This window comes from Sphingomonas sp. SDUR79, assembly GCF_056821745.1.
In genome coordinates, this window is record NZ_JBPDIN010000001.1 from 2,351,822 (window position 1) to 2,407,905 (window position 56,084).

Here is a 56,084-nt window from a genome sequence, read left to right on the forward strand (position 1 = left end):
GGCAAAGACCTGTGGCGAGGCGGCGCGCGCGAAGGGCCGAAGCAACGTCATCCATGCATCGACAAAGCCCTGTGCCTCGGCGCTGCGGGGATCGAGCGGCAGCGCTGCTTCGATTTGGGAGCCAAGGTCGCGCCACGCCTGAGCATAGCTGGCCTGGTCGAAACCGGCGGGGAGTGCAGCCCAGCTGGCTGCGAAATTGGCGCGATCCTTCACATCCAGATAGCGTGCGGCGATCGTCGCCATGTCGGCGGCATTGACCGGCTCTTCGCCCGTCCTGATCAGCGCGCACAGCGTAACGATGTCGATCGGTTCGCCGCGATCGATGCGCGCGCGGACCGACAGCAACAGCACGCGGGAGGCCACCAACTCGGCCGCTTGCGCCTCCAGCGTCGCGATCCGCGCGGCGATCAGCGGGCCGAGGTCGAGTGGCCCCCGGGCGAGCATCGCGGCAATGTCCTTGAGCGGAAAGCCCAGCCGCTTCAGCGCAGTCGCGGCATTCAGCCGGGAAAGGTCGTCCGCGCCATAGACCCGACGCTGGCCGGCGGTGCGCCCCGGTGCGACGATTCCGCACTGTTCGTAATGGCGCAACGCGCGCAGCGACAGACCCGTGCGCCGCGCAACCTCACCAATCTCCATCCGATCGCTCATGGGTAGCATCCTACCCGCTGACGTAACGTCAGGAGCAAGCGCTAATTCACGGCAGCATCAGCCCCGCCAGCGCCGCACTGAGCAGGTTCGCGAGGCTGCCGGCGAGCAGCGCCTTGATCCCGAGCTTGGCGATCATCGGGCGCTGGTTGGGGGCGAGGCTGCCGGTCGCGGCCATCTGGATCGCGATCGAGCTGAAATTGGCGAAACCGCACAGCGCGAAGGTGATGATCGCGGTGCTGCGCTCGCTCAACCCCTGAGTCTGGCCGAGGTTGAGGAAGGCGACGAATTCGTTGAGCACCATCTTGGTGCCGAACAGGCCGCCGGCCGCAGCGGTCTCGTTCCACGGAATGCCGACGAGGAACATCACCGGGGCAAAGGCGGTGCCGATGATCCCCTGAAACGTTAGGTCGGGATAGCCGAACAGACCGCCGACCGTGCCGAGCAGGCCGTTGGCGAGCGCGACCAATGCGACAAAGGCCAGCACCATCGCACCGACCGCGACCGCGATCTTGACGCCGGTCTGCGCGCCCATCGCGGCGGCCATGATGATGTTGGCGGCGCGTTCCTCGTCCACCTCATTCTCGACCGCGCGGATCACCGCTTCCTCGCCATCGACCAGCGTGTCTTCGAGCGGGAGTTCGTCCGCCTTGGTCGCAGGCTCGTCAGGCATCATGATCTTGGCCATCAGCAGCCCGCCGGGCGCGGCCATGAAGCTGGCGGCGAGCAGGAACTGGATGTTGATCCCCATCGCCGCATAGGCAGCAAGGATTGTCCCCGCGACGCCCGCCATGCCGACCGACATGATCGCGAACAGCTGTGACGGGGTCAGGCTGGCGAGATAGGGGCGGATGACCAGCGGCGATTCGCTCTGGCCGACGAAGATGTTCGCCGCCGAGCACAGCGATTCGACCTTGCTGACCCCGGTCACCTTTTCGATCGCGCCGCCGATCCAGCGGACCAGGAACTGCATGATCTTGAGGTGATAGAGCACCGAGACGAGCGCGGCGAAGAAGATGATGACCGGCAGCGCGGCGATCGCGAAGCTCTGCCCGCCGACTTCGGGCCGGGCGAGCGGACCGAAGATGAAATCGGTGCCCGCCTGCGCATAGCCGAGCAGCTCCGACACGCCCTTCGCCATCCACTCGATCGCGGCGCGGCCGGCGGGGACGTAGAGCACGAGGAAGGCGATCCCCGCCTGCAACGCAAAGGCCGGGCCGACGACCCGCAGCCGAATCGCGCGCTTGTTCGAGGAGAGCAGGAAGGCGATCGCGAGAATCGCGACGACGCCGAGAATGCCGATCGGAAGATTGTTCAACTGGAAACCCCTTTGGGCCGCGTCTTGCGCGCGGCATTCGGGGTGGCACCATAGCGTGTGGCGCGCGCACCGCTAGACGCTTCCGTCAGCAACAAAACCGCGTTACGCAGCGCAATGACCACACCGGCTCCGCTGACGCGCTCGCTCTTCGTCCTTTCGATCTTTTACGGCGGCATGGTCTGCATTGCGGGCGTGCTGGGTAACAAGCAGGTGGCATTGGGGCCGCTGGCGGTAGAGGCGGGCATCTTCGCCTTCCTGCTGCTGGTCGCCGTGTCGAGCGCGATTGCGGAACTGCACGGGCGGGTGACCGCGAACCAGCTGGTGCGGTTTGGCTTCATCCCGCTGCTCGCATCGATGCTGCTGTCCTGGCTGGTCTGGGCGCTGCCCGCTTCGCCCAAGATGGGGCCGGAATATCGCGACGCGATCCAGCTGATCCTGGGGACGACCTGGCGCATCTGGGGCGCGGGGATCGTCGCCTATGGCGTGTCGCAGACGCTCAACGTCACCATCTTCAGCGCGATGCGCGGCGGCGAGGGCAGCAAGATGCTGTGGCTGCGCGCCGGCGTGGCGGGCATTCTCAGCCAGATCGTCGACACTTTGATCTTCATCACCCTCGCCTTTTACGGCGAATTCCCGATCGGTCCGCTGCTGGTCGGCCAGCTGATTTCGAAGATCGCGCTGTCGGCGCTGCTGGTGCCGGTGCTGATCTATGCCTTTGTTGCGCTCGGGCGGCGACTGGACCGGGCGGGCTGACACCCGCCCGCGCGGGTCACGCCCGCGCCTTGGTCCGCAGCGACTGGCAATAGCCGATGGTGATCGCGAGGCCGGCGACGACCGCGCCGCCGCCGACGAACACCGCCGTCTGGATCGGCAGCACCGCGAACGCCCCGGCATAGATCAGCCCGCTGATCATGAGTGACCAGCCGCCGACGCGATGCACCTTGCGCGCGAGTGCGCTCGGCACGAAGCGCTTGGGCATCATGTTGCCGAACCACGCGACCATCAGGCCGGTCGCGCCGAGCACGATGCGCGTGACGGTGTCATGATCGACATGGCCGGCACTGCGCGCCGAGCTGAGGCCCAGCGCGAGCACGACGATGCCCACGCCCCAAGCGAGGCTGACCTTGGTTTCGCTGTTCATCACGCACGCTCCTTGTCGGGCGCGGTCGATCCGCTGCCCCCGAATGAATCGACAAAGCCCAGCAGCGCTTCTTCGAGCACCGAAAGCTTCAAATGGTAGATGACCGACTTCCCCGCCTTCTCCGCGTGGACGAGGTCGGCATCCTTGAGCACCGCGAAATGCGCCGACATGGTCGGTTTCGACACATCGAACTGGTCACTCAGATCACCCGCGCTCATCGGCCCCTTGCGCAGCAATTGCAGCACGCGGCGGCGGGTGGGGTCGGACAATGCCTTGAAGACCAAGCTCATGATTCGTCATTTAGCTAATTATCGAATTGAGTCAAGCGACCCATGCTTTCACGATCGGCCAACTCCCGCTAAGGGCGCGGCATGACCGATCACGCACCCGACCCCGCAATGCTGGCCAAGGCCGAGACGCTGACCGACGCGCTGCCCTATATGCAGCGTTACAAGGGCAAGACGTTCGTCGTGAAATATGGCGGCCACGCGATGGGCGATCCCGAGCTGGCGCGCGACTTTGCCGAGGATGTCGTGCTGCTCAAGGCGGTCGGGATCAACCCGGTCGTCGTGCACGGTGGCGGGCCGCAGATCGGGTCGATGCTCAAGCGGCTGGGCGTCGAATCGCAGTTTGTCGGCGGGCTGCGCGTCACCGATGCCGAAACCGCGCGGATCGCCGAAATGGTGCTGGCCGGATCGATCAACAAGGAAATCGTCAGCTGGATCGGCGCAGCCGGCGGCAAGGCGCTCGGCATTTCGGGCAAGGATTCGGGGCTGGTCACCGCGCGCAAAGTTCAGCGCGATTCCGCCGATCCGCTGCAGGGCATCGAACGCCATGTCGATCTGGGCTTTGTCGGCGAGCCGGTGGCGGTCGATGCGTCGGTGCTGACCACGCTGAGCGATCAGGGCTTCATCCCGGTGATCGCTCCGATTGCGCTGGGCGCGGACGGCCACACCTACAACATCAATGCCGACACCATGGCGGGGGCGATCGCCGGCGCGCTCGGCGCATCGCGTTTCTTCCTGCTCACCGATGTCCCCGGCGTGCTCGACAAGGACAAGCAGCTGCTGACCGACCTCGACCCCGGCCGGATCATGGCGCTGAAGGCCGATGGGACGATCAGCGGGGGCATGATCCCCAAGGTCGAAACGTGCGTTGCCGCGGTCGATGCCGGGGTGGACGCCGCGGTCATCCTCGACGGGCGAATCCCGCATGCGATGCTGCTCGAAATCTTCACCACGCAGGGCGCGGGAACCTTGGTTCACCGCTAAGGCGTATTACATACTCAACACAGTTGCCGATAGCTGCCGCTTTCCTGTAAAAGCGCCAAAACTCCGGAGGCCCGATTGGACCCGTTTTTGAACATGCTCTTCGGGATCGTACAGATCCTGCTCAATGCGCTGTGGTGGGTCATCGTCATCCAGGCGGTGCTGTCGATCCTGATCTCGTTCAACGTGATCAACGACTATAATCAGTTCGTGAACACGCTGTGGCGCGGCCTGAACACGCTGACCGAGCCGATCTATCGCCCGATCCGCCGCATACTGCCCGATACCGGCCCGATGGATTTCGCGCCGTTCGTGGTGCTGATCCTGATCGCGATCATCAACTATGCCGTGATCCCCAACCTCGCAATGGCGCTCGCCAGCTCGGCGGCGTGAGCCTGCCCTGGCGGGAAGCGCCGCCGGGCCTGATCGTCGCTGTGCGCGCGACACCGCGCGCGTCGAAGAGCGTGCTGCTCCCCGGCGCACCCGAGCATTTCGCCGCGCGGATCGCCGCGCCGCCCGTCGAGGGTGCCGCCAATGCTGCGCTGATCGAGCTAGTCGCCAAGACGTTTGGCGTGGCCAAGCGCGACGTGACGCTGATCGCGGGGGACACTGCGCGGGTGAAGCGCTTGTCCATCGCGGGCGATCCCGAGAGACTGGCAGGAATCGCCGCAGCGATCTATGGGGCGGGGCATGAGCGCTGAGATCATCGACGGCAAGGCATTCGCCGCCAATCTGCGGGCCCGGGTGGGCGAGGCTGCGGCGGCATTTGAGGCACAGGCGGGCCGCAAGGCTGGCCTCGCGGTGGTGCTGGTCGGCGACGACCCCGCCTCGGCCGTTTATGTTCGCAGCAAGGGCAAGGCGACGGTCGCTGCCAACATGGCGAGCTTCGAGCATAGCCTGCCCGCCGACACGACTCAGGACACGCTGATCGCGCTGGTGCGCCAGTTGAACGCCGATGCGGCGGTCGACGGCATCCTTGTCCAGCTGCCGCTGCCCCGCCATCTCGACGAGCAGGCGGTGGTCGCGGCAATCGATCCGAACAAGGATGTCGATGGGCTGACCCCGGTCAGCGCGGGTCGGCTGGCGCTCGGCATCGACGGGCTGGTGCCGTGCACCCCGCTCGGCAGCCTGATGCTGTTACAGGATCAGATCGGTGACCTGTCCGGGCTCGACGCGATCGTCATCGGCCGCTCGATCCTGGTCGGCAAGCCGATGGCGGCGCTGCTTACTGCCGCGAACTGCACCGTCACCCTCGCCCATTCGCGCACCCGCGACCTCGCCCATCATGTCAGCCGCGCCGATATCGTCGTGGCGGCGGTCGGTCGTGCGGGCTTCGTCAAGGGCGAGTGGCTCAAGCCCGGCGCGACGGTGATCGATGTCGGCATCAACCGCGTCGACGGCGCGCTGGTCGGCGATGTCGAGTTCGACAGCGCGGCATCGGTCGCGGGCGCGATCACCCCGGTCCCGGGCGGGGTCGGGCCGATGACCATTGCCTGCCTGCTGCGCAACGCGCTGGTCGCGGCGTATCGCAACGCGGATATCGAGTTCGACGCCGCCGCGCTCTGATCGCGGACTGCGCCCCCAGGAAATTCGACCGCAGCCGCGCGACCTGTCGTCGCAGTGCAGCAAATTCCCTCTTGTGACGTTGTATCATTGCACATATGAGATCGCGCAAATTCAGTTCAGGGAATTGCGTAACCATGAAGTTCAGCACGATCCTGCTCGCCACGAGCATCCTCGCCGCCCCCGCCTTTGCCCAGACCAGCGATCATGCCGAGCGTGACCGGTCGAGCCGCAATCCGGTGCATGGCGAGACGGTCGAGGAAGTGGTGATCAGCGCGCCCGGCATCGAGCGGCTCGACCTGCTCGCCGGTACCTCGGTCGTCACCGGTGACGAGCTGGTGCGCGACATTCGCGGCCAGATCGGCGATTCGCTGACCCAGGTTCCGGGCGTGTCGGCGACATCGTTCAGCCCGGGCGCGTCGCGTCCGGTCCTGCGCGGCTTTCAGGGTGAGCGCGTCCGCGTGCTGACCGATGGCCTTGGCACGCTCGACGCGTCGAACACCTCGACCGACCATGCCGTGTCGATCGAGCCGCTGACTGCGGAGCGGATCGAAGTGCTGCGCGGCCCCGCCGTGCTGCTGTTCGGCAGCCAGGCAATTGGCGGTGCGGTCAACGTGCTCGACCGCCGCATCCCGCGCGCGGTGCCGGAGAATGGTTTCCATGTCGACGCGATCGGCGCCTATGGCTCGGCCGCGGACGAGCGCGGCGGCGGCGCGGCGGTGGACTTTGCGATCACGCCGCAGATCGTCGCGCATATCGACGGCAGCTATCGCAAGAGCGACGACCTGCGAGTCGGCGGCTATGTGCTGAGCGCCCCGCTGCGCGCCGAGCAGCTCGAGATTGCCGAGGAAGAGGCAGACGAGGGGCATCTTGAGGAAGCCGAAGAGGCGCTGGAGAATGCCAACCGCCGCGGTCGCCTGCCCAATAGCGGCACGCGCACCTATTCGCTGGGCGGCGGCGTCGCGCTGATCAACGATGGCGGCAGCCTCGGCTTCTCCGCCGGCTATTACGACACGCGCTATGGCGTCCCGACGCGGCCGGGCGCGCATCACGATCATGGCGGCGGCGGTGCGCATGAGGAAGAGGGCGACGTCACGATCGGCCTTCAGCAGTTCCGCGCCGATATGCGCGGCGAAGTGAAGATCGGCGGCGGCCTGGTCGATGCCCTGCGCGTGCGCGTCGGCTATTCGGACTATGAACATACCGAGTTCGAGGGCGACGAGGTCGGCACCGTCTTTTACAACGAAGGCTTTGAAGGTCGGCTCGAACTGGTTCAGGCGAACCGTGACGGCTGGCGCGGCGTGACCGGCTTCCAGGCCTTTACGCGCAACTTCAACGCGGTCGGTGCCGAAGCGTTCGTGCCCAAGAACGTCACCGATCAATATGGCGTGTTCACGCTGCAGGAAGTCGATCTCGGCGCGATCGGGCTGGAAGGCGCGCTGCGCTACGAGCACACCCGCGTCCGCTCGAACACCGTCAAGCTCGATCTGGACGAGGACGGCCCGACCGGCGCGTTCGACCGCCGCTTCGACGCCTTCTCCGGCGCGATCGGCCTATCCTATGCGCTCGCGCCCGATGTGAAAATCGGGTTCAACGTGTCGCGCGCGGTCCGCGCGCCTTCGGCCGAGGAACTGTTCTCCAACGGGCCGCACATCGCCACGCAATCCTATGAGGTCGGCAACCCCAATTTCCGCACCGAAAAGAGCTGGGGCGGCGAAGTCTATGCGCGCGGTGCCGCTGGGCCGGTGCGCTTCCAGATCGCGGCCTATGCCAACTGGTTCGACGACTACATTTATGAAGTCGCGACCGGCGACGAGATCGACGAACTGCCGGTGTTCGAGTTCCGCCAGGCCGAAGCGCGCTATCTGGGCGTCGAGGGTGAGGTGTCGACGACCTTCATCGATGGCGGCGAAGGCGGCTTCTCGCTCGGCGGCAATCTGGTCGCCGACTATGTCCATGCCGAGCTGGAGGATGGCAGCGCGGTTCCCCGCATCCCGCCGTTCCGCGTGCTCGCCGGGATCGACGCCAGCCAGGGCCAGTTCGGCGGCCGGGTCGAGGTCGAGCATGCGGTGCGCCAGACGCGCGTCGCCGAGTTCGAGAGCGAAACCCCGGCCTTCACCTTCGTCAACGCATCGCTGACCTGGCACCCGCTGGGCGAAAAGCGCGAGACCGCGATCATCCTGTCGGCGAACAACATCTTCGACGTCGATGCACGCCGCCATGCGAGCTTCACCAAGGATTTCGTGCCGCTCCCCGGCCGCGACATCCGGGTGTCGGCACGGTTGAGCTTTTAACCAAATTCGTCGCCCCGGCGCAGGCCGGGGCCGCCAAGTTTGAGGGGATCTCTTCGCCACGTGGCGGCCCCGGCCTGCGCCGGGGCGACGGGCTATATCTCAGGCAGTGCCCAGTCGATTTCGCCGCGCCCATTCGCTTCAAGAAACGCATTCGCCTGCGAAAACGGGCGCGAGCCGAAGAAACCGCCATGCGCCGACAATGGCGAGGGGTGGACCGATTTCAGCACCAGATGGCGCGGATCGACTGACGCCGCCTTTTTCTGCGCATGGCTGCCCCACAGCATGAACACCACCGGATCGGGCAGCGCGTTGACCTGTGCCACCACCGCATCGGTGAACCGCTCCCACCCCCGCCCCTTGTGCGACGCCGCCAGCCCCATCTCGACCGTCAGGCAGTTGTTGAGCAGCAACACGCCCTGTCTCGCCCAATGCTCCAGGAAGCCGTGTCCCGGCGGGTCGATGCCAAGATCGCTCTTCAGCTCCTTGTAGATATTCACCAGGCTCGGCGGCACCTTCACCCCCGGCTGGACCGAGAAGCACAGGCCATGCGCCTGCCCCTCGCCATGATAAGGGTCCTGCCCCAGAATCACGACGCGGACGCTTTCCGGCGGGGTCAGGTCGAGCGCGCGGAACCAGTCGGCACCCTTGGGAAAGATGCGCTTCCCGGCCGCCTTTTCCGCCATAAGGAATGCGCGCAGATCGGCCATATAGGGGCTGTCGAACTCGGCTTGCAGCGGTTCGAGCCAGCTTGGGTGCAGCTTCACGGTCATGGGCAGGGACTGGGCGAATCCGGCCAGCTGTGTCAATCGAGCGTGATGCACATGACCCATGCCGCCAACGCCCCCGCCGCGCCGGAAATCAGCTTCGACCAGTTCCTTGCGGTCGATATCCGTATCGGCACGATCATCGCCGCCGAGCCCTTCCCCGAGGCGCGCAAGCCCGCGTTCAAGCTGACGATCGACTTCGGCCCGGCGATCGGGGTCAAACGCTCCTCGGCGCAGATCACCGAACATTACACGCTCGACGACCTTCCCGGGCGACAGGTCGCGGCGGTGGTCAACTTCCCGCCGCGCCAGATCGGCCCGATGATGTCGGAAGTGCTGACGCTCGGCTTCCCCGATGCGGAGGGGAAGGTCGTGCTGTTCCACCCGAGCGTGCCGGTGCCCAATGGCGGGCGGCTGTTCTAACGCGCGACCGCTTGTCGGAAATCGGGATCTTCGAGTAGCGTTTCGACGAGCTGCGAATAGAGCGCGACATATTCGCGTTCCGCAGCATCGATCGCGACTGCACCGATGAAGGACGAGTTCCAGTTCGCCTCGACTCGCAGCGTTTTTTCCATCTTTACCGCGCCGTTTTCGGTGACGCGGAAGGTCGCGGCGAGTGCGCCCGTGGCCTGACCGACCTTCGGATTCGCCGAATTCTCGATGAGGTCCGCCGAAATGGTGAACCGCGCATTCGGATCAAGTTTGCCCGCGAGCCGCAATTGCTCGGCCAGCGTCTCGCCGAGATAGGCAGCGAACGAGGTCTTGTTGGGCGGCAACAGGCGGAAGGCGCGCAGGCCGACTGCCCGATCCGAACCCGGCGGCAGCCCCGGGCCGAGCTGAAATGCGCCGATGGCGAGCGGCGGAATCTGCGGCGCGCTGGCCGCCCGCACCGCACGCGGCGACGCGGACGGCGGGGCAGCGGTGGCGCTGCACCCGGCCAGCGCGGCGCTCAGCCCCGTCAGCAGCAGGATGCGGCGGTTCATGCCCCGGGCTGTGCCGGTGCGGCTGCGGCCGGTTCGGTCGGCGCGGTTCCGGCAAAGGCTGGGTCCAGCGCCAGCTGGTTAACCGCGTGCCCGATGCCCTGGCGCACGATGGTCTCGATCCCGATCACCGCATTCTTGACCTGGATCAGCTCCGGACCCGGCACCTCCTTGGTGCCCATCGTCAGCCATAGGCCGTGCGTCACTTCGCGCCGGATCGGCGTCGCACCGGCGGCGGCGTTATATTCGGCGACGATCAGATAGCCGTCGCGGACCACCGTTTTGGCCAGGCCGAAGGTCAGGCCGGTGACGAACCCCTTCCCCGCCGCATCCTTCTGCACGATATTGTCCATCGTGATGGCCAGCATCGCGCCGCCCTCCACCGGCGTTTCCAGCACTTCCGAGAAGGCGCCCGATTCGCGGACCAGCTTGAAGACCTGTTCCTTGACATATTTGGTCGCCTTGGGGTTGGCCTTCTGGTCGGTGGTGAATTGGAAGACGAGCTGAACCGGGCGCGGCTTTTCAACCTTGGCGCGCTGTTCGGCGGTCAGTTCGCCCAGCTTGCTTTCGATATAATATTTGGCCGCCTGCGCCGGCGCGGCGATGATCATGGCGATCGCTAACGTCGCGCCAATCAGCGCGCGCAGAACTCCGAACAGCATAGAATCCCCCCTTGGTTGAGCGGCAGTTCTGCTGGGCCGGATCGCGCAAGACAAGATGGTTTCGGCGGCGTAATACGCCGCAATAACCTTGCCCTTACCCGCGCCGCGCGGTGAGCAAATAGTTAAGCGCCATATCCTCGCTCAGATGAAACCCCGCGCCCGGCGAGAAGCTGAGGCCGCGCAGGTCGGATACGGTCATCCCGGCATCCTCGAGCAGCCCGGTCAATTCCTCGGGCGTCAGGAACTTGGCGTGATCGTGCGTCCCGCGCGGGATCATGCCAAGCCCCTCGCCCACCGTGATCATCGCCAGGCGCGATAGCGGAGTGCGGTTGGGGGTCGACAGGATCATCAGCCCGCCCGGTGCCAGCGCCGCGACCAGACCGCGCACGAACGCCGCCGGGTCCGCGACATGCTCGATCACCTCCATCGATGTGACCAGGTCGAACTGGCGCCCCGCGACCTGCGTCTCGAACTCGCCCGCGCGATAATCGATGGTCAGCCCCGCCGCTTGGGCATGCGCGCGCGCCGCGCCGATATTTTCGGGCGCAGCATCCACCCCCGTCACCGCCGCGCCCATCCGCGCCAGCGGCTCGCACAGCAACCCGGCGCCGCAGCCGACATCGAGCGCGGTCCGGCCCTTGAGCGGCGCGAAATCGCGCGGATCGCTGCCCCAATGCGCGTCGATCGCCTCACGGATATAGCGCAACCGCACCGGATTGAGCCGGTGGAGCATCGCCGACTCCCCCTTCGGATTCCACCAGTCCGCCGCGAGCCGGCCGAAATGTTCAGCTTCACGCGGGTCAATCGTTGCTTTGCTTGTCATCGCCATCCCCCCCTCTTATCAGCGCGCCCACAGCTTCCCAACCGGGACTTTGGGGGACAGGTTCAGATGGCGCGTATCGTGATGAAGTTCGGCGGCACGTCGATGGCCGGGATCGAGCGGATTCGCAACGTTGCCGCGCGCGTGAAGCGCGAATGGGAAGCGGGCAATCAGGTCGCGGTCGTCGTGTCGGCGATGGCGGGCGAGACCGACCGGCTGGTCGGCTTCTGCAAGGAAGCTTCGCCGCTCTACGACCTGCGCGAATATGACGTGGTCGTCGCATCGGGCGAGCAGGTGACGAGCGGCCTGCTGGCGATCACGCTGCAGGCGATGGGCGTTCCGGCGCGCAGCTGGCTCGGCTGGCAGCTGCCGATCCATACCAGCAGCGCGCATGCCAGCGCCCGGATCGACACCATCGACACCGATACGCTCAATGCGAGCCTGGCCGACGGCCATGTCGCGGTGATCCCGGGCTTTCAGGGCGTCGCCGACGATCATCGCATCACCACGCTCGGCCGCGGCGGATCGGACACCAGCGCGGTCGCGGTCGCGGCGGCGATGAAGGCGGACCGGTGCGACATCTACACCGATGTCGACGGCGTCTACACCACCGACCCGCGCATCGTTCCGCGCGCGCGCAAGCTGACCAAGGTCACCTATGAAGAGATGCTGGAACTGGCGAGCGTCGGGGCGAAGGTGCTCCAGACCCGCTCGGTCGGGCTGGCGATGAAGGAGGGGGTGCGCGTGCGCGTCCTCTCGTCCTTTGAGGATACGCATGACGAGGAGGGCCATCGCGGCACGCTGATCGTCGGCGAAGAGGAGATTAACGACGTGGAACGGCAGCTCATCACCGGCATCGCCGCCGACAAGAACGAAGCCAAGGTGACGCTGACCAACGTCCCCGACCGGCCCGGCGCGGTCGCGCATATCTTCGGCCCGCTGGCCGAGTCCGGGATCAATGTCGACATGATCGTCCAGAACGTCGCGCACGCCACCGGATCGACCGATGTGACGTTCACCGTGCCGCGCGCCGAACTCGCCCGCGCACTCGACGTGCTCGGCAAGGCCAAGGCGCCGATCGGCTATGATGCGCTGATCCACGATACCAAGATCGCCAAGATCAGTGTCGTTGGGGTCGGCATGCGCAGCCATGCCGGCGTTGCCGCGACGATGTTCGACACGCTGGCGGATCGGCGGATCAACATCCTCGCCATCACCACCAGCGAGATCAAGGTGTCGGTGCTGATCCACGAGGACGAAACCGAACTCGCCGTCCGCGTGCTGCATACCGCCTATGGTCTGGATGTTCCGGAGGACGAAGCAGCCTGAGCTTGCTCAGCGCGGCGTCAACGTCGCAGCTACACCGTAGTGATCGGACGGGAACTCGCCATTCACCGCGTCCGCAATGCGGCGCGCGTCGCTGACCTCGAATTGGCGCGGATCGGCAAAGATATGGTCGATCACGCGCGCCCTGTGCCCGCGCTCGACCACCAGCGTCGTGTCGGTCGCGCCCGGGGCAAGCGCCGGCTCAAGGCCACGGATCGCAAGCGGGGCGAGCGCGGCTTCGTCGAGCGGGGCGTTGAAGTCGCCCATCAGCACCACCGGCACATCCTCGGTCGGCAGCCAGCCGAGCAGGCCGCCAATTTGCTGCGCCCGCACCGGTCCGGCATCGGGCTGGTGCGCCAGATGCGTGTTGACCATATCGAACAGCCGCCCGCCCGCCCGAACCCGCACGCGCAGTGCGGTGCGATAGTCGTTCAGCGGCTCCAGCTTGATCGTGTCGGTCTCGACCACCGGCAGGCGCGTCAGGATGGCATTGCCATAGCGGTTGGCCGCGCCGACGGGAGAGGTCGACATGAACTCCACGCGATAGCCGCCCAGCGCGGCGGCGATCGTCTCGGCCTGGTTGGGCAGGTTCTTTTTCGCGTCTTGCAGCACCTCCTGCAGCCCGATGACATCGGCATCGGCGGCCCGCAGCGCATCGACGATCAGCTTCAGCCGCAGCGGCCAGTTGCCGGCATCGTGCCAGATGTTGAACGTCACCACCCGCAGCGGCTGGCGCGGTGCCATGGCGCGCGGGGCGCATGCGGCGAGCGGGGCGGCGGCAGCGGCGGCGAGCAGGGTGCGACGATCGATCATGGCGCGGCTTTAATCGGGATCGACCGGGATGTCGAAGTGCAACACATCCTCGCGCACGCCCAATTTGGTGTAGAGCGCGATCGCGGGCGGATCGACATAATCGGCCTGGACATAGATCACCCACGCCCCGGCCGACCGCGCGATCGGGCGCAGCGCGTCGATCAGCGAAGTGGCGATGCCGCGCCGCCGCTGCGCCTCCGCCACGGCGAGGTCGTAGATGTAAATCTCACTGCGTGCCTGTTCGAACTTGGGCAGGATATAGGCCGCGAGCGCGCCGACCATCGCGCCGTTGGCCTCCGCCACTAGCGCGATGAAATGGGGATTGGCGAGCAGCGCCGCGACATGATCCGGCCCGGGTGGCGCGGACAGATAGCTTTCCGCATCCTCGAACTCCCGCGCAAACAGCGCGTTCATCGCGGCGAGTGCGGCGGGGTCATTCGGGCCGAGGCGGCGAATCTGCGACATGCGCTTATCCTTGGGTATTGAACTCCGGCGCGTCCACCGCATTGTTAACGCCATGCGTATGATCGTCCCCGCCCTTATGCTCGCGCTCGCCGCCTGCTCGCCCGCCCCGGTTCCGCCGCCCAATGCAAGCGAGGCTGAGCCGACACCGATCGAATCCGGCATTCCGCCCGCTCCGACACCCAGTCCCTCGCCGATCACACTCGGCCTCGTGACCGAGGCAGCGGCGGCACAGGTCATCGGCGAACTGCGCTGCGCCTTCCTCTCGGACGCCAGCGATCTGCTGCTGGTCGGCGCAGGCGATGTCGACAAGGCGAGCCGTGCAACGGCGGTGGTGATGCGCGGCGCGACGCCGGTGCTGCTCACCGCGCGCGCGCCCGGAGGGTTCGATGCAATGGCAAAGGGCGGCAGCTTTACCGACGCCGAACTGACCGCATCGATCACGCGCGGCGCCCCGCGTGAGACTGAACATGAAGGGTCGAGCCACACCGCAACGCTGTCGGTCGAGGCACCCGGCTCAGCGCCGCTGGCGATCGACGGCGTGTGGGAATGCGGCCCCTGAGCGCTCGTGGCTTGCCTAACTGCGCGGACCGGCGCTAGGCGAGCGCCATGACCATTGGTAAACAGCGCCTTCAGCGCCGCATGGCGCGCGGCATCGAATTTCTGGGCAGCGAGACCGCGATCCTGTGCGGCGCGATGTCGTGGGTCAGCGAGCGCAACCTCGTCTCAGCCATCTCCAACGCGGGCGGGTTCGGCCTGATCGCGTGCGGGGCGATGACGCCCGAGCTGCTGGATGCCGAGATCGCGGCGACCAAGGCACTGACCGACAAGCCGTTCGGCGTAAACCTGATCACCATGCACCCGATGCTGTTCGACCTGATCGCGGTCTGCGCGAAGCATCAGGTGACGCATATCGTCCTCGCCGGCGGCCTGCCCCCGGCAGGCTCGCTCGACGCGATCAAGGGCAATGGCGCGAAGCTGATCTGCTTTGCCCCGGCGCTATCGCTCGCCAAGAAGCTGATCCGCAGCGGCGTCGATGCGCTGGTGGTCGAGGGGATGGAGGCCGGTGGCCATATCGGCCCGGTATCGACCAGCGTACTCGCGCAGGAAATCCTGCCCGAAGTGTCGGAGCAGGTGCCGGTGTTCGTCGCGGGCGGGATCGGGCGTGGCGAGGCGATTGCCGGCTATCTCGACATGGGTGCCGCGGGCGTCCAGCTCGGCACGCGCTTTGCCTGCGCGACCGAGAGCATCGCGCATCCGAACTTCAAGAAAGCGTTCTTCCGCGCCAGCGCGCGCGACGCGATCTCCAGCGTGCAGATCGACCCGCGCCTGCCGGTGATCCCGGTCCGCGCGCTCAAGAACGCGTCATCCGAGCTGTTCACCGCCAAGCAGCGCGAAGTCGCGCAGCTGCTCGACGAGGGCAAGGTCGAGATGATGGAGGCGCAGCTCCAGATCGAACATTATTGGGCCGGCGCGCTGCGCCGCGCGGTGATCGAGGGCGATGTCGACAATGGCTCGCTGATGGCCGGCCAGTCGGTCGGCATGGTGACCAAGGAAGAACCCGTCGCCGACATCATCGCCCAGCTGATGGCCGAGGCGGCGGCGGCACTGGAGAAGCGGGCGAATTGATTTCCGAAGCTGCGGTCGCGCTTCCAGTCTGCTCGCTGAGCATTTCCACATTCCGTCACCCGAACAAGTTCAGCATGACGGAATTTTTGGCGATGGTCGCCTCATCGGCAGCATCTCGCCCCATTCGCCCGCGCGTTTAACCAGTCGTTGACTCCAGCCTGCTTGGGTGTCGGGCATGTCCCGCTTTCTCCTCGCCCTCCCGCTGCTCGCCCTCGCGAGCGCCTGCGCCGAGCCGGAGCGGATCGCCGCTCCCGCCCCGCTCCCGGTTCCCGCGCCTGCCCCAACCCAGACCGCAGCACCACGCGCGCCCGACGGGGCTGCAGCGAACCTTGTCATCCCGGCACGCCTGCCGGACGGCAGCTATGCGACCCCCAACCGCGAGGTTTCCGCCGCAGCAGCCGCGTGGCATCTGCGCGCCGCGTTCAACGTCGCGGCGCTCAACTGCAACGATCCGGCGCTCGCCCCCGCCTATAACCAGTTCCTCAAGGCGCATCGCGGAGCACTGAAGGCGGCGCATCATGCGCTGACCCGCGAATATGGCGACTCAGCGGCGTTCGATCCGGCGATGACGCGGCTTTACAATTATTTCGCGCAGCCACCGGTGATGGCGCAGTTCTGCGCGACCGCCGCGCCGCTGCTGCATCAGCTTGCGCTGCCCGCCGCCGAACTCCCGTCGGTCGCGCCCGCCGCGCTGGCGCAGGTCGATCGCCCCTTCACCGATTTCTACGCGCGTTACGATGCCTGGCGCGCCGATCTGGCGGCATGGCGCGCGGGTACGCCAGTCGCCGCCCCGCGCCTTGCCTATGCCGCCGAAATCTTTCGCGCCGAAACGGACATTGGCGGCGGCACCGTCACGCTCGCCGCGCGCTGAATTCCTTGGCGGTACCCGGGCGATCTGTTAGCGATTCGCGCATGCCCGTTTCCGCCGCCGCCTCCGCCCGCGAAATTCTGACGCGGTTGCACGACGTGATGGCGTCGCGCACCCCGGCCCAGTCCAAGCTGAACGCGGTGGTCGAGATCATCGGGGAGTCGCTGCGCAGCGAAGTGTGCTCGATCTATCTGCTGCGCGAAGGCGTGCTCGAGCTGTTCGCCACGCGCGGCCTGGCGCAGGAGGCGGTGCACGTCACCAAGCTCGCGCTTGGCGAGGGTCTGGTCGGCATGATCGCGAAGAATGTCGAAACGCTGAACCTGGACGAGGCCGCTTCGCACCCCGACTTCGCCTATCGCCCCGAAACCGGCGAAGAGCAATTCCACAGCTTTGCCGGGGTGCCGATCATCCGCAAGGAGCGCGCGGTCGGTGTGCTCGCGGTCCAGCATGCCGATCCCCGCAAATATGAAGAGGTGGAGATCGAAGCGTTGCAGACCGTGGCGATGGTGCTGTCGGAACTGATCGCCAATGCCGGCCTTATCGACAGCGCCGACACGAGCGCTGGCGGATCGACCCGGGCGCAACCGACCGCGACCGCGCGCATCGCCGGGTTCAAGCTGGTCGAGGGCATGGCGGCGGGTGCCGCCGTCTTCCACCAGCCGCGCATTACCATCGAGCATACCGTCGCCGAGGATACCGAGGCCGAGCGCCACCGCGTCTATGCCGCGTTCGACAAGATGCGCGAACAGATCGACCGCATGACCAGCCAGGCCGAATTCGGCGTCGGCGGCGAGCATGAGGAGATCCTCGAGACCTACAAGATGTTCGCCTATGACGAGGGCTGGGGCCGTCGCATCAATGAGGCGATCGACAGCGGCCTGACCGCCGAGGCAGCGATCGAGCGGGTGCAGCAGCGCACCCGGATGCGGATGCGGCAGATCGACGATCCGCTGCTGCGTGAGCGGATGCACGATCTGGAGGATCTGTCCAACCGGTTGCTGCGGATCGTGTCGGGCCAACTCGGCACCGCCGCGCAGCTGGGGTTGCGGCAGGATTCGATCCTGATCGCGCGCAATCTCGGCCCCGCCGAGCTGCTCGAATATGACCGCCGCCGCCTCAAGGGCGTGATCCTTGAGGAAGGGTCGCTGACCGCGCATGTCACCATCGTCGCACGGGCGATGGGCGTACCGGTGCTCGGCCGCGTCAAGGATGTCCGCCGCCTGGTCGCGGAGGGCGACCGGCTGCTGCTCGACGTGACCGAAGGCTCGCTGGTCGTGCGCCCGACCCATGCGATGGAAGAGGTGTTCGAGGCAAAGCTGCTGATCACGCAGAAGCGCCGCGCCGCCTTTGCCGCGATGCGCAACCTGGCGCCCGAGACGCGCGACGGGCATCGCGTGACGGTGATGGTCAATGCCGGCCTGCGCGACGATGTCGCGGCGCTCGACCTGACCGGTGCCGACGGGATCGGTCTGTTCCGCACCGAATTCCAGTTCCTTGTCTCCGCCACTCTGCCGCAGCGCGAGGGGCAGAAGCGCCTGTATCGCGACGTGCTGGAGGCGGCGGGCGACCGCCCGGTGATCTTCCGCACCGTCGATATCGGCGGCGACAAGGCGCTCCCCTATCTCGACCATGACGAAAATGGCGAGGAAGAAAATCCGGCGATGGGCTGGCGCGCGCTGCGGCTGGCGCTCGATCGCGAAGGGCTGATGAAGGTGCAGGCGCGCGCGTTGCTCGAAGCAGCGGCGGGGCGGACACTGAGCGTCATGTTCCCGATGGTGTCCGAACCATGGGAGTTCGAACAGGCGCGCGCGATTTTCGAGGTGCAGCGCGCCTGGCTGGAGGCGCGCGGGCACAAATTGCCGCTGCACATCCGCTATGGCGCGATGCTGGAGGTGCCGGCGCTGGCCGAAGTGCTCGACATTCTGTTGCCGCAGATCGATTTCCTTTCGATCGGCACCAATGACCTCACCCAGTTTCTGTTCGCCGCCGATCGCGCGCACCCCAAGCTGGCGGTGCGCTACGATTGGCTGAGCCCGTCGATCCTGCGCTTCCTGCGTCGCGTGACGCGCGAGGCCCATGCGGCCAAGGTGCCGGTCGCAGTATGCGGGGAGATGGGCGGGCGGCCGCTGGAGGCGATGGCGCTGATCGGCCTTGGCATCGATCGTCTGTCGATCACCCCGGCGGCGGTCGGGCCGGTCAAGGCGATGGTCCGCAGCCTCGACCATGCCGCGCTCGGCACGGCGATGGAACAGTTGCTCGCCAAGCCACCGCGCGACATGCGCGCCGCACTGGAAGCCTGGGCTGCGGAGCATGGGGTCGAGCTCGCCTGAGCCAAAAGCCCGACGCATGCTGGCATTTCAGGTAGTGCGCACGTTGACACTCCTTTAAGGAATGCAGCAAGGCGCGAATATCAGGCACCGGAGGGAATTGAATGGACGGCGAACCGGGCGACACCCCGAACCTGTTTCCGGTTAAGGTCGGGGAAAAGCTGCGCGACGCCCGGCTGGCGCAGGGCCTGGAGCTGTCCGACGTCGCCAGCCGCACCCGCGTGCCGCTGCGCCATCTCGCCGCGATCGAGGCATCGGATTATTCGGGGCTCCCGTCGACCACCTACGCGATCGGCTTCGTCAAGGCCTATGCGCGCGCGGTGGGCGCGGACGAGGTCGCCCTGGCCCGCGAGCTGCGCGCCGAGACCGCGTCCACCTTTGCCGCGCGCGAAGTCTATGAAAGCTATGACCCCGAGGATCCGGTGCGCGAACCGCCGAGCGCGCTTGCCTGGGGCGGCGCGATCGTCGCAATCCTGCTGCTCGCCGCAGTCGGCCTCTGGTATGGCACCGATCTGTTCCGCAGCGGCACCAGCGCCGTGCCGGAGCCGACCCCGACCGCCATCGCCACGCCCGACGCCGCCCCGACCGAGGCCGCACCGACAGCGACCGGTGGGCAGGTGACGCTGATCGCGCAGCAGCCGGTGTGGCTGCGCATCTATGACGCGACGGGCACGCGCCTGTTCGAAAAGGAAATGACGGCGGGCGAGCGCTATGACCTGCCAGCCGATGCCAATGGTCCGATGATCAATGTCGGACGTCCAGAGGCGCTGCAGGTCACGATCGACGGGGTCGAAGTCGAACCGCTCGGCCGTCCCGGGATCGCGATCAAGGATGTGGCGATCAGTGCGGGCGCGTTGCGGACGCGCGGCCAGCCGGGGGCGATGCCAACGCCGACGGCGGGTGAAAGCCCGGCTGCGGCGCGTGCCGCTCCCGTGCGTCGCGCGCCGACGACGCGGTCGGCACCGGCCGAACGCTCGCCCGCCGCCACGCCCGCGCCAGTGGTGCAACCGGCGCCGACGCCCGAGCCGCTGGCCGCGCCGGGTGCTTAAGCGCAGGGTCAGCATCGGGATGCGACAGACTTTGCTATAGTGGATTGACCAGAGAGTATCGCGGGTGGGGACGAGCATGCGTTTTCTGAACAAGAGTGCGGCGATGGCGGTGGTGCTGGCGGGGATGGCGTCGCTCGCCATGCCGGTGGCGGCACAGACCAGCCGCGACGGGATCGAAGGCCGGGTCGACCGGCTGGAGCGCGAGATGCGCGCGGTGCAGCGCAAGGTGTTCCCGGGCGGCGCCGGCCAGACGGTCGAGCCGCAGATCACCGCTCCCGACCGCAGTGGCCCCGCTCCCGGCATTCCGGCGAGCGGCGTGGTCAGCGACCTCACCGCCCGCGTCAGCGCGCTCGAATCCCAGCAATCCGCGCTGACCGGCCAGATCGAACAGAACCAGTATCGCCTGCGCCAGCTGGAAGAGGCATTCACCGCATACAAGCGCTCGACCGATGCGCGGTTGAAGGCGCTGGAGGATGGCGCTTCGGCGGTCGGCGGCACCGCTCCCGTCACCGGCATCGGGACGACGCCAACCCCGGCTCCGCGCCCGACGACACCGCGTCCGACGACGCCCGCGCCGACCACCGGCACGCCGACCGCGCCGGTCGCCGGGATCGAACGGCCCAGCACCGGCGACGCTGCCGAAGACACCTACACCTATGGCTTCCGCCTGTGGCAGGCGAAGCAATATGACAAGGCGATCGTCGAGCTGCGCAGCGTGGTGCAGAAGCATCCCAAGCATCGCCGCGCCAGCTATGCCCAGAACCTGCTCGGCCGCGCGCTGCTCGACCAGGGCAAGCCGGCGCTTGCCGCGACCGCCTTCTTCGAAAACTATCAGAAGATGCCCAATGGCGAGCGCGCGCCGGACTCGCTCTATTACCTCGCGCAAGCGCTGGTGAAGATGAAGAAGCCGGCGAGCGAAGTCTGCAAGGTCTATGACGAGCTGACCCAGGTCTATGGCGACCGCCTCTCCGAAGCGATGAAGATGGATGTCGCCACCGGCCGTTCCGCCAGCAAGTGCCGCTGACGCGCTGAACCCGCTCGATCCGGTGTGGGTCGAGCGGTTTCGGGCGGATTTCGAACAGCTCTGCGTTCACGCGTTCGACGGCGTATGCGCGGACGGTAGCCGGATCGCCCTCGCCGTGTCGGGCGGGGCGGACAGCATGGCGATGCTGCTGCTCGCCAGCGCCGCCTTTCCCGGTTGCGTCGTCGCGGCGACCGTCGATCATGGCTTGCGGCCAGCGGCGGCAGACGAGGCGACAATGGTCGCGCGGGTATGCGCGCAGCTCGGCGTTCCCCATGCAACGCTGACCCCGGCCGACCCGATCACCGGAAGCAGTCTGCAGAGTCAGGCACGTGCCGCCCGTTACGACGCGTTGTTCGCCTGGATGCGACAGCTGGACGCCGACCTGCTGCTGACCGCGCACCATGCCGACGATCAAGCCGAAACGCTGCTGATGCGGCTCAACCGCGCGTCGGGAATCGCCGGACTGAGCGGCATTCGCCCGGTGCGCCGCGATGTCCGCCCCGTGCTGCGCCCGCTGCTCGGCTGGCGGCGCGCCGAGCTGCGCGCGATCGTCGCGGCGAGCGGCGCGCCCTGGGTCGACGATCCGACCAACGCCGATCCGCATCACGACCGCACCCGCTTTCGCGCGCTGCTCGCTGGTCAGCCGCTGCTCGATCCGGTGGCACTGGCCCGCTCCGCCGAATATATCGCCCAGAGCAACGACGCGCTCGACAACCTTGCCACGCAGCTGTGGCGCGAACGCTGGCAGGACCGGACCTTGCAACTTCGGCCCACCGGCCTGTCGCGCGAGGTGCAGCGCCGGATGCTGCGACGGGCGATCCACGAAACGCGAACGCGGCATGGCATCGCGCTGCCCGTGTTTAGCGATTCGACCAACATCGAACCGCTGCTCGACGCACTGAACGCGGGCTCCGGTGCCACACAGGCGGGGGTCATCGTACAAGTCAAAGGCGAAATCTGGCACTTCCGCCCCGCCCCGCCGCGTCGATCACTCTGATCGAAGCTGTTCCATTGCCATTAACCTGCGACCGCCTATCTTGTGCGCTGAGGAAGGTGCATTCGACCCATGAGCGACGACAACAAGACTCCCGGCCCTGAGAATAACGGCAATCCGTGGATGAAGAGCCTGCTGGTCTGGGTGGGGATTCTCGCCGCGCTGGCGCTGTTCGTCAGCATGTTCGGCGCGCCCAGCAGCACGGCGGCGGGCACGACGATCGCCTATTCGGAATTTCTCGACAATGTCGAACAGGGCAAGGTCAAGGACGTCAACGTCGCGGGCAACGTGATCACCGGCACCTTGTCGAGCGATGCGAAATTCCGCACCAACGCCGTCCCCAACCCCGAACTGATCCCGACACTGCGCAAGCAGGGCGTAACGATCACGGCGCGGCCGGAGGAAGGCCCGTCGATCTGGCAATATGTGCTGGTCCAGGCGCTCCCGTTCCTGCTGTTCCTCGGCATCGCCTTCTTCGTGCTGCGTCAGATGCAGAAGGGCTCGGGCTCGGGCGCGATGGGCTTTGGCAAGTCGCGCGCCAAGCTGCTGACGCAAAAGGAAGGCAAGGTCACGTTCGACGACGTTGCCGGCATCGACGAAGCGCGCGAGGAGCTGGAGGAAGTCGTCGAATTCCTCAAGGACCCGAGCAAGTTCGCACGCCTTGGCGGCAAGATTCCCAAGGGCGCGCTGCTGGTCGGCTCGCCCGGCACCGGCAAGACGCTGCTCGCCCGCGCGATTGCGGGTGAGGCGGGCGTGCCGTTCTTCACCATTTCCGGCTCGGACTTTGTCGAAATGTTCGTCGGCGTCGGCGCGAGCCGCGTGCGCGACATGTTCGAACAGGCCAAGAAGAGCGCGCCGTGCATCGTCTTTATCGACGAAATCGATGCGGTCGGCCGCCATCGCGGCGCGGGCCTGGGCAATGGCAATGACGAGCGCGAGCAGACGCTGAACCAGCTGCTGGTCGAAATGGACGGTTTCGAGGCGAATGAGGGCATCATCATCGTCGCGGCGACCAACCGCCCCGACGTGCTGGACCCCGCGCTGCTGCGTCCGGGCCGCTTCGACCGTCAGGTCGTCGTGCCGCGCCCGGATATCGAAGGCCGGGTGAAGATCCTTCAGGTTCACATGAAGAAGGTGCCGCTGGCCCCCGACGTCGACCCGCGGGTGATCGCGCGCGGCACGCCGGGCTTCTCGGGCGCGGATCTCGCCAACCTCGTCAACGAAGCCGCGCTGATGGCGGCGCGCAAGGGCAAGCGCCTCGTCGCGATGAGCGAGTTCGAGGACGCCAAGGACAAGGTGATGATGGGCGCCGAGCGGCGTTCGATGGTGATGACCGACGATGAGAAGCGGATGACCGCTTATCACGAGGCCGGCCACGCGATCGTCAGCTTGCACGAACCGGCATCGGACCCGATCCACAAGGCGACGATCATCCCGCGCGGTCGCGCGCTGGGCATGGTCATGCGCCTGCCCGAGCGCGACAGCTACAGCTATCACCGCGACAAGATGTACGCGAACCTCGCCGTCGCCATGGGCGGCCGCGTGGCCGAAGAAATCATCTTCGGCTATAACAAGGTCTCGTCGGGCGCGAGCGGCGACATCCAATACGCCACCGGCCTTGCCCGCGACATGATCACCAAATGGGGCATGTCGGACAAGCTCGGCCCGGTCGAATATTCGCAGCCCGAGGGTGAGAGCTTCCTTGGCTATTCGGCCTCGCAGCCGCGGCATATGTCGAACGAGACACAGCAGCTGATCGACCGCGAGATCAAGGAAACCGTCGAGGGCGGCCTCAACCGCGCGCGCGACGTGCTGACCGAGCATATCGACCAGCTGCACCAGCTGGCCGGCGCGCTGCTCGAATATGAGACGCTGTCGGGCGATGAGATCAAGAAGCTGCTGAGCGACGGCGATATCGGGCGTCCCGATCCGTCGACGACCAAGGGTCCGGTCGCGGCCGGGGGAACCTCGATCCCCAAGACCCGCCGTCCCAAGGGCCCGTTCGGCAACCCCGCTCCGCAGGGGGCGTAAGTTCCAAAAATCCTCCCCCGTCAGGGGGAGGTGGCGCCGGAAGCGACGCAGGGGGAGGAAGGGAATGTCCTTGCCCCTTATGCCGTCGTGCTTCCTCCCCCTCCGTCAGCTGCGCTGACACCTCCCCCTGGCGGGGAGGATCACGCGCTTACTTCTTCTCCGCCTCGGCCTTGGCTCGTGAGGTCAGTGCCGTCCGCATCGTTTTGGCAATGTCTACATCCGGCAGCGCGACCAGTGCCTCCAGCATCACAATGCGCGCGTCGCATTTGGCCGCCGCATCCTTGCTCTCCAGCGCGTCCGCCAGCTTGTTCGCCGCCGCGACGTTGCCATTGGTCGCCGTCCGTAACAGCTCCATCAGCGGCACCTCGCGCCCCTTGCTCAGCTCGCGCAAGACCAGCAGCGGTGCGCCCGCCACCTCCAGCGCATGCGCATAATGCCGCTGACGCAAGTCGCGGCTCAGCAATGCACTGGTGGCGTCGCGGTCCCCCGCACACGCGCGCACATCGGCCCTGCGCAACTCACGCGCCCGCGCGAGACGAATGTCCATTTCCGCAGCGATCAGCGCCGATCCAACCAGCGGCAGGCGCGTCTGATAGGCCTTGTTGATCAGCGCATCAATCGCGCGATAGCCCTCGTCATGCTTGCGTGTCCCCGCCGCCATTTCCTTGCGGATCGCGGCGACCTGCCCATAGACTTTGGGATTACCCGTCTTGAGCGCGCGAAAGCCCGGCTCGGACGCTTCCAGCGCCTTCATCGGATCGGCCGGCACCACCGAAATCGGCGGCGGTAGCGCGCCGCCCTTTTGCCGCTCCGGCACTGACAGGATCGCCGCGATAATCACGATCGCCCAGAGCAGCATGTTCGCCAGCGTCGCGACGCCGCTGCCGCGCCCGTCGGGATCGCCCGCGCGCAGCCCGCTCATCAGCACCAGCGACGTCCCCGCCGCCGCACCCCATGCAATCAGCGGCGTGCCGGGCACCATGTTGCTGCGCACGATCGCCCCGACAATCAGCGCAGCCATGACGCCAAGCGCGATCAGCACCGGTCGCGGCGCAATCACCCGTGCGATCGCGTCCCGTGCCGACAATCCGACGATCCCGGCGGACAGGCCGAATATTATGGTCAGCGCCTGCTCGCCCACGGTCATCGCGAAAAATGCCGGGCCGATGAAGGCGCCCGCGATGGCCAGCATCACCATCCGCTGCCAGGCCAGCCCACCGATCTCCTCCGCACTGTCGAGCACGAAGATGGCGATCGCCAGAATCAGGAACGCCGCCGCCAATCCGCCCGCAATCCATGGCGTCGCCGGCGCAGCGATCGCCGCCGCAGTCAGCACCAGCCATAGGCCGAGCCGCCAGCCGGCACCGCGCGACCGCACCACCCCCTCTCGCGCCGCGCGCCAGCGCATCGGGGTGACGAACCGCCAATGCGCCAGCGACAGCACGACGCCGCCCGCCACTGAACCCACCGCACCCCATAGCTGCACCGCCGGACTCGCGCCCAGCATCGCAAACAGAGTCGCCACCACCCCGCCGAGCAGCAACAACGCCACCTCGACCGACCCGAAGCGCGGCGCGTCGAGATGCGCGTGCCACCATTCCGCCGCCTTGGGGTGAAAGCTGTGCGATATGCCCGGCACGTCGTAATCGGCAAGCTCGAACAGCTGACGCACCTGGCCCGCAGTTCCGGGACGCAGCGCGCGTATCCGCCGCAGCCAGTTTGGCGACTTGCCGTCGATCAGCGCGCCCCAGCCGCGCTCCAGCGCATGACCGCGCCCGAACGACGCGATCAGCCGCCATTCGTCCAGCCGCGCCCGCAACGCCCAAATGGCGGGCGGATGGTTGCCCTCCCCCTCCCAGCCGAACGCCGCCATCGCCTCACGCAGGATCGCGTCGCTGCGCGGGATCGTGTCGGCGATCAGCGCGGCGAGCCGGTATTCGGCATAGGCGCGCCGGTCGAGTTCGATCAGCGCGGGCGCGGCCATCACCGCATCGAACGCCGCGCGAACGCCCTCGCGATCCTTGAACCACGGCCCGCGCAGTCCCGACTCCAGCTCGGCGAAGCGCCGCTCGAACTCCGCCGCATCCGCCGCGCGCTCGACCTCCAGCGGGTCAGGCTCCGGGGGCGGCAGCGGCTCGGCCTCGGGCAGCGCGTCGTGGTCCGGCGCGAGCGGTTCCCCGACCGGCACCAGCGTCAGCCCGGCGCGCTCGCCCGCCGCCTCCTCTTGCTCCGCGTCGTCCCAATCGTCGAAATGCTGGTAATCGACCCAGCGCAGCGCCTCTTCATAGGCGGCGCGCAATTCCATGAAGCCGGCGGCGTCATCCTCGGGATTGGTGACCTTCAGCTTGGCGGCATAGGCGCGGCGGATGGTCGCACGGTCGCTGCCGCGCGGAACGCCCAACACCTTCCACCATTGCCTCACAGAAAGGTCTCGCCCTCAAGCTGGTCGAGCGCGACGTGGAGCTCCTTGCGCGCGGTTTCGATCACGCGTGGATCCTGCGTCTCCAGCGCGGCCATGAAGCGCGACAGCACTTCGTCGACCCAGTAACGCTGTTCGCCCAGGAAATTCTCGAAGCATTTCTCGCCGCGCGCGATTGCCGCCTTGTTCTCCGCCTCGTCACGCGGATGCACCTTCAGCCCCGCGAGCGCCGCGCGCGCCTTTTCCAGCGCCGCCGGATCAGAAACATTGCCGTCATTGATCGTCAGGCTGACCCGCTGGCCCGTCTCGGGCACCAGAATATCGACCTCCAGCAAGCCCGATACGTCATAGGAAAAGCGCACATCGATCGCCTGCCCCGCTGGCGCGCGCGGCACCGTAACCTTGGTGTTCCCGATCTCGACATTGTCGCGCACCAGCCGCGCCTCACCCTGATAGATGCCGAATTCAACCACGGTCTGGTTGTTGTGCATCGTGCTGAAGCGGTGTTCGCGGCTCGCCGGGATGACCGTGCCGCGTTCGATGATCGGGGCGAACAGCCCGTCCTCGATCCCCCCGCCGGGCAACCGCCGGGCAACGCCGACCCCCAGCGAATAGGGGCAGACATCGGTGACGACGACTTCCTTAAGCGCCGAATCGCGCGACTTCAGCCCCGCCTGCACCGCCGCGCCCAGCGCCACCGCCTCGTCCGGGTTGACCGTCGCATTGGGGAAGCGGCCGAACATCCGTGTCACCGCGCTGCGCACCACCGGCATCCGCGTCGCCCCGCCGATCAGGATGATCTCGGACAACTCCGCGCTCTTGATCCCCGAATCGCGCATCGACCGCAGCACCGGTTCGCGCAGCCGGTCGATCAGCGGCTTGGCCGCCTCTTCAAAAGCCGTGGCCGTGACCAGATGGCGATACTCGGCGTCGTTCCACACGATCCGCATCTCCGCCTCACCCGCGCTGCTGAGCGTGCGGCGCGCGCGTTCGGCGGTTTCGCGCAGCTTCTGGTGCAGCGCATCGTCGCCGCGCCCGGCATTGCCGAAGGCGGCGGCATGCGCGTCGCGCATCAGGGCGACCAGCAGCTCGTTGAAATCCTCCCCGCCCAGATGATTGTCGCCGGTCGAGGCGCGGACTTCGATGATCCCTTCAAAAATCTCGACGATCGACACGTCGAACGTGCCGCCGCCCAGGTCGAACACCAGGAAGCGCGATTCATCGGCCAGCTGGTGGATGCCATAAGCGAGCGCGGCGGCGGTCGGCTCGTTCACCAGCCGCTCGACCTTCAGACCCGCCAGCTCGCCCGCGCGATGCGTCGCCTTGCGCTGCTTGTCGTTGAAATAGGCGGGGACGGTGATCACCGCCTCGGTCACTTCCTGCTTGAGGAACGCCTCGGCATCGGCCTTAAGGCTGCGCAGGATCAGCGCGGACAGTTCCTCCGGCGCAAAGCTGCGCTTGCCGAGCTTGGTCGTGCGCTGCGTGCCCATATAGCGTTTGAACGCAGTGATGGTGACATCGGGGTGGCTCGCCATCCGCTCGCGCGCGGCAAGGCCGGTGATGACGTCGCCATTTTCATCGATGCTGACCGCCGAGGGGGTAAGGAAATGGCCGAGCCGGTTGGGAATCAGCTCCGCCGCCCCGTCCCGAAAGACCGCCGCGGCACTGTTCGTGGTGCCGAGGTCGATACCGATAATCATGTTACTGGGTCCCCCGTCGAATCGCGGGGACTTTAACCTGCCGCGCGCGGCTGTGAAGCGGACGAATTCATATGGCGTTCAAGCGGCTTGTCGTGTTGTGTTGGGCGACCGAGGGAGGGTGTGGATGCGGACGATTCTGGCAGTGATGGCGGGTGCGGCGTTGGTGCTTCCGGCAAGCGCGCAGGCGATGAGCGTCGCCGAGTTTCTGGCTAAGGCGAATGCGCTCAAGGCCAAGGGCTTCCTCGCAATGGGTTCGCCCGACATCAAATTGCTGCGGACCGAGGTCGAGCGCGCATCGGACGCCTATCGCAGCGACCTGGCCACCGCAAAGGCCGCCGGCCGTGCCCCGCACAGCTGCCCGCCGCCCAAGGGCAAGGCCAAGATCGGCAGCAACGAGTTGATGGCGGAGTTCCAGTCCATCCCCGCCGCACAGCGCGGGATGAGCGTCAAATCGGCCTTTTACGCGATGATGAAGAAGCGCTTCCCCTGCAAAGGCTGAGCATCAGCCGAGCAGGCCAAGCCCCAGCAGCAACAACCCGAACAGCGTGACGATGATGCTGATGAAGATCATCAGCGCGAAGGTGCGCAACAGCGCCTTCCAGGCGGGCTGGCGATAGGCTCCCTTGAGCTGGAAGAAGATGTGCACCGGCGGCGCGAACACCGCGACTGTCGAGATCAAATCCATCGGCACCCCCAGCGCGGCGCCGATCATCAATGCGATGAACAAGAGCGACATGAAGGCCAGCGAATAGGTGACGAACACCGCATGGTCGTAGCCGCGATATTGCCGCCGCCATGCAAACATCAGCCACACGAACGGGATCGACAGCGGGATCAGGGCCCAGCTGAATTTATAGCTGTTAGTCTGGAGCTTGTAGAGCGCGAGGCCGGGGTTTCGCTCCATCTTCTCGATGCCCTTGTCGAGCCGCTTCCACCCGGTCTTGATGCCGGAGGGCAGACCGGTCCGCCCGCTCAGCGTGGTCGGGATGCGGTTCAGTTCGGCAAGGTCGGTCGACAGCTTGGTGATCTTCGCATCGAGCTTTTGCGCGCGCTCGCTCCCCGGCTTCACACTGGCCCGCGCTTCCCGCGCATCGGCCAGCGCCTCCTGCGTATTGTTGCGCGCGAACTGCAGCCCCTGTTCGAACTGTGCGGTCGTCCCGACCTCGGCAGGCGGCGACACGCCCATGATCTGCAGCACCGCGAACATGGTGAAGACCGAAAACAGGAACATCGCCATCGGCGACACGAAATGCGCGCGCTCACCAAAAATGTAGCGGCGCGTCAGCTCGCCGGGGCGAAAGGTGAGCAGCGGCAGCGTGTTCCACAACTTGCCTTCGAAATGCACCACGCCGTGCAGGATTTCGTGCCAGATCGCGCCGATCGTGCGGTGGACATGCCCGACCTGCCCGCAGCGATGGCAATGCGGGCCGAGCAATTCCGTCCCGCAATTCAGGCAGATGCCGCCATGCCCATCGCCACCATGCGCGTCGGATCGCTCGACCGCGCGGCCCAGCAGCGTCCCCGTGACCAGATCCCCGGCTGCGTCGAATTCCCCCATGAAGCTCATCTATCAGCTTGGCAAAGCGCGTGCGATAGGGACTTTGCAGTTGCAGCATGATAGCAAATCCAAATGGACCAGGATGCGCAAACTCTGATCGCTGACATGGGCGCTCGCGCCCGCACTGCCGCCACTGTGCTGGCGGGCCTGCCCACTGACGCAAAGGCCGCCGGACTGCGCGCCGCCGCAGCGGCGATCCGCGCCGATGCCGATGCGATCCTCGCCGCCAATGATCGGGACGTAGAGGCGGGCGCGGCGAACGGCCTGTCCGGCGCCTTGCTCGACCGGTTGCGGCTCGATCCCGCGCGGCTCGAGGGCGCGGCAGCGGGCGTCGAAGCGGTGGCGGGGCTGGCCGATCCGGTCGGCGCGGTGATCGATTCCAGCGAACGCCCCAATGGCCTTCAGCTCAGCCGCGTGCGCGTGCCGATCGGGGTGATCGGCATCATCTATGAAAGCCGCCCCAACGTCACCGCCGATGCGGCGGCGTTGTGCGTGATGAGCGGCAATGCCGCGATTCTGCGCGGCGGGTCCGAAGCCGCGCACAGCAATCGCGCGATCCACGCCGCCTTCGCACGCGGCCTGGCCGGAGCGGGTCTCCCCGCCGACGCGGTTCAGCTGGTGCCGACCACCGATCGCGCCGCCGTGGGCGCGATGCTCAAGGCCGATGGCGCGATCGACCTGATCGTCCCGCGCGGCGGCAAGAGCCTGGTCGCGCGCGTGCAGGAAGAGGCGCGGGTGCCCGTGCTCGCCCATCTCGACGGCATCTGCCACACTTATGTCGATCGCGGCGCCGACCCCGCGATGGCGGTCAAACTCGCGGTCAACGCCAAGATGCGCCGCACCGGCATCTGCGGCGCGACCGAAACCTTGCTGATCGACCGCACCTTCGCCGATCCCGCGCCGATCCTGTCCGCGCTCGCCGACACCGGCTGCGAGCTGCGCGGCGATGCCGATATCCGCGCAATCGAGCCACGCGCGGTCGCAGCGAATGCAGAGGATTGGGACACCGAATATCTCGATTCGATCCTGTCGGTCGCGCTGGTCGATGGGGTCGAGGGCGCGATGGCGCATATCGCGCGCCATTCCAGCCGCCACACCGACGCGATCGTCACGCAAGACGCCGCCACGGCCGAGCGCTTCCTCAATGGCGTCGACAGCGCGATCGTGATGTGGAACGCCTCGACCCAGTTCGCCGATGGCGGCGAATTCGGGCTGGGCGCCGAGATCGGCATCGCCACCGGCCGCCTTCACGCTCGCGGCCCGGTCGCGCTGGAGGGGCTGACGACGTACAAATGGGTGGTGCGTGGGAGCGGCCAGGCGCGTCCTTGAACTATCGACGTCATTGTATACATTTGAATCATGAAGACCTCTGTCATCACTGCCCGACTCGATCCGGAGACACTTGCCGGTCTGGACAAGCTCGCCGAATATCATGAGCGCTCGCGCGCCTGGCTGGTCGCCAAAGCGGTCAAGCAATATGTGAAGAATGAAACCGAGTTCTTCGCTTTCCTGCAGGAAGGCGAAGACGCCATTGAGCGCGGCGAGTATCTCACGCACGAAGAGCTGATGGCGGAAATCAAGGGAATGCGACAGCGAGACGCTGCTTGAGGCAGCTGATCTGGTCGTTTCCGGCGCGGCGTGACCTCTATCGCATCGCCGCCGACTATGGCGAAATGGACCCGACGCTCCCGCTCGAAATCCTCATGCGTATCGAACAGGCGCCATCCGCCTTGTTGGACTATCCCGATATCGGCAGCCCCACACCGCGCAAAGGCATTCGAAAATGGCATGTGCGGAAAACGCCGTTCCTGCTGTTCTATGCCAGCACGCCTGCTCGGCTCGAAATTCGCCGCGTGGTCCATGAGCGATCCGATTGGACCGGATTGGAGCCTTGAAACGCATCGGTCTCCTCGGCGGGTCGTTCAATCCCGCGCATCGCGGCCATCGCGCGATTTCACTGCACGCCCTGCGCGCGCTGGACCTGGACGAAGTGTGGTGGATGGTGTCGCCCGGCAATCCACTGAAGGAAAAGGCGGGGATGGCCCCGTTCGCCGCACGGATGGCGTCGGCACGCGCGATGGCGCGGCATGCGCCGATCCGTCCGAGCGCGGTCGAAAAGCGGCTCAAGACCCGTTACACGGTCGATACGCTCACCAAATTGCCCCGGCTGTACCCGCGTCATCAATTCATCTGGTTGATGGGGGCGGACAATCTGGCGCAGTTCGACCAATGGCGCGGCTGGCGGCATATTGCGCGACAGGTTCCGATTGCGGTGATCGCGCGTCCGGGCTATGATCGCAATGCTCATGCGAGCCCCGCAATGAGCTGGCTGCGGCGTTTCGTGCGGCCCGCACGCCAGGCGAAGAACTGGACGAAGTGGAGTTTGCCGGCCCTGGTGCTGTTGCGCTTCCGCCCCGACAAGACTTCGGCGACCCGCCTCCGCGCCGCCGACCCCGGCTGGCACCGGCGTTTTACCCGTGCCCGCACGCCGCCTGATCCCAGTTCGCACTAACCCAGGAGTCCCCTTGCCCGCTTCCCCTCACCTCGATGCCGCCCCCGTGGCGCGCGCCACCGTCGCTCCGGATGCCGAGGCGCTGCATCGACTGGTCCTGACCTCGCTCGACGACGATCAGGCGGTCGAAACCGTCTCGATCCCGCTCGCCGGGAAAAGCAGCATCGCCGACTATATGGTCGTGGCGAGCGGGCGCTCGACGCGTCAGGTCGCATCGATGGCGCAGAAGCTGGCCGAGAAGATCAAGGCCGAGCGTGGCCAGAGCCCGCGGGTCGAAGGTCTGCCGACCGCCGACTGGGTGCTGATCGACGCCGGCGACGTGATCGTCCATCTGTTCCGCCCCGAAGTCCGCACCTTCTACAATCTCGAACGCATGTGGGCATTTGGCGACAGCGCACCCGCCGGCAACGCGTGAACTTATGACGTCCTGCACCAGCCCGCTCCCCCACCCGGCCATCCAACGCCAGTATCCTATGGGTGGCCGGGTGGGGGAGCGGGCCGGTGCCGCAAACCCGGACTAAACTATGCTGCTGCACATCGTCGCCCGCGGGCGGATCGGCCGCAGCCCGGAGGCCGAGCTGGTCGACCGCTATCTCAAGCGCGTGACGCTGCCCACACGGGTCACCGAACTGCCCGATACCGGCGGCAAGATGCCTGCGGTCGAGCCCGGCACGCGCATCGTGATGCTCGATGAGAAGGGCGAGAACCTGCCCTCACGCGTCTTCGCCGAACGCATTCAGGCATGGCGCGAAGACGGGGTGCGCGAGGCGCGCTTTCTGATCGGTGCCGCCGATGGCTTCGACGATGCGGCGCGCGCGCAGGCCGATCTGCTGATCTCCTATGGCCGCGCCACCTGGCCGCACATGCTGGCGCGCGCGATGCTCGCCGAACAGCTGTGGCGCGCGACCAGCATCTTGGCCAACCATCCCTATCATCGCGAGGGATGATGCGCAGGCTCGCCCTTGTTGCCGCGATTGTCGCGACCGCATCGATGGGGGTCGCCGCGCTTTCCGCACAGACCCCGTCGCTGACCGATCAGCGCGCGCAGCTCAATGCCGCAAACAAGGCCGCAAAGGACGCCGAGGCGCGCGCCCGGCAATTGCAACGCGCCGCCAGCGCCGAGCGCGACGAGGCGCGGCGGGCCCGCACCCGCGAGGCCGCGATCGCCGCGAGCATCCAGGCGGCCGAGGCCGAGATCGTCGCCGCCCGCGCCCGCATCGCGCTGGTTGATCGCATGCTCGGCCAGCAACGCACGCGCCTGGTCGAGCGCCAGGGACCGATCATGCGGCTGATGGCGGCGCTGCAATCGCTCGCCCGCCGTCCGGCGGTGCTGGGACTGGTCCAGCCCGGATCGACCACCGACATCGTCCATGTCCGCGCGGTGCTGGGCGCAGTCACCCCGGCGGTGCGCGCCCGGACCGCCGATATCCGCGCGGAGATCGCCCGAACCCGCCGCATGCGCGAGGGCGCGCAGCTCGCGGCCAAGGCCCTCGCCGACAGCCGCGCGCGCCTCCAGAATGACCGACTCGCGCTGGTCCGGGCCGAGGGCGAGCACCGCCTCAAATCGGTCGGCTATCGGCGCGAAGCGATGTTCGAATCGGATCGCGCGCTGGCGCTGGGCGAACAGGCGCGCGACCTGGTCGACCTGATGGACACGATGGGCGAGGCCGCCGAAACGCGAGCAGCGCTCGAGGCGCTGCCCGGCCCATTGCCGCGCCCCGCCGATGGCGATGCGGCCGCGACCGAAGCCGCACCCGCCCCGAAACGCAACGGTCCGCCGCCCTATCGCTTGCCCGTCTCCGGCACTGTGGTCACGGGTCTGGGCGAATTGTCAGACACCGGCGTGCGCGCGCGTGGCCTCACGCTGGCGACCTGGCCCGGCGCACAGGTGGTCGCCCCCACCGCTGGCCGAGTCATCTATGCCGGCCGCTTCCGCCGGTACGGCAATATCGTGATCCTCGACCATGGCGGCGGCTGGACGTCGCTCGTCGCCGGGCTCGACGCGGTGATGGTCAAGGTCGGCGACACGCTGATCCAGGGCACCCCGCTCGGCCGCGCCCCCCAGGGCGAAGCGCCGCGCATCACCGTCGAACTGCGCCGCCAGGGCCGCCCGGTCGATCTGGCGCAATTGCTCGATTGACGCCCCGCCGCAGACACGCGCTTGCCGCTTTGCGGCCACGCGGTTCCGGTCTATCTTGTGCCAAATCCCGTTGAGGCCCGTATGCGTATGATCCGTCCCATCCTTCAGGTTTCCGCCGCCGTCGGCGCGCTGGCGCTGATCCCCGTCACCACCGGCGCGATGGCGAGCGTCGATACGTCGAGCTATCGCGAACTCGACGCATTCATGGACGTCTACACCCGGGTGAAGGCCGCCTATGTCGAAAAGGTCGATGACAAGACACTGATCAAGGGCGCGATCGACGGCATGCTCGCCAGCCTCGATCCGCACAGCTCCTATGTCGATGCGCTTGCCTTCGACAATCTGCGCCTCGCCACCGACGGCAATTATGGCGGCCTTGGCCTCTCGGTCACGCAGGAGGATGGCGCGGTCAAGGTCATCACCCCGACCGAAGACACCCCGGCGTGGAAGGCGGGCATCAAGGCCGGCGATTATATCACCCATCTCGACGGCAAGCTGATCTATGGCGGCACGCTGGATGAAGCGATCACGCAGATGCGCGGGCAACCGGGCACCAAGATCACGCTGCGCATCGTTCGCCCCGGCCGCGACAAGCCGTTCGACGTTGCGCTGATCCGCGAAACCATCGTGCAAAAGGCGGTGAAGTGGGAGGTGCAGGACGGCATCGGCATCCTCAACATCAACACCTTCAGCGCCACCACTGCGGCGGACATGCGCGCAGGCATTGCCGCGATCGAAAAGCAGCTGGGCGGCAAGCCCAAGGGTTATGTCATCGACCTGCGCGGCAATGGCGGTGGCCTGCTCAACCAGGCGATCGAGGTCAGTGACGCGTTCCTGACGCATGGCGAGATCGTGTCGCAGCGCGGGCGCGAGAAGAGCGATATCGAGCGCTGGTATGCCGAATCCGCGATCCGCGGCGACCTGACCGGTGGCGTGCCTTTGGTCGTGCTGGTCGATGCCGGCACTGCGTCCGCTTCGGAAATCGTCGCCGGCGCGCTGCAGGATCACCACCGCGCGCTGGTGCTGGGCGAAAAGACCTTCGGCAAGGGATCGGTCCAGTCGCTGCTTCAGCTTGGCCCGCGCACCGCGCTGCGCCTGACCACGGCGCGCTATTACACCCCCTCGGGCCGGTCGGTGCAGGAAGGCGGGATCGAACCCGATCTGGCCGTGCCGCAGATTTCCGACCCCGATTACAAGACGCGGCCCGTATTCCGCGAAGCCGATCTGCGCCGCCACCTGATCAACGAGACCAAGGTCGATAACGCGGTGCTGGAAGAAGATACCAAGACCGATCCGCGCTTCGCCGCCACGCCGGAGGAACTGGAGAAGAAGGGCATCAAGGACTTCCAGCTCCACTATGCGCTGCAGACCATCGCCCGCACCGCCGCACCCGCGCGCGTCGCCGGGGGTGGCGCGGCCAAGGCGGGCAAGCGCTGAGCACGGCGATGACCCCCAACCGTACTGCGCAGGCGCTCGCCCTGTTCATCCCGCTCGCGCTGATCGGCGGCGCGCTGACCAGCCAATATGGCTTTGGCCTGTTCCCGTGCGAGATGTGCATGTGGCAGCGCTGGCCGCATTATACCGCGATCCTGCTGGCGGCCTTGTCCTTCATCGTAGCGCCCGCGCGCACGCCGCTGGTGGTGCTCGCCACGCTGGCGATCGCGGTCAGCGGTGCGATCGGCGCGTTCCATGCCGGGGTCGAATATGGCTGGTGGGAAGGCTTCACCCAATGCACCAGCAACCTCGGCGGGGAGGGCAGCGCGCTCGATCGGATCATGAACGCGCCGGTGATCCGCTGCGACGTCGCACCCTGGGATCTTTTCGGAGTGTCATTGGCCGGATGGAATGCGATCTTTTCGCTCGGTGGTGCGTTGGTGATCGCGATTCTCCTGCTGAAGGGCCGTAAGACGTGAAGTGGAAACCCGGAGATCCCCGCCGCGACGTCGATTCGATGATCCGCGTCGATCAGGCCGGCGAATATGGCGCTACGCGCATCTATGCGGGTCAGCTCGCGGTGATGGGCGACCGTCACCCGATGGCGCGCGCCATTGCGGGCATGGCCAATCAGGAAGAACGCCATCGCGCATTTTTCGACGCGCTGATCGCCCGACGCGGTGTGCGCCCGACCGCGCTGCAGCCGGCGTGGAACATCGCCGGCTTCGCGCTTGGCGCAGCGACGGCGGCGATCGGCCCGACGGCAGCAATGGCCTGCACCGTGGCGGTGGAGACCGAAATCGACCTTCATTACCAGGAACAGCTCGACGCGCTTGGCGCGGACGATCCCGAACTGGCCGCTGCGGTGGCCGAGTTTCGCGCCGAGGAACTGGAACACAAGGATAGCGCGCTCGCAGCGGGCGCGGAAACGGCCCCGGCCTATCCGCTGCTCGCCGGTGCCATCCGATTGGCATGCAAGACCGCGATTGCGGTGTCGAAGCGGCTGTAAGCGCCGCAAGGAGTCGATGATATGAAGACGTTCCTGCTGACCCTCTCCGCCGCCGCATCGGCGCTGGCCGTTCCCGCCCTGCCCGCGACCGCCGCGATGGCGCCGCAGAATGGCGTGCTGATCATCTATGGCGACGACAAATGCCCGACCAATAATAACGGCGAGGAAATCGTCGTGTGCGTGCGCCGCCCGGCCGGAGAGCGTTTCCGCATCCCGAGCGAACTGCGCGACACCGAAGTGACCCCGGAACGCGAAAGCTGGGCCGTGCGCCAGCGCTCGGCGCTGACCGCCGGTGATACCGGCATCGGCAGCTGCACCACGGTCGGCCCCGGCGGCGGCATCGGCTGCTCGACGCGCGAGATCCAGGCCGGCAAGGCCGAGGCCGACAAGCGCAAAAAGGCCGAGCAGGTCCTGCCGGATTGATCATGATCTACTAAGCCCCGTTTGCCCTGAGCTTGCCTAAGGGTCGCTCCACCGCTCCAAGAGAGTCCTGGAACCGTGCTTCGACAAGCTCAGCACAAATGGGTTTGGGGAATCGCGCCACGCCGCTGGCACGTCCCCACCCTGCTCTTCGCGCTCGTCTGGCTGTCCTGCACCTGGTTCGGTTCCTGGGCATTCAACCCCAACAGCGCCACGCGCATCCTCACCGCCACCGCGATCGTCGAAACCGGCAGCGCGCGCATCGATCCCTATGCCGCGATGACGATCGACAAGGCGCAGTTCGACGGCCATTTCTACATGGACAAGGCACCGGGCATGACGCTGATGGCGCTGCCTTTCGTCGCCGCGACCAACTGGGTGACGCAGCAGACCAGCGCCGACGTGCGCCACCAGCTGTTCGACCCCGATGCCGAGGCGTTTCTGCGCCTGCGGATGCGCATGGCCATTGCCGGGATCGGCGCGGTGCTCACCGCCCTCGCCGCAGTCGCCCTGCTCGACCTTGGCACCGGTATCGGCGGCAGCCGCGCGGCGGGGTTGTTCACCGCAGTCAGCTTTGCGCTCGGCACCACCGTTTGGGGTTGGACCACGACGTGGTTCGGCCATGCCGCAGCGACATCGCTGATCGCCATCGCGCTTTGGGCAGTCTGGCGCGGCACACGCGACGGCCTCACGCCCCGCTATGCACTGTTCGCCGGTCTCGCACTTGGCTGGGCCGTGGTGGTCGAACATGGCGCACTGCTGCTCGGCGCACCCGTCGCACTCTCGGCCCTGTGGCGCATCCGCAACGCGGACCGCGCGAGCCAGCTTCGCACGGTCGGCCTCGCCATCGCGGGCGGGGTCATCGCGGCCATCCCCCTCCTAACCTACAATCTCGCCACCTTCGGCCACCCCTTCACCACCGGCTATTCGGGCGTGGTCGGGTTCGAGGGGATGAGGCAGGGGCTGTTCGGCCTCACCTATCCCAAGCTCGACATCCTCTATGAAATCCTGCTCGGCAAACGCCGCGGGATCATCTGGGTCGCCCCGATCCTAGCCCTCGCCCCATTCGGCATCTGGAGCCTGCTGCGCGACCCGGCCCGGCGCGACCTCGGCGTGCTGGCAGCAGGGGGCGCGCTCGCCTGCTTCCTCTACCACGCCGCCTATGTCTATTGGGACGGCGGCAACGCCACCGGCCCGCGCCACGCGCTCCCGGCAATCGCCTATCTCGCCATCGGCCTCGCCGCCTATTGGGGCAGCGCCGGTCGGATCGAGCGCGCCCTCGGCCTCGCCTTCCTCGCCGCCAGCGTCGCCATCAACCTGATCATCGCCGCCGTCGATATTCAGGCCCCGCACCACTTCGCCGCGCCGCTGACCGACAATATCCTGCCCGGCTTCCTCGCCTTCAACCTGCGCACCATTCCCAACGAATTCTGGGGCTGGTCCCCGGGCGCGGGCCTGACCCTCTACCTCGTCCTCGCGGGCGCACTCGCCGCCCTGCTCGCGCTCGCCTGCCGCCACAGCGCGCCGGACTGACTGGACAGCCAAGCCGTTGGAACGTATGAAGAACATATGGCCCAGCTCGACTTGCGCGAAAAGCTCGAAATCCTCGCCGACGCCGCGAAATATGACGCATCCTGCGCGTCATCCGGCACGTCGAAACGCAAGTCTTCGGGCGGAAAGGGGCTGGGTTCGACCGAGGGAATGGGCATCTGCCACGCCTATGCCCCCGATGGCCGCTGCATCAGCCTGCTCAAGATCCTGCTGACCAACAGCTGCATCTTCGACTGCCACTACTGCATCAACCGCAAAAGCTCGAACGTCCGCCGCGCGCGCTTCACCGCGCAGGAGGTCGTGCGCCTCACCCTCGATTTCTACCGCCGCAATTATATTGAGGGGCTGTTCCTCTCCTCGGGGATCATCCGCTCGCCCGATTACACGATGGAGCAGATTGTCGAGGTCGCGCGCAGCCTGCGCGAGGATCACGACTTTCGCGGTTACATCCATTTGAAGACGATCCCCGACGCCGATCCTGGCCTGATTCATCAGGCCGGGCTGCACGCCGACCGCCTGTCAATCAATGTCGAGCTGCCCACCGTCGCCGGCCTGACCCGCCTCGCCCCGGAGAAGTCCGCGCCCCGGATCGAGGGGGCGATGCGCGACCTGAAACGCGATATCGAGGACACGGGCGACGCGCGCAAACGCTATCGCTCAGCCCCCAAATTCGCGCCGGCTGGCCAGTCGACCCAGATGATCGTCGGCGCCGATGCCGCCACCGACCGCGACATCGTCGGTCGCGCGGCCGGGCTGTACGGCCGCTTCGGCCTGCGCCGCGTCTATTATTCCGCGTTCAGCCCGATCCCGGACGCGAGCGCGGTGCTCCCGCTCCAGCGCCCGCCGTTGATGCGCGAACATCGCCTTTACCAGTCCGACTGGCTGATGCGCTTCTACGACTATCGCCCGGACGAGGTCGCCGACGCCGCCGATCCCGCGACCGGCATGATGCCGCTCGACATCGACCCCAAGCTCGCCTGGGCGCTCAAGCACCGCGACAGCTTCCCGGTCGACGTCAACACCGCCCCGCGCCAGGCGCTGCTGCGCGTTCCCGGCCTTGGCGTGAAGGCAGTCGACCGCATCCTGATCTCGCGCCGCTGGCGGCGACTGACACTGGCCGATGTCGCGCGGCTCACCGTGTCGGTGAAGAAGCTCAAACCCTTCCTGATCACCAGCGACTGGCGCCCCACCCTCCTCGCCGACCGCGCCGACCTGCGCCCGCTCGTCGCCCCACCGGCCAGGCAGATGGAGCTGTTCGCGGCTTGAGAGTTTCGGGGACCAGCGATAGCGTCCGGGGATGAACTTCATGCTCGGCGCGCTCGCCCTCCTCACGTCCATGCTGTCCCCGTCCCAGGATCGACCGGACTATGCCGCAGGGCAGGTTTGGGAATATGCTGGACGGCCGGAGGATGCAGGGTCGCTGATCAAGATCCATCAGGTTGAGGCATCGCCGACCGGGCCGATCTACCACATTGGCATGACCGGCATTCGCATAACACGGGATCGGCCGCCCACCGATGTGCATCACCTTCCGGTATCGCGGAAAACGCTTGATGCCAGCGTCACACAGCTGGCGTCGCCGCAAGCCGCAGCGCGCCCCTTTCGCGACCCCAGTGAGGGCATGGCAATCTGGCGCAAGAATGAAGGGGGTGTGTTCAGCATCCCGCTGGCTGAGATCGCCGAAATCCTCGTCAGCCAAATGACTAATCTCCCGAGTGAGAATGAATCGCGGGTGAAACAACCGGGTGCATGAGCGGTTGAGCGCGCAAAGGAGACTTTGCATGGCCGAGACCCGTATTTTCGAAGACCTGATTCAGGATCACAACCGCCAGCGCGAACTGCTCGACCGCATCGCGCAAACCAGCGGCGACAGCGAGGAGCGGCGCACGCTGTTCGAGGAGCTGCGCAAGGAGCTTCAGGCCCACGCCGCCGCCGAAGAGGAATCGCTCTACGCGACGATGCTCGCCAATCCGGACCTGCGCGACGAGGCGCGCCATTCGGTGTCCGAGCACAAGGAAGTCGACGACATGCTCGGCGAGCTGGTCGAGATGGAGATGTCGTCGAGCGGCTGGCTGACCAAGTTCAAGTCGATGCGCGACCGCTACCTCCACCATATCGACGAGGAAGAGGAAGAGATGTTCCCCGCTGCGTCGAAGGATCTGGACGACGCGACCAAGGCCAAGCTCGCCAAGATCTTCGAGGCGCGCAAGCCCAAGGAACTGGAACGCGCCGAAGACGAAATGCCCGGCGACGCGCGCGAGTGAAGCCAATTCCTCCCCTGCCCCGCAGGGGAGGTGGCAGCGCGCAGCGCTGACGGAGGGGCGGCCGCGTAGACGGCCGTGGGCAGCGCGGCAAAACCCGCCCTCTGCGAGGGCGGCCCCTCCACCGCCCTCGGGCGGTCCCCTCCCCTGAGCAAGCTCAGGGGAGGAACCTACTGACACCCGTGTAAACGACTAGACGCGCGGTGCGGACTGCGTAAGCTGCTCCTCAAAACGAGGAGAGGCCCATGATCCGCACCGCCGTCGCGGCCGCCGCATTGCTCGCCTGTGCGTCCGCCGCCCACGCCGAAACCCTCAAGGTCGCCGCCGGCCCCGACGCGCAGGAGCGGCTGCAACAGGCGTTGCTCGACGCCAAGCCCGGCGACGTTGTCGAGATCGGCGCGGGCCGGTTCGACCTCACCGACGGCCTCAGCCTCGACGTAAACAACGTCACCGTGCGCGGCGCGGGGCCGGACAAGACCGTGCTCAGCTTCAAGGGCCAGCTCGGCGCGGGCGAAGGGCTGCTCGTCACCTCCGACGACGTCGTCCTGCGCAGCTTCGCGGTCGAGGATAGCAAGGGCGACGGCATCAAGTCCAAGGGCGCCGACCGCATCGTCTACAAGGATATTCGCGTCGAATGGACCGGCGGGCCAAAGGAAAGCAACGGCGCATATGGCGTCTATCCGGTGTCCAGCAGCCACATCCTGATCGACAGCGTGACCGTGAAAGGCGCGTCCGACGCCGGCATCTATGTCGGCCAGTCGGAACAGATCATCGTCCGCAACAGCTTCGTCTCGCACAATGTCGCGGGGATCGAGATCGAGAACAGCAACCACGCCGACGTCTTCGGCAACACCGCGACGAAAAATACAGGCGGCATCCTCGTCTTCGACCTGCCCAATCTGCCCCGCATGGGCGGTGGCAGCGTGCGGGTCTATGGCAACAAGGTGTTCGGCAACGACACGCCGAACTTCGCGCCCAAGGGCAATATCGTCGCGACCGTGCCCAAGGGGACCGGGGTGCTGGTGATGGCCAATGACGGCGTCCATGTCTTTGACAATGACCTGTCGGAGCATGCCACCGCCAACGTCATCATCATGTCCTACCGCCAGAGCTACGAGGACAAGAAGTACAACCCCTATCCCCGCCGCATCGTCGTGTCGGGCAATCGCCATGGCCGCGCCGGGTTCGAGCCGGGGGTCGAGGGCGGCGGCTTCCTCGTCGCCGCGTTTGGCGGTGCCGCACCGCCGGTGTGGTGGGACGGCACCGGGACCGTCGCCGAACTGGGCCTGCACGTCGCCGATCCGGTTCCGGTACTGACGCTGGGCCTCGCGCTCGCCGCGCCGACCAGCTCGGCCAAGCCGGGCAAGGCGGAACTCAACGCCCCCGCCGCGTCGCGCCCCGCCGCAGTGGTGCTGCCTGCAGCGATGGAGGCCGCAGCCAAGTGACCCATGCCGGGATCGCGATGCTGGCCCTGTGTGCAGCGGCGTTCGGCGTCGCAGCAGCGCGCCAGCCTGCGCGGGTCAACGACACCGCGATCACCGCCGATGGCTACCCAGCGAAACTCTCCGATTATGGCTTCTTCACCGACCTGACTAAACGCACTCCGGCGACCCGCGTGGTCGGCTACGACCTCGAAACCGCGCTCTTCTCCGACTACACGACGAAACAGCGCTTCATTTATGTCCCCACTGGCCAGCAAGCGAAGTACGACGCAAAAGCCGCGTTCGACTTCCCGGTCGGCTCGGCGCTGATCAAGACCTTCGGCTACGGAACCGGCGCCGCGTTCAAGCCGATCGAAACCCGCCTGCTGCTGCGCCGCGCATCGGGCTGGGTCGCCATCCCCTACGTCTGGAATGCCGAGGGCACCGACGCGGTGGTCAGGCGCGCCGGCACACGGCTTCCCGTCACCTTCACCGATCCCTCGGGCCGCGCGCGCCAGATCAGCTACGCCGTGCCCAACGCGAACCAGTGCAAGGATTGCCACGCTTTATCCGGCCAGATCACCCCGATCGGCCCCAAGGCACGCTACCTCAACCACGCCGGCCAGCTTCAGACGCTGGTCCGGGCAGGCCTGCTCGACCGCGCCCCCGCGAACGCCCCGCGCGTCGCGCGCTGGGACGACCCCAGGGCCCCGCTCGACGCCCGCGCCCGCGCCTATCTCGAAATCAACTGCGCGCACTGCCACAATCCGGCGGGCGCGGCGTCCAACTCGGGCCTGTTCCTCGAACTCGACCGCACCGATCCGGTCGCACTCGGCATCGGCAAGCGCCCGGTGGCGGCGGGGCGCGGCAGCGGCGGGCGCGACTTCGCGATTGCGCCGGGCAATCCCGAAGGCTCGATCCTGATCTACCGCCTGCGCAGCACCGATCCCGGCATCGCCATGCCCGAACTCGGCCGCGCGACCGCGCATGACGAAGGGATCGCGCTGCTCAGCGAATGGATCGAATCGCTCCCCGCGCGTTAAGGGGACCGATGCGCGTAGTAGCTCTAAGCTCACAGGATGATTTCGAAGGCTGGCGCGACGCCGCGCGCAGCCTTGCAGCCGCCCGCATCGATCCGTCGGAGGTCGTATGGCAGGTTGGCGACCAGCCCGCCGACCTGTTCGGCAACGAAGCCGTCCTCCCCGCCGCCGCGCCCGAACTGCGCGTCTCGCGCCGCTTCGTCAGCCTCGCGCACGAGGCGATCCTGCACAGCGACCCCGAGCGTTTCGCGCTGCTCTACACGCTGCTGACTCGCGTGATCGCGCGGCCGGGCAGCATCGAGGACAAGGCCGACCCCCTACTCCGCCGCCTCGACGACATGGCCAAATCGGTGCGCCGCGACATCCACAAGATGCGCGCCTTCCTGCGCTTCCGCGAAGTCGCCGACGACACCGGCCCCCGCTTCATCGCCTGGTTCGAGCCGGATCATCACATCGTCCGCACCAATGCCCGCTTCTTCGTCGACCGCTTCCACACCATGCGCTGGTCGATTCTCACGCCCGAACTGACCCTGCACTGGGACGGCGAAACGCTCAGCGAAGGTCCCGGCGCCAGCAAGGCCGACGCGCCGCAGGACGATCCGGTCGAGGCGGTGTGGAAGACCTATTACGCGTCGATCTTCAATCCCGCCCGGCTCAAGACCGGCGCGATGCTCAAGGAAATGCCGCGCAAATACTGGAAAAACATGCCCGAAACCGCGTTGGTGGCAGAGCTGATCAAGGGCGCCCGCGCCCGCGAACTGGCAATGGTGGAGACGGCGCGGATGACCGGCCCCGGCGACAATGCGACCAAGGCTTGGGCCGCGCTGCGCGACGAGGCAATGGCCTGCACTCGCTGCCACCTCTACAAACATGCGACTCAGACCGTGTTCGGCGAAGGCCCGGTCGACGCGCCGCTGATGCTGATCGGCGAACAGCCCGGCGACCAGGAGGACATCGCCGGCCGCCCGTTCGTCGGCCCGGCCGGGCAGTTGCTCGACGATGCGCTGGCGCAGGCGGGGATCGACCGCTCCGCCATCTATCTCACCAACGCGGTCAAGCATTTCAAGTTCGAACCGCGGGGCAAGCGGCGTATCCATTCAACCCCCGACGCGGGAGAGATCAGCGCCTGTCGCTGGTGGGTCGAACAGGAAATGCTGATCGTGCGGCCAAAGGTCGTCATCGCCCTCGGCGCCACCGCCGCGCGCTCCCTGCTCGGCAAGGCCGTCACCATCTCGCGCGAACGCGGCCGCGCGATTCCCCTCGATTCGGGCGCGGAGGCGTGGATCACCGTCCATCCCAGCTATCTGCTGCGCCTGCCCGATCCGGATGCCAAGGCGGCACAGCACGCCGCCTTCATCGCCGACCTGCGCACTGCAGCGGCGCGGCTTTAGGCGTAGCGCGGGTATAATCCTCCCCCGCCAGGGGGGGGTGGCGCCGAAGGCGACGGAGGGGGAGGACGGCTGTGTCCTATAGCCTCTCGCCAGCGTGCTTCCTCCCCCTCCGTCACGCTACGCGTGCCACCTCCCCCTTGCGGGGGAGGATTGGAGAGTCACCGCCCTATGCCTTAATCCAGCTGCTTCTTGAGCTTCGCCAGCGCCGCGAACGGGCCGGTCTCATCCTCGCCCAGCACCCCGGCATCGCGCAGCGCCGCGTCCGCGCCCGCACTGCGCGGGAACGGGTCAAGCGCCAGCGCCAACGTCTCCGCCGCCGCTTCGCCCAGGTCGATCGCACCGCCGGAGTAGAACACGGTATCGCAATCCTCCCCCGACAGTTCGACCTCGTCGCCTTCGGGCGTGCCGTCGGGGACGAAGCGGATCGCGAAATCCTCCTCAACCTGCGCCGGAACCCGGTCGCCGGTGACGCTGCACGGCTGTACCACCGCGCCCGACAGATGCCCGCGTGCGACCACGCCGGTCGCGTCGCGATGCACCGTCATCACCGCGTCGAGCCGGTCGATCGCGATCAGCGCGAATCGCTTGGCCAGCGCCGCGCGCTCCCCGGCATCGGCGGAAATCTCGATGCGATGCTCGCCCTTGCCGATCGCATCCAGCCGTTGCGGCCGCGAAAATTCCGGCGCGATCACGCCAGCCGCCCCGCCAGCAAATCGCTGTGCGACACCCCCGCCAGCCCATCGTACAGCGCCCGCAGTCCGTCCGCCGCATGCGCCAGCGCCGCGTCGCCCGGATGCTCGCCACGATACAGGTTGCGCAACAGCGCGTCGGAAAACGCGCTCGGCGCGACCCCATCCGCCAGCGCATCGCGATACGCCCCGATCCGCCCGCCGAGCAGCGCCATCATCTTGCCGATCCCCTTGCCGACCACGACGTCGCCGATCCCGATCTGGCGCAGCTGCCCGTCCATGTCGTCGACGAAACACTCGGTCAGCCGCGCGGTCGTCTCGGCCGCCTCTGCATCATGCTCGATCCGCAGCATCACCATCGCCAGCACGCTCGCGATCATGTCGAACCGGCCATTCACTGTATCGGGCACCGCGCCCGCCTCATACCAATGCGGTTCGCGCCCGCGCGCAACAACCGCCTGATACAGTTCAGCCGCCGGGTTCTCCGCCTTGCGCCCGGTCAGCCTGTCCCACAATCGCATCGTCTCACTCCAATGTCTCTCGGCGCTTGTTTGCCGGAGCCGCCCCGCATATTGAGGGGAACGGCACGCGATGCAATGCGTGGCCTGTGCCCGTCTGGGGAGAGTGAGTTTGATGAAGTCCGCCCGTATCCTGACCGTCGCGCTCTGCGGCACGATTCTGCTCGGCACCAGTGCCTGTGTGAAGCCGCTGCGGGGGTATCAGGGCTATGTGGTCGATGCCGACCTGGTCAACTCGGTCCAGCCCGGCGTGGACAATCGCGAATCGGTCCTGCAGACGCTGGGCAAGCCGACGCTGACCAGCCAGTTCAACGAAGGCGAATGGTATTATGTCGGGCGCCAGACCCGCAACTTCGCCTTCAACAATCCCACCGCGAAGGAACAGACGACGCTGCGCATCCGCTTCGACGCGGCCGGCAACGTCACCGAAGTGACGCGCACCGGCGCGGAGCAGATCGCGTCGATCAATCCGTCCAACGAAAAGACCCCGACGCTGGGCCGCAAGCGCGGCTTCTTCGAGGATCTGTTCGGCAATATCGGCACGGTCGGCGCGCCCGGCACCGGCGGCGGCCCGGGCGAAGGGCCCTGATCCTCCTTTCATTCGGCTGAATCGCGCGTTCCCGCATCGTTCAGTCGGCGGGTCCTACTTTCCTCTCATGCCCAACAACCGGGCCGAGTCGAAGGAGGACGTAATGAGGAAATTCATCGCAACCGCGCTGATCGCCGCTGTCGCCATGCCGGTCATGGTTCCGGCCGCCAGCGCCCAGTCGCAGCGCGAAGTGCGCCGCGAGCGCCAGGACCTGCGTGAGGAACAGCGCGAGCTGCGCGACGCCCGCCGCTATGGCGACCGCCGTGATGTCCGCCGCGAACGGCGTGACGTGCGCGAAGAGCGCCGCGAATATCGCGACGCCGTTCGGGACCGCAACCGCCGCTGGGGCGACAATGACTGGCGCACCTATCGCGGTTCGAATCGCGGCGTCTATGCCCGGGGCAACTGGCGTGCGCCGTTCCGCTATCAGGGTTTCCGCGCCGGCGTGCGCATTGCGCCGACCTATTATGGCAGCCGCTATTTCATCAGCGACCCATGGCGCTATCGCCTGCCCCCGGCCGGCCGTTACCAGCGCTGGGTGCGTCACTATGACGACGTGCTGCTGGTCGACACCCGTCGCGGCGTCGTGGTCCGGGTCTATCGCAACTTCTACTGGTAACGTGCAGGGTTGGATTCAGCTGCGCTGAATCGCGGTGCCGGCCCGCTCCCCCGCCCGACCACCCATTCCAGAATATCCTGTCGATGGGTGGCCGGGCGGGGGAGCGGGCCGGCACCGCCACCGTTTCAGCTTTGCTGAAACAAACTCACAAAATGGCCGCGCCGACGGATACGCTGTCGGCGCGGCCTAGACTCGTTCCGGCCCAGAAAGGGTAAGGGACCGGATGCGACAACGCACCGATTCCGCTTTGGTTCAGCGGACGGTAAACATCACCTGATCGACCACCCGACCCCCCGGCGCCACCAGCCGCAATTGATGCCGTCCCGGCCCCGCCAGCACCAGCGGACGCGCATCGGCAGCGCCCAGATCGCGCCCGTCGAGCAGCAGCCGGTGGCCGATCATCTCCCCTGATACGCTGATCGCCATGCGTTGCCGCGCGATCGGGATATCCGGGTCGAGCGCATAGACGCTGCCCGCGACCGGGCTGACGATGCGCGGCCGCCGCGCCACCGCCGGTGCCGCCGCGACGCTGGTCATGCCGGTCCCGACGAGGAAAAACTCCCGACGCGGCTGTTCGATATTGCCGCCAAAGCTGATCCGCCGCTCCTCGATCCCCTCGGGTCGCTCCGGCGCGCGCCCGGGCCGGTCGGCATGCAGCGCCATCATCACGTCGCGCCATACTGGCGCCGCGCCGCTGGTCCCCGACACCGCGCGCATCGGATCGCCCTCCAGGTTCCCGACCCACACGCCGACCGTGTAGCGGTCGGAAAAGCCGATGCACCAATTGTCGCGCATCGCCTTTGACGTCCCCGTCTTCACCGCCGCCCAGAATGGCAGGCGCAGCGCCGAATCCATGCCAAAGGTCGATGCACGCGCCGCCGGGTCGGCAAGCATGTCGCCCACCAGCCAGGCCGCTTGTGGCGTAGTCGTCACGCGATCCGCCTCCGCCTTGGCCTCCGCCTCGACCCGCAGCGGCGACCACCGCCCCCCGCGCGCCAGGCTGCGATAGGCCGCAACCTGCTCGACCAGCGTCACCTCCGCCGACCCCAGCGCCAGGCTGAACCCGTAATAATCGCCGCTTTCGGTCAGCCCGCGATAGCCGCTGTCCCACAGCCGGTCGCGAAACGCCTCCACCCCGGTCAGGATCAGCGTTCGCACCGCCGGCACGTTGAGCGATCCTGCCAGCGCCGATCGCGCGCTGACCGGGCCCTTGAATGCGCGGTCGTAATTCTGCGGCACATACAGGCCCGACGCGGTGTCGAGCTGCACCGGGCTGTCATCCAGGATCGATGCCGGGGTCAGATACCCCTTCTCGATCGCCTGCGCATAGAGGAACGGCTTGAGCGTCGATCCCGCCTGCCGATAGCTCGCCGCGCCATCGACCGAGGGTGCGGTCGACGCCCCGCCGATCCCGCCGACCCAGGCCAGGATCTCCCCGGTCGCATTGTCCGCAACGATCACCGCCCCGTCACGCGCGCGCGTACCTCCCAGCCCCACCAGCTGCCGCCGCAGCGCCCGGATCGCGACGCGCTGCACATCCAGGTCGATGGTGGTCTTCACCCGCAACCCCGGCTGGGTCAGCATCCGGTTGGACAGATGCATGGCGAGGCCGGGATCGAGCGTCAGGCTGCGCGCCGGGCCGAGCATCGACGCCGCCGCCCCGGCAAAGCGGCTGCAATCATCGTCGCGCGACAGCGCGCACGCCCGCCGCGCAACGCTGTCCGCCCCCGCCGACGGATCGGGCAGCAATGCCGCGAGCAGCAGTCCGTCATCCCGGGTCAGCGCATCGGGCGTCTTGCCGAACAGCCCCAAAGCCGCCGCGCCGATCCCCTGCGCCTCTCCGCGAAACCCGGCAAGGTTCAGATACGCCTCAAGGATCGCGTCCTTGCTCCACCCGCGCTCCAGCGCCGCCCCTGCGCGCATCTGGCGCAGCTTGTCCACGAACCCGCGCGATCCCGGCGCGGCCAGATCGGGCGCCAGATAGGCCGCGACCTGCATCGACAGCGTCGATGCACCGCGCGCGCGCTTGCCCTCAAGTCTGTCGCGGATCGACCCCGCGACCGCCCACCAATCGACTCCGTCATGGTCGCGAAACCGGCGATCCTCGGCGTTCGCAATGGCCTCGACCGCCTCGGGCGCGATCTTGTCGAGCGGCGTCCATGCCAGCCGCCGCGCCTGAAAATCGACCCGCGAGCTGTCGAGCAGCCGCCCCTCACGGTCATACAGCCACGCCTCGGACGGCTTCCACCCGGCGACGGTCGCGCGATGCGAGGGCAGCGGCGGCGGCAGCGTCGCCCAGTCGACCGCGACATGCACCCCGGCGAGCATCAGGATCGCCGCGACGGCAATGCGCGGCCCGGTCCACCACGCGCGATGCGTCGCGGCTTCGAGGCGGGCCCAGAGGCCGCCGACGCGCTCGATCAGGGACTGAAGAAACGCCAACGCCACTACCCGTCACCCCCGCGAAAGCGGGGGCCCATCTCCCGGACTATCCAAAACCGCGCCGATGCGGTTGCCGCACACGCTGGAGATAGGCCCCCGTTTTCGCGGGGGTGACGATCGAGAGGCCGAAGCACCCATCACCGCTGCGCCACCACCATCGGCTGGTTCGGCACCGCCGCGCGGATTTCCGGCGAATACATCGCCTCGACCCGGCTCGGCGGCAGCTGCAAGCGGCCCGCCGCGTTCAGCCGCATCGCATAGCTCACTGTATGCGTACCGCGCGGCATCCATGCGAAGTAACCGCGCCACGCATCGCGCCCGCGCTCGACATAGCTGGTCCCACCGCTGCTGGTCCCTTCGGCCAGCATCTCCGATTGTCCGCCCAGCGACCCGATCACCGTCGCACCCGCCGGCACCGGATCGCTGATCACCACCCAGTTGCGATCCGCGCTCGCCTCGACCGTCAGCGTCACCTTGAGCACGTCGCCGCGCGTCAGCACGCCCTTGGTCTTGGCCTGCACCACCTCGACCGTGCGGGTCAGCTTGTAGCCGGCGTTGAGCGGCTGGGTCAGCGGCACCGCCGCCTTGACCTGCACGCTCGCCCACGGCCCCGCCCCGCCCGACTGAGCGAGAACCAGCGGCGTCTGCCGCGCGGGCAGCGCGAACAACAGGCTGCGCTGCGCCTCGGCCAGCGGCCAGCTGCGCGTCACCGTCTGCGTGCCGATCGTCGCCGTCGTGATCCCCGCAACTTGCGCCGCCGGGTAGACGCCTTCGAACTTGCGCGCGGCGATCACGCCCCAGGCATTGGCGGTGGTCGTGTCCCAATGGCCGCGTTGCTGGCGCAGCGCCGCGCCGACCATCATCTTCGGCCCTTCGCCCTGGAACGCCGGACGACCCAGCGTCGCAACCAGCGCCTTGAGCACCGATTCATCGCCCGACGCCATCAGCCACCACGGCGTATTGCCCTTGTCGGACAGGTCGATCCGCGTCCCTTCATAGACCAGCCGGGTCTTGAGCACGCCCTCCGCCGCCGCGCGCAGCTGCGCACCATTGGCAAGCCCGGGCACGCGGCCCAACGCCGCGATATAATCGGCCAGCGTCGATGTCGGCATGTCCGCAGGCGTGATGCCCAGCTGTCCCAGCATCGCCGCCGACGCCGCGCCCTGCCGCGCCAGCGCCGCGAACGCCGCGACCTTCTGCAGTCGCACATCGCCATAGTCATCATGCCGCAGCCGCCCGTCGAGCACCGCCTTCAGCGCCTCGATCATCCGACCGCGCGACGCTTCGGGGATCGGCAGCCCGGCTTCGGCCGTGATCGACAGGATATAGCTGGTCAGCGCCTCCGACCCGCGCAGGTTCTCCGACGGGAAGTATCGCAGCAACCCGTCGCGATCGAGATAGACCGGCAGCTCGCCCGCCAACCGGTTCCACGCGCCCATATCGCCCAGCACCACCGCCTGCGACGTGCGCTGCTCGAAACAGCCATAGGGGTATGCCGCCATATAATCGCGCACGCCCTGCAACGGCGGCACCAGAGTCTGCGTCAGCCGCACCGTCACGCTGCCGACACCCGGCAGTGCCCCCGCGGGCGGCGCAATCGATATCGGCCCGCCTTCGCCCACGCGCGCAAGCGTCGCGGCCCAGGTTTCGACCGGCACCGCCGGCGCAATATCCTGCACCACCGTCACCGCATCGACCGCCTTGCCCGACTCGTCGCGCGCACTGACCTTCCACTGGAGCTTGTCGAAGCCCTTGGGCGCGGTCAGGTTCCACGCGATCGGCACCGCGCCTCCGGCTGGAATCTCGACCGTCAGATCGCGGCCCTGCGCCACCTTGGGCGACAGCTCGACCTTCGCCGTCACCTTCATCGGCTTGTCGGAGCCATTGCGCAGCGTGAACCCGGCCGAGAAGAAGTCGCCATCGCGCACCAGCGGCGGAATCCCGGCAAAGATGCTCAGATCCTGCGCCGTCCGCACCGCCGTCTCGCCCATGCCGAACGTCTGGCCATCATTACCGACCGCCACCGCGACCAGCTTGAACGCGGTCAGCGCATCGCTCAGCGGCACATCGACCTGCGCGCGGCCCTGCGCATCGAGCGGCACCGTGCCGCGCCACAACAGCACCGGCTGGAAATTCTCGCGGTTCAGCGCCGACAGATCGCCGCCGCCACCGCCGCCCGCCGCCACCGCCTTGCGCCCATAATGGCGCTTGCCGACCACCTGCGTCTGCGCGGTGGACGTCAGCACCGACAGTGGCCGCTCACCCATCATCGCCTTGAGCACATCCAGGCTCTCGTTCGGGGCAAGCTGCAACAGCGCCTCATCGACCGCGACGAACGCGACATCGGCCTTGGGCGCGACACTGCCATCGGGGTTCTTGACCTGCAGCGACACCTTGGCGGTGTCACGTGCGGCATAGCGTTCCTTGTCCGCCTTGACGGTCACGCCCATGCGGTGACCTTCCCAGCCGACCTTGATCTTGGCGATGCCCATGCGGAAGCTCGGCTTGGCCAGATCGACCAATGCCGTGGGCTTGGCCCCCTCGCGCGAGAAGAAGGGCAGGTTCCAGCGCCGCGCCAGATCGGCCCACCACAATTTCCACCCGCCGACACGCCCGCGCACCGCCATTACCGACACGAATACATCGGGGGCATAAACGCCCTTCAGCGGCACCTCGACCACCGGATTGTCGCCCGACAATGTGGTGACAAAGCTCGACAGCACGCCCTCGCGCTCGACCGTCACCAGCGCGGTCGCCTCACGGAACGGCATGCGCACCTGGAAGCGCGCGGTGTCGGTGGACTTGTATTCCTGCGCCTCGGCGATCACGTCCATGCGGTCGCCATTGTCGCCGCCGAACCACCAGTCATCCTCGCCCGCCAGCCACACCGACGTCGTCGCACGCGCCACATTGCCTGCGCTGTCGGTGGTCGTCGCCACGACATGCACCTCGCCCGACACGCCCGGGTCGATCGAACATTGCGCCAGGCCAAGTGCGTCGGTCTTCGCCGAACAGGACGCACCGATCTTCGTCGTGCGCATGTTGTTTTCGTACGCGTAGAAGCCGCCGATCAGCCGCCGCCGCGCGGTCAGGATTTCGCGGCTGTACACCGCGACCTGAACCTTCTGCCCCTTCAACGGCTTGCCCTGCGGATCAAGCGCGACGAAGCGCAGCCGCAGGTCGTCCTCTTTCATCAACCAGCCATCGGTCTTGATGCCCAGCTGTACGGACGCACCGAACAAGGTGATGCCGCGCGATGCCGTCAGCACCTCGCCATTGGCGTCCTGATAATCCATCTCGACCCGCATCCGGCTGGTACCGGTCAGCGTCTGCGGGATCTCGACGCTGGTCCGCGCAGTGCCATCGGCGCCGAGCGTGACGGGGAGCGTCTGCATCGGCGGCAGGTCGGTTGAATCCTCCTCCTCGCCATCGCCGTTGAGCGGCTTGGTCCCCTCCTCGATCGCGCGCCCGCCGAACGTGTAGCCGTCCCAGCCATCGGGCGTATCGCTCTCGTCATAATAGCCGATGCGCAATTCGACCGGCAGGTTCGACGCCCCGCCCCCCGACAGATATCCGACGAACAGGTCGAGCGGCAGCGTCTTGGGCCGAACCGCAGCTTCCTTCGGCCCGGCGACCGACGCCTTCATCGTCGGCAGCTTATACTCGTCGACCTTGATCGACTGGCTGGTCCAGACCGTCTCCTCGCCGCCCTTGCCGTCGCTCTTCACGAATTGCAGGTTATAGTCGCCCATCGGCGCACCCTGCGGCACGTTCCACTGCGTTTCGCCACTGCCCATGGCGCTGATCGCCACCGGCAGCTCGAACTGCGTGTCCGATCCGCTGTGCGACAGGCGCAACTTGCCGCTGAAGCCTTCGGGGAAGACAAAGCCGTTGGCGACCGGACGGCGCAAAATATGCTTCATGTTGACGCTCTCGCCCTGGCGAACCAGCGCGCGGTCGAACACGGTATGGACGATGTCGCTTGCGGCCTCATAGCCATAGCGCAGGTCAAAGTCATACGGCCGGATGCCCTCGCCCCACGCGGTCAGCGTAAAGCTCATGTCATCGCCCTTGCGCGCCGACACCATCAGCGGCGGCGATGAACCCTCCTCGCACCCGCCCCAACTTTGCGGCTCGGGAATCCCCGGGGCGACCGTCAGGCGGCCATATTGGTCAGTCTTGCCGGTGGCGAGCGATCGGCCCGAACAGCTGTCGGTGACGCGCACATCGGCGCCGCCCACCGGCTTGCCGCTATCGAGCGCGGTGACCCACACCAGCGAGCCCTCACGCCCCCATTTGAAGTGCACCGCCATGTTGGTGACCAGCGCACCCGCCGCCACGTAACGCGGCGCATCGCGGCCGAGCAGCGCCTTGCCCAATTGCGGCGATGCCAGCTCGACGACATAGAATCCGGGCTTGCCCAGCGGGATGCCGACGACCTCAAACTCCTTGCCCTTGCCCGGCAGCGCGATCGGCTGCAGCGCGGCACCGACATTGCCGGTCAGGATCGACTTGGCGCCGGTCTGGTTGATCGTAACCGTCTCGGTCCCGCGCTTGACCTCGTCGCTCTTATAGTCGTCGGCGTCGTCGATGGTGCGCAGCCATTTGGCGATCACCCCGTCCGACGCTTCGACGCGCAGCTGCTGGCCCGCAACGGTCAGCCCCTTGCCCTGCAGCGAGGGTTCGACATTGCGCACCGTGACGGGCAGCACGCCGCCCTCCTGCGCCTCGATGATGCCGAACGGTGCGGCAAACTTCACCAGCGGCGGCGCTTCGTCGAAGCGCACCTCCAGCGGGAAGCGCTGGCCGTTGGACAGCGCGCGCCCGCTCTCGTCCTTCAGTCCCTCGGGCAGCACCAGCTTGGCGGTGGTGGACGCGGGCAAAGGCCCCGCAAACTTGATGTCGCTGATCGTATTGGCGCGCTTGTCCTCGTCGCTCAGCGCCGGGACCAGCTGCTTGCCATCGGGCAGGGTGATGCGGATCGCCTCGGCCTGTTCGCGCGGGATGCGCGCGGTAAAGCGGACATACGCCTCCTTGACCGGGTTGCATCCGGCCTGCGGGTTGACCCGCGAACATTCGAAGCGCGCCTCGAACGGCTTGCGCACGGTGAAATCGAAGCGCTGGTCGGCACCCGCGGTCTTGCCGCCCGCACCCGCCACGCCCGCACCCCACACCAGCGAGACGTCACGCCCCGGCGGCAACGGTCGCCCGCATTTCAGCGCGACCACATTGGACAGAACCTTGGCCCGATCTTCCGCCTTCTCCGGCAGCGCCTCGGCCATCCCGGCTTCGCTCAGGAAATTGCGCACTTCCCAGCGCTTGGGGTTCAGGTCCTGCAGCAACTTGCCCGGCACGTCCTCGGCCAGCAGCTCGACCGGAATCTTCTCGCCAATGCCCTCGACCGCGCAATAGGCGTTGCCCGCGACCGACTGGCGCGTCGCGGGCATGTTGGTGCCGATCAGGAAGACCTGATCCTCCTCGATCTCCCCGCCCCAGCGCTGCGGCAGCATTGCCTTGACCGTCGGCCCACCGGCATCGATCGTAAACTCGCGCTTGCCCGCCACGGCAAAGCCGGCAACGCTCTTCAACTTCTGTTCCAGCGCGACGGTACAGGTCGTCCCACCCGGCAGCGGGCTCGCAAATTCCCAGACATAGGTCTGCTGATCGACCCAGCGCCCCTCGCCGCCGACCGCGCACGTCACCTTGATCGGGGATGCGGCGCGCGGATCGCCCAGCGGCACCATCGGCTGGCTGAAGCGCACCGTGTAGCGCTCGATCGCGCCATCACCCATGCCGGGCGTGGCCAGTACGACCTGCGGACTCGAATCGCCCCAGGCGGCAATCGGCGTCAACGCCAGTGCCAGAACTGCGGCGGCGCGTGCGAGCTGCTTCATCGAACCTCTTCCCCCAAAGGCGATGCGCGCGACCCTACGCCCCTCGCTGCCGGAGTCCAGTGTCAGCACGGCGATCTTCTCAGTTTCTGTCAGTGGTTCGGACGCGGCCGCTCCAGCACATCGAAGCCACCGCGGCACGACGCCGCGTCGACATTCGAAGTTGCAAGGAACGCATGACATGAAAAAGATCGCTCTGGCCCTCGCCGCCGCCCTCGCCGCCGCCCTCGCCACCGTCGCCACCCCCGCGCTGGCCCAGGACACCGAAGATTTCAGCGGTGCCAAGGCAACCGTGATCACCGGCTATGACGTGGTCGATCTCAACACGCCCGGCGTGCGCAACCCCGACGGCCTGATCTATGGCCTGGGCCTTGGCTATGACGTGCAAAAGGGCAGCACAGTGTTCGGGGTCGAGGCCGAAGTGTCCGACTCGACCGCCCGACTCAAGGCCGGCGCCGCCACCGTCGCCGAAACCAGCCGCGACCTCTATATCGGCGGCCGC

Annotated in this window: 55 protein-coding genes (2 of these 55 running past the window's edge); 38 read left to right on the forward strand and 17 right to left on the reverse strand. The window is 67.1% G+C overall.

Going from position 1 to position 56,084, the window contains the following annotated elements; all coding sequences use genetic code 11:
- A protein-coding gene (locus tag ACRYLO_RS11740) for a MerR family transcriptional regulator (protein ID WP_482660324.1) crosses the window boundary here: on the reverse strand, positions 1-648 show its 5' portion. 126 nt of this gene lie to the left of the window's left edge; 648 of the gene's 774 nt are visible here — the first part of the coding sequence; it begins with the start codon at positions 646-648; its stop codon lies off the left edge, out of view.
- Positions 649-694: 46 nt separating this feature from the next.
- Positions 695-1,963, reverse strand: coding sequence for a NupC/NupG family nucleoside CNT transporter (locus ACRYLO_RS11745; RefSeq protein WP_482660325.1), 1,269 nt, complete (start codon positions 1,961-1,963; stop codon positions 695-697).
- A 114-nt stretch (positions 1,964-2,077) separates the two neighbouring features.
- On the opposite strand from ACRYLO_RS11745, the gene ACRYLO_RS11750 reads away from it, so the two are divergent.
- Complete coding sequence (locus ACRYLO_RS11750) at positions 2,078-2,716, forward strand: queuosine precursor transporter (RefSeq protein WP_294015044.1); 639 nt, start codon at positions 2,078-2,080, stop codon at positions 2,714-2,716.
- 16 nt (positions 2,717-2,732) lie between these two features.
- Here ACRYLO_RS11750 and ACRYLO_RS11755 read toward each other — a convergent pair whose 3' ends face one another.
- Both ACRYLO_RS11755 and ACRYLO_RS11760 read right to left on the reverse strand, forming a co-directional pair.
- A complete protein-coding gene (locus ACRYLO_RS11755; RefSeq protein WP_482660326.1) occupies positions 2,733-3,104 on the reverse strand; it encodes an SdpI family protein in 372 nt (123 codons plus the stop codon).
- Positions 3,104-3,394 (reverse strand): autorepressor SdpR family transcription factor, encoded by a 291-nt coding sequence (locus ACRYLO_RS11760; protein WP_482660327.1) that lies wholly within the window; start codon positions 3,392-3,394, stop codon positions 3,104-3,106. The genes ACRYLO_RS11755 and ACRYLO_RS11760 overlap by 1 nt, the downstream gene beginning before the upstream one ends.
- A gap of 81 nt (positions 3,395-3,475) precedes the next feature.
- On the opposite strand from ACRYLO_RS11760, the gene argB reads away from it, so the two are divergent.
- The 5 genes from argB (at position 3,476) to ACRYLO_RS11785 (ending at position 8,229) form a co-directional block, all read left to right on the forward strand.
- Positions 3,476-4,375 carry an acetylglutamate kinase gene (gene argB, locus ACRYLO_RS11765; protein WP_482660328.1) on the forward strand — a complete coding sequence of 300 codons (900 nt, stop codon included), beginning with the start codon at positions 3,476-3,478 and terminating at the stop codon, positions 4,373-4,375.
- A 93-nt stretch (positions 4,376-4,468) separates the two neighbouring features.
- Entirely contained in the window at positions 4,469-4,765 is a 297-nt protein-coding gene (locus ACRYLO_RS11770) for a YggT family protein (RefSeq protein ID WP_300501221.1), read from the forward strand.
- On the forward strand, positions 4,762-5,073 hold the full coding sequence (locus ACRYLO_RS11775) for a DUF167 domain-containing protein (RefSeq protein ID WP_482660329.1): 312 nt from the start codon (positions 4,762-4,764) through the stop codon (positions 5,071-5,073). The genes ACRYLO_RS11770 and ACRYLO_RS11775 overlap by 4 nt, the downstream gene beginning before the upstream one ends.
- The gene (gene folD, locus ACRYLO_RS11780) at positions 5,063-5,938 is read left to right on the forward strand and encodes a bifunctional methylenetetrahydrofolate dehydrogenase/methenyltetrahydrofolate cyclohydrolase FolD (RefSeq protein ID WP_482660330.1); all 876 of its coding nucleotides are present in this window, start codon (positions 5,063-5,065) and stop codon (positions 5,936-5,938) included. Before ACRYLO_RS11775 ends, folD begins: the two co-directional genes overlap by 11 nt.
- A 134-nt stretch (positions 5,939-6,072) precedes the next feature.
- Positions 6,073-8,229: a TonB-dependent receptor gene (locus ACRYLO_RS11785; RefSeq protein WP_482660331.1), complete on the forward strand. Its 2,157-nt coding sequence runs from the start codon at positions 6,073-6,075 to the stop codon at positions 8,227-8,229.
- Between the two features lie 92 nt (positions 8,230-8,321).
- Here ACRYLO_RS11785 and ung read toward each other — a convergent pair whose 3' ends face one another.
- Complete coding sequence (gene ung / locus ACRYLO_RS11790) at positions 8,322-8,999, reverse strand: uracil-DNA glycosylase (RefSeq protein ID WP_482660332.1); 678 nt, start codon at positions 8,997-8,999, stop codon at positions 8,322-8,324.
- A gap of 45 nt (positions 9,000-9,044) precedes the next feature.
- Between ung and ACRYLO_RS11795 the strand changes: the two genes are divergently transcribed.
- Complete coding sequence (locus ACRYLO_RS11795) at positions 9,045-9,416, forward strand: tRNA-binding protein (RefSeq protein WP_482660333.1); 372 nt, start codon at positions 9,045-9,047, stop codon at positions 9,414-9,416.
- Here ACRYLO_RS11795 and ACRYLO_RS11800 read toward each other — a convergent pair.
- From ACRYLO_RS11800 to ubiG, 3 genes are all read right to left on the reverse strand, one after another.
- Positions 9,413-9,976 carry a hypothetical protein gene (locus tag ACRYLO_RS11800; protein WP_482660334.1) on the reverse strand — a complete coding sequence of 188 codons (564 nt, stop codon included), beginning with the start codon at positions 9,974-9,976 and terminating at the stop codon, positions 9,413-9,415. The two genes, ACRYLO_RS11795 and ACRYLO_RS11800, sit on opposite strands and share 4 nt — an antisense overlap.
- Positions 9,973-10,635: a hypothetical protein gene (locus ACRYLO_RS11805; protein ID WP_482660335.1), complete on the reverse strand. Its 663-nt coding sequence runs from the start codon at positions 10,633-10,635 to the stop codon at positions 9,973-9,975. The genes ACRYLO_RS11800 and ACRYLO_RS11805 overlap by 4 nt, the downstream gene beginning before the upstream one ends.
- Before the next feature lie 94 nt (positions 10,636-10,729).
- Positions 10,730-11,458: a bifunctional 2-polyprenyl-6-hydroxyphenol methylase/3-demethylubiquinol 3-O-methyltransferase UbiG gene (ubiG, locus tag ACRYLO_RS11810; RefSeq protein ID WP_482660336.1), complete on the reverse strand. Its 729-nt coding sequence runs from the start codon at positions 11,456-11,458 to the stop codon at positions 10,730-10,732.
- A 66-nt stretch (positions 11,459-11,524) separates the two neighbouring features.
- Between ubiG and ACRYLO_RS11815 the strand changes: the two genes are divergently transcribed.
- Positions 11,525-12,784: an aspartate kinase gene (locus tag ACRYLO_RS11815; protein ID WP_482660337.1), complete on the forward strand. Its 1,260-nt coding sequence runs from the start codon at positions 11,525-11,527 to the stop codon at positions 12,782-12,784.
- A gap of 6 nt (positions 12,785-12,790) precedes the next feature.
- On the opposite strand, the gene ACRYLO_RS11820 is transcribed toward ACRYLO_RS11815, so the two are convergent.
- Together ACRYLO_RS11820 and ACRYLO_RS11825 are read right to left on the reverse strand one after the other, a co-directional pair.
- The gene (locus tag ACRYLO_RS11820; RefSeq protein ID WP_482660338.1) at positions 12,791-13,594 is read right to left on the reverse strand and encodes an endonuclease/exonuclease/phosphatase family protein; all 804 of its coding nucleotides are present in this window, start codon (positions 13,592-13,594) and stop codon (positions 12,791-12,793) included.
- A 9-nt stretch (positions 13,595-13,603) separates the two neighbouring features.
- Positions 13,604-14,059 carry an AAC(3)-I family aminoglycoside N-acetyltransferase gene (locus ACRYLO_RS11825; RefSeq protein WP_482660339.1) on the reverse strand — a complete coding sequence of 152 codons (456 nt, stop codon included), beginning with the start codon at positions 14,057-14,059 and terminating at the stop codon, positions 13,604-13,606.
- Between the two features lie 52 nt (positions 14,060-14,111).
- Between ACRYLO_RS11825 and ACRYLO_RS11830 the strand changes: the two genes are divergently transcribed.
- The 8 genes from ACRYLO_RS11830 (at position 14,112) to ftsH (ending at position 23,978) form a co-directional block, all read left to right on the forward strand.
- Positions 14,112-14,618, forward strand: a complete 507-nt coding sequence (locus ACRYLO_RS11830) for a hypothetical protein (protein WP_482660340.1) — start codon at positions 14,112-14,114, stop codon at positions 14,616-14,618.
- A 47-nt stretch (positions 14,619-14,665) separates the two neighbouring features.
- Positions 14,666-15,685, forward strand: a complete 1,020-nt coding sequence (locus ACRYLO_RS11835; protein WP_482660341.1) for an NAD(P)H-dependent flavin oxidoreductase — start codon at positions 14,666-14,668, stop codon at positions 15,683-15,685.
- A 175-nt stretch (positions 15,686-15,860) separates the two neighbouring features.
- Positions 15,861-16,556 (forward strand): hypothetical protein, encoded by a 696-nt coding sequence (locus ACRYLO_RS11840; RefSeq protein WP_482660342.1) that lies wholly within the window; start codon positions 15,861-15,863, stop codon positions 16,554-16,556.
- 41 nt (positions 16,557-16,597) lie between these two features.
- Positions 16,598-18,883, forward strand: coding sequence for a phosphoenolpyruvate--protein phosphotransferase (gene ptsP, locus ACRYLO_RS11845; RefSeq protein WP_482660343.1), 2,286 nt, complete (start codon positions 16,598-16,600; stop codon positions 18,881-18,883).
- Positions 18,884-18,984: 101 nt separating this feature from the next.
- Positions 18,985-19,929 (forward strand): helix-turn-helix domain-containing protein, encoded by a 945-nt coding sequence (locus tag ACRYLO_RS11850; protein ID WP_482660344.1) that lies wholly within the window; start codon positions 18,985-18,987, stop codon positions 19,927-19,929.
- Between the two features lie 76 nt (positions 19,930-20,005).
- Positions 20,006-20,953, forward strand: a complete 948-nt coding sequence (locus ACRYLO_RS11855) for a tetratricopeptide repeat protein (protein ID WP_482660345.1) — start codon at positions 20,006-20,008, stop codon at positions 20,951-20,953.
- Entirely contained in the window at positions 20,916-21,950 is a 1,035-nt protein-coding gene (gene tilS / locus ACRYLO_RS11860; protein ID WP_482660346.1) for a tRNA lysidine(34) synthetase TilS, read from the forward strand. The genes ACRYLO_RS11855 and tilS overlap by 38 nt, the downstream gene beginning before the upstream one ends.
- 69 nt (positions 21,951-22,019) lie before the next feature.
- Complete coding sequence (gene ftsH / locus ACRYLO_RS11865; RefSeq protein WP_482660347.1) at positions 22,020-23,978, forward strand: ATP-dependent zinc metalloprotease FtsH; 1,959 nt, start codon at positions 22,020-22,022, stop codon at positions 23,976-23,978.
- A 148-nt stretch (positions 23,979-24,126) separates the two neighbouring features.
- On the opposite strand, the gene ACRYLO_RS11870 is transcribed toward ftsH, so the two are convergent.
- Together ACRYLO_RS11870 and ACRYLO_RS11875 are read right to left on the reverse strand one after the other, a co-directional pair.
- Positions 24,127-26,379, reverse strand: a complete 2,253-nt coding sequence (locus ACRYLO_RS11870) for a J domain-containing protein (protein ID WP_482660348.1) — start codon at positions 26,377-26,379, stop codon at positions 24,127-24,129.
- Positions 26,380-26,396: 17 nt separating this feature from the next.
- Entirely contained in the window at positions 26,397-28,097 is a 1,701-nt protein-coding gene (locus ACRYLO_RS11875; protein ID WP_482660349.1) for an Hsp70 family protein, read from the reverse strand.
- A gap of 124 nt (positions 28,098-28,221) precedes the next feature.
- Between ACRYLO_RS11875 and ACRYLO_RS11880 the strand changes: the two genes are divergently transcribed.
- A complete protein-coding gene (locus ACRYLO_RS11880; protein WP_482660350.1) occupies positions 28,222-28,596 on the forward strand; it encodes a hypothetical protein in 375 nt (124 codons plus the stop codon).
- Positions 28,597-28,599: 3 nt separating this feature from the next.
- Here the strand turns inward: ACRYLO_RS11880 and ACRYLO_RS11885 are convergent, their stop codons facing one another.
- Entirely contained in the window at positions 28,600-29,664 is a 1,065-nt protein-coding gene (locus ACRYLO_RS11885; RefSeq protein WP_482660351.1) for a DUF3667 domain-containing protein, read from the reverse strand.
- 63 nt (positions 29,665-29,727) lie between these two features.
- Here ACRYLO_RS11885 and ACRYLO_RS11890 point away from each other — a divergent pair, with 63 nt between their 5' ends.
- From ACRYLO_RS11890 to ACRYLO_RS11975, 18 genes are all read left to right on the forward strand, one after another.
- Positions 29,728-30,984, forward strand: coding sequence for a glutamate-5-semialdehyde dehydrogenase (locus ACRYLO_RS11890; protein WP_482660352.1), 1,257 nt, complete (start codon positions 29,728-29,730; stop codon positions 30,982-30,984).
- A 30-nt stretch (positions 30,985-31,014) separates the two neighbouring features.
- Positions 31,015-31,263, forward strand: a complete 249-nt coding sequence (locus tag ACRYLO_RS11895) for a CopG family ribbon-helix-helix protein (RefSeq protein WP_066658482.1) — start codon at positions 31,015-31,017, stop codon at positions 31,261-31,263.
- Entirely contained in the window at positions 31,260-31,550 is a 291-nt protein-coding gene (locus tag ACRYLO_RS11900; RefSeq protein ID WP_482660353.1) for a type II toxin-antitoxin system RelE/ParE family toxin, read from the forward strand. Before ACRYLO_RS11895 ends, ACRYLO_RS11900 begins: the two co-directional genes overlap by 4 nt.
- Entirely contained in the window at positions 31,547-32,167 is a 621-nt protein-coding gene (locus tag ACRYLO_RS11905) for a nicotinate-nucleotide adenylyltransferase (RefSeq protein WP_482660354.1), read from the forward strand. The genes ACRYLO_RS11900 and ACRYLO_RS11905 overlap by 4 nt, the downstream gene beginning before the upstream one ends.
- Before the next feature lie 46 nt (positions 32,168-32,213).
- Positions 32,214-32,582, forward strand: coding sequence for a ribosome silencing factor (gene rsfS, locus ACRYLO_RS11910; RefSeq protein ID WP_294015232.1), 369 nt, complete (start codon positions 32,214-32,216; stop codon positions 32,580-32,582).
- A 109-nt stretch (positions 32,583-32,691) separates the two neighbouring features.
- Positions 32,692-33,114, forward strand: coding sequence for a 23S rRNA (pseudouridine(1915)-N(3))-methyltransferase RlmH (locus ACRYLO_RS11915; RefSeq protein WP_482660355.1), 423 nt, complete (start codon positions 32,692-32,694; stop codon positions 33,112-33,114).
- Positions 33,114-34,307, forward strand: coding sequence for a murein hydrolase activator EnvC family protein (locus ACRYLO_RS11920; protein ID WP_482660356.1), 1,194 nt, complete (start codon positions 33,114-33,116; stop codon positions 34,305-34,307). The genes ACRYLO_RS11915 and ACRYLO_RS11920 overlap by 1 nt, the downstream gene beginning before the upstream one ends.
- Positions 34,308-34,394: 87 nt before the next feature.
- The gene (locus ACRYLO_RS11925; protein WP_482660357.1) at positions 34,395-35,744 is read left to right on the forward strand and encodes a S41 family peptidase; all 1,350 of its coding nucleotides are present in this window, start codon (positions 34,395-34,397) and stop codon (positions 35,742-35,744) included.
- 8 nt (positions 35,745-35,752) lie between these two features.
- On the forward strand, positions 35,753-36,220 hold the full coding sequence (locus ACRYLO_RS11930; protein WP_482660358.1) for a disulfide bond formation protein B: 468 nt from the start codon (positions 35,753-35,755) through the stop codon (positions 36,218-36,220).
- 38 nt (positions 36,221-36,258) lie between these two features.
- Complete coding sequence (locus ACRYLO_RS11935) at positions 36,259-36,750, forward strand: demethoxyubiquinone hydroxylase family protein (protein WP_482661735.1); 492 nt, start codon at positions 36,259-36,261, stop codon at positions 36,748-36,750.
- Positions 36,751-36,771: 21 nt separating this feature from the next.
- Positions 36,772-37,173 carry a hypothetical protein gene (locus ACRYLO_RS11940; RefSeq protein WP_482660359.1) on the forward strand — a complete coding sequence of 134 codons (402 nt, stop codon included), beginning with the start codon at positions 36,772-36,774 and terminating at the stop codon, positions 37,171-37,173.
- A 75-nt stretch (positions 37,174-37,248) separates the two neighbouring features.
- Entirely contained in the window at positions 37,249-38,703 is a 1,455-nt protein-coding gene (locus ACRYLO_RS11945; RefSeq protein ID WP_482660360.1) for a hypothetical protein, read from the forward strand.
- A 36-nt stretch (positions 38,704-38,739) separates the two neighbouring features.
- Positions 38,740-39,987: a putative DNA modification/repair radical SAM protein gene (locus tag ACRYLO_RS11950; RefSeq protein ID WP_482660361.1), complete on the forward strand. Its 1,248-nt coding sequence runs from the start codon at positions 38,740-38,742 to the stop codon at positions 39,985-39,987.
- Between the two features lie 40 nt (positions 39,988-40,027).
- On the forward strand, positions 40,028-40,474 hold the full coding sequence (locus tag ACRYLO_RS11955; protein WP_482660362.1) for a hypothetical protein: 447 nt from the start codon (positions 40,028-40,030) through the stop codon (positions 40,472-40,474).
- 28 nt (positions 40,475-40,502) lie between these two features.
- Positions 40,503-40,985, forward strand: a complete 483-nt coding sequence (locus ACRYLO_RS11960) for a hemerythrin domain-containing protein (RefSeq protein ID WP_482660363.1) — start codon at positions 40,503-40,505, stop codon at positions 40,983-40,985.
- Positions 40,986-41,227: 242 nt separating this feature from the next.
- Positions 41,228-42,427 carry a parallel beta-helix domain-containing protein gene (locus ACRYLO_RS11965; RefSeq protein WP_482660364.1) on the forward strand — a complete coding sequence of 400 codons (1,200 nt, stop codon included), beginning with the start codon at positions 41,228-41,230 and terminating at the stop codon, positions 42,425-42,427.
- Entirely contained in the window at positions 42,424-43,446 is a 1,023-nt protein-coding gene (locus ACRYLO_RS11970) for an SO2930 family diheme c-type cytochrome (RefSeq protein WP_482660365.1), read from the forward strand. The genes ACRYLO_RS11965 and ACRYLO_RS11970 overlap by 4 nt, the downstream gene beginning before the upstream one ends.
- 8 nt (positions 43,447-43,454) lie before the next feature.
- Positions 43,455-44,834 carry a UdgX family uracil-DNA binding protein gene (locus ACRYLO_RS11975; protein ID WP_482660366.1) on the forward strand — a complete coding sequence of 460 codons (1,380 nt, stop codon included), beginning with the start codon at positions 43,455-43,457 and terminating at the stop codon, positions 44,832-44,834.
- A 173-nt stretch (positions 44,835-45,007) separates the two neighbouring features.
- Here ACRYLO_RS11975 and ACRYLO_RS11980 read toward each other — a convergent pair whose 3' ends face one another.
- Complete coding sequence (locus ACRYLO_RS11980; protein WP_482660367.1) at positions 45,008-45,526, reverse strand: YceD family protein; 519 nt, start codon at positions 45,524-45,526, stop codon at positions 45,008-45,010.
- Positions 45,523-46,044 (reverse strand): ubiquinol-cytochrome C chaperone family protein, encoded by a 522-nt coding sequence (locus tag ACRYLO_RS11985; RefSeq protein WP_482660368.1) that lies wholly within the window; start codon positions 46,042-46,044, stop codon positions 45,523-45,525. The genes ACRYLO_RS11980 and ACRYLO_RS11985 overlap by 4 nt, the downstream gene beginning before the upstream one ends.
- A 112-nt stretch (positions 46,045-46,156) precedes the next feature.
- On the opposite strand from ACRYLO_RS11985, the gene ACRYLO_RS11990 reads away from it, so the two are divergent.
- Together ACRYLO_RS11990 and ACRYLO_RS11995 are read left to right on the forward strand one after the other, a co-directional pair.
- The gene (locus ACRYLO_RS11990) at positions 46,157-46,630 is read left to right on the forward strand and encodes an outer membrane protein assembly factor BamE (RefSeq protein WP_482660369.1); all 474 of its coding nucleotides are present in this window, start codon (positions 46,157-46,159) and stop codon (positions 46,628-46,630) included.
- Between the two features lie 103 nt (positions 46,631-46,733).
- Positions 46,734-47,249 carry an RcnB family protein gene (locus ACRYLO_RS11995; protein WP_482660370.1) on the forward strand — a complete coding sequence of 172 codons (516 nt, stop codon included), beginning with the start codon at positions 46,734-46,736 and terminating at the stop codon, positions 47,247-47,249.
- A gap of 252 nt (positions 47,250-47,501) precedes the next feature.
- On the opposite strand, the gene pbpC is transcribed toward ACRYLO_RS11995, so the two are convergent.
- A complete protein-coding gene (gene pbpC, locus ACRYLO_RS12000; protein ID WP_482661736.1) occupies positions 47,502-49,577 on the reverse strand; it encodes a penicillin-binding protein 1C in 2,076 nt (691 codons plus the stop codon).
- A 251-nt stretch (positions 49,578-49,828) separates the two neighbouring features.
- Positions 49,829-55,585 carry an alpha-2-macroglobulin family protein gene (locus ACRYLO_RS12005; RefSeq protein WP_482660371.1) on the reverse strand — a complete coding sequence of 1,919 codons (5,757 nt, stop codon included), beginning with the start codon at positions 55,583-55,585 and terminating at the stop codon, positions 49,829-49,831.
- A gap of 178 nt (positions 55,586-55,763) precedes the next feature.
- Here ACRYLO_RS12005 and ACRYLO_RS12010 point away from each other — a divergent pair, with 178 nt between their 5' ends.
- Positions 55,764-56,084: the 5' portion of an outer membrane protein gene (locus ACRYLO_RS12010; RefSeq protein WP_482660372.1), read on the forward strand. 228 nt of this gene lie beyond the right edge of the window; 321 of the gene's 549 nt are visible here — the first part of the coding sequence; it begins with the start codon at positions 55,764-55,766; its stop codon lies off the right edge, out of view.

Coding starts and splice junctions, on each gene's coding strand:
- ACRYLO_RS11750 (WP_294015044.1), top strand. CDS start 2,078: ATGACCACACCGGCTCCGCTGACGCGCTCGCTCTTCGTCCTTTCGATC.
- ACRYLO_RS11755 (WP_482660326.1), bottom strand. CDS start 3,104: ATGAACAGCGAAACCAAGGTCAGCCTCGCTTGGGGCGTGGGCATCGTC.
- ACRYLO_RS11760 (WP_482660327.1), bottom strand. CDS start 3,394: ATGAGCTTGGTCTTCAAGGCATTGTCCGACCCCACCCGCCGCCGCGTG.
- argB (WP_482660328.1), top strand. CDS start 3,476: ATGACCGATCACGCACCCGACCCCGCAATGCTGGCCAAGGCCGAGACG.
- ACRYLO_RS11770 (WP_300501221.1), top strand. CDS start 4,469: ATGCTCTTCGGGATCGTACAGATCCTGCTCAATGCGCTGTGGTGGGTC.
- folD (WP_482660330.1), top strand. CDS start 5,063: ATGAGCGCTGAGATCATCGACGGCAAGGCATTCGCCGCCAATCTGCGG.
- ACRYLO_RS11785 (WP_482660331.1), top strand. CDS start 6,073: ATGAAGTTCAGCACGATCCTGCTCGCCACGAGCATCCTCGCCGCCCCC.
- ung (WP_482660332.1), bottom strand. CDS start 8,999: ATGACCGTGAAGCTGCACCCAAGCTGGCTCGAACCGCTGCAAGCCGAG.
- ACRYLO_RS11795 (WP_482660333.1), top strand. CDS start 9,045: ATGCACATGACCCATGCCGCCAACGCCCCCGCCGCGCCGGAAATCAGC.
- ACRYLO_RS11800 (WP_482660334.1), bottom strand. CDS start 9,976: ATGAACCGCCGCATCCTGCTGCTGACGGGGCTGAGCGCCGCGCTGGCC.
- ACRYLO_RS11805 (WP_482660335.1), bottom strand. CDS start 10,635: ATGCTGTTCGGAGTTCTGCGCGCGCTGATTGGCGCGACGTTAGCGATC.
- ubiG (WP_482660336.1), bottom strand. CDS start 11,458: ATGACAAGCAAAGCAACGATTGACCCGCGTGAAGCTGAACATTTCGGC.
- ACRYLO_RS11815 (WP_482660337.1), top strand. CDS start 11,525: ATGGCGCGTATCGTGATGAAGTTCGGCGGCACGTCGATGGCCGGGATC.
- ACRYLO_RS11820 (WP_482660338.1), bottom strand. CDS start 13,594: ATGATCGATCGTCGCACCCTGCTCGCCGCCGCTGCCGCCGCCCCGCTC.
- ACRYLO_RS11825 (WP_482660339.1), bottom strand. CDS start 14,059: ATGTCGCAGATTCGCCGCCTCGGCCCGAATGACCCCGCCGCACTCGCC.
- ACRYLO_RS11830 (WP_482660340.1), top strand. CDS start 14,112: ATGCGTATGATCGTCCCCGCCCTTATGCTCGCGCTCGCCGCCTGCTCG.
- ACRYLO_RS11835 (WP_482660341.1), top strand. CDS start 14,666: ATGACCATTGGTAAACAGCGCCTTCAGCGCCGCATGGCGCGCGGCATC.
- ACRYLO_RS11840 (WP_482660342.1), top strand. CDS start 15,861: ATGTCCCGCTTTCTCCTCGCCCTCCCGCTGCTCGCCCTCGCGAGCGCC.
- ptsP (WP_482660343.1), top strand. CDS start 16,598: ATGCCCGTTTCCGCCGCCGCCTCCGCCCGCGAAATTCTGACGCGGTTG.
- ACRYLO_RS11850 (WP_482660344.1), top strand. CDS start 18,985: ATGGACGGCGAACCGGGCGACACCCCGAACCTGTTTCCGGTTAAGGTC.
- ACRYLO_RS11855 (WP_482660345.1), top strand. CDS start 20,006: ATGCGTTTTCTGAACAAGAGTGCGGCGATGGCGGTGGTGCTGGCGGGG.
- tilS (WP_482660346.1), top strand. CDS start 20,916: ATGTCGCCACCGGCCGTTCCGCCAGCAAGTGCCGCTGACGCGCTGAAC.
- ftsH (WP_482660347.1), top strand. CDS start 22,020: ATGAGCGACGACAACAAGACTCCCGGCCCTGAGAATAACGGCAATCCG.
- ACRYLO_RS11875 (WP_482660349.1), bottom strand. CDS start 28,097: ATGATTATCGGTATCGACCTCGGCACCACGAACAGTGCCGCGGCGGTC.
- ACRYLO_RS11880 (WP_482660350.1), top strand. CDS start 28,222: ATGCGGACGATTCTGGCAGTGATGGCGGGTGCGGCGTTGGTGCTTCCG.
- ACRYLO_RS11885 (WP_482660351.1), bottom strand. CDS start 29,664: ATGAGCTTCATGGGGGAATTCGACGCAGCCGGGGATCTGGTCACGGGG.
- ACRYLO_RS11890 (WP_482660352.1), top strand. CDS start 29,728: ATGGACCAGGATGCGCAAACTCTGATCGCTGACATGGGCGCTCGCGCC.
- ACRYLO_RS11895 (WP_066658482.1), top strand. CDS start 31,015: ATGAAGACCTCTGTCATCACTGCCCGACTCGATCCGGAGACACTTGCC.
- ACRYLO_RS11915 (WP_482660355.1), top strand. CDS start 32,692: ATGCTGCTGCACATCGTCGCCCGCGGGCGGATCGGCCGCAGCCCGGAG.
- ACRYLO_RS11920 (WP_482660356.1), top strand. CDS start 33,114: ATGCGCAGGCTCGCCCTTGTTGCCGCGATTGTCGCGACCGCATCGATG.
- ACRYLO_RS11925 (WP_482660357.1), top strand. CDS start 34,395: ATGATCCGTCCCATCCTTCAGGTTTCCGCCGCCGTCGGCGCGCTGGCG.
- ACRYLO_RS11930 (WP_482660358.1), top strand. CDS start 35,753: ATGACCCCCAACCGTACTGCGCAGGCGCTCGCCCTGTTCATCCCGCTC.
- ACRYLO_RS11935 (WP_482661735.1), top strand. CDS start 36,259: ATGATCCGCGTCGATCAGGCCGGCGAATATGGCGCTACGCGCATCTAT.
- ACRYLO_RS11940 (WP_482660359.1), top strand. CDS start 36,772: ATGAAGACGTTCCTGCTGACCCTCTCCGCCGCCGCATCGGCGCTGGCC.
- ACRYLO_RS11950 (WP_482660361.1), top strand. CDS start 38,740: ATGGCCCAGCTCGACTTGCGCGAAAAGCTCGAAATCCTCGCCGACGCC.
- ACRYLO_RS11955 (WP_482660362.1), top strand. CDS start 40,028: ATGCTCGGCGCGCTCGCCCTCCTCACGTCCATGCTGTCCCCGTCCCAG.
- ACRYLO_RS11960 (WP_482660363.1), top strand. CDS start 40,503: ATGGCCGAGACCCGTATTTTCGAAGACCTGATTCAGGATCACAACCGC.
- ACRYLO_RS11965 (WP_482660364.1), top strand. CDS start 41,228: ATGATCCGCACCGCCGTCGCGGCCGCCGCATTGCTCGCCTGTGCGTCC.
- ACRYLO_RS11975 (WP_482660366.1), top strand. CDS start 43,455: ATGCGCGTAGTAGCTCTAAGCTCACAGGATGATTTCGAAGGCTGGCGC.
- ACRYLO_RS11985 (WP_482660368.1), bottom strand. CDS start 46,044: ATGCGATTGTGGGACAGGCTGACCGGGCGCAAGGCGGAGAACCCGGCG.
- ACRYLO_RS11990 (WP_482660369.1), top strand. CDS start 46,157: ATGAAGTCCGCCCGTATCCTGACCGTCGCGCTCTGCGGCACGATTCTG.
- ACRYLO_RS11995 (WP_482660370.1), top strand. CDS start 46,734: ATGAGGAAATTCATCGCAACCGCGCTGATCGCCGCTGTCGCCATGCCG.
- pbpC (WP_482661736.1), bottom strand. CDS start 49,577: ATGCTCGCCGGGGTGCATGTCGCGGTCGACTGGGCGACGCTGCCGCCG.
- ACRYLO_RS12005 (WP_482660371.1), bottom strand. CDS start 55,585: ATGAAGCAGCTCGCACGCGCCGCCGCAGTTCTGGCACTGGCGTTGACG.